Origin of the sequence: Sediminimonas qiaohouensis DSM 21189, assembly GCF_000423645.1 — a bacterium.
Classification (GTDB): domain Bacteria; phylum Pseudomonadota; class Alphaproteobacteria; order Rhodobacterales; family Rhodobacteraceae; genus Sediminimonas; species Sediminimonas qiaohouensis.
Genome location: NZ_AUIJ01000005.1, coordinates 110,780 through 167,548, shown reverse-complemented (window position 1 = coordinate 167,548; position 56,769 = coordinate 110,780). Strand labels below are relative to the sequence as shown.

Genomic DNA, 56,769 nt, shown 5'->3' with positions numbered 1-56,769 from the left:
TTGCAGGCGCTGGATGCGGCGCATCACATGCATCCCTTCTCCAATCAGGACGAGTTGGCGGCCAAGGGCGCGCGCGTCATCACCCGGGCCAAGGGCGCATGGATCACCGACAGCGAAGGCAACGACATCCTCGATGCGATGGCGGGGCTGTGGTGCGTCAACATCGGCTATGGCCGTGATGAACTGGCCGACGTGGCCGCGCGCCAGATGCGCGAGCTGCCCTATTACAACACTTTCTTCCAAACCACCCATGTGCCCGCCATCGCGCTGGCGCAAAAGCTGGCCGAACTGGCGCCCGGTGATCTGAACCACGTGTTCTTTGCCGGGTCGGGGTCCGAGGCGAACGATACCAACATCCGCATGGTGCGCACCTACTGGGCCCAAAAGGGCAAGCCGGACAAGAAGGTGATCATCAGCCGTAAGAACGCCTATCACGGCTCCTCCGTCGGGAGCGCGTCGCTGGGCGGCATGTCGGGCATGCACGCGCAGGGCGGCTTGCCGATCCCCGACATCCACCACATAGATCAGCCCAACTGGTGGGCCGAAGGCGGCGATACCACCCCCGAAGAATTCGGCCTGGAACGCGCCCGGCAACTTGAACGCGCGATCGAGGAGATGGGCGAGGATCGCGTCGCCGCCTTCATCGCCGAGCCGGTGCAAGGCGCCGGCGGCGTCATCGTGCCGCCCGATAGCTACTGGTCCGAGATCCGCCGCATCTGCGACGCCCACGACATCTTGCTGATCGCGGATGAGGTGATCTGCGGCTTCGGGCGCACCGGCAACTGGTTCGGCAGCCAAACCGTCGGCTGGCAGCCCGACATCATGACCATCGCCAAGGGCCTGAGCAGCGGCTATCAGCCCATCGGCGGCTCGATCGTCAGCGACGAGGTCGCCGCCGTCCTGGGCGCGTGCGAGTTCAACCACGGCTACACCTATTCCGCCCACCCGGTGGCGGCGGCGGTGGCGCTGGAAAACCTGCGCATCATCGAAGAGGAAAACATCGTGGGCCATGTCCGCGACGACATCGGCCCCTACCTCAAGCACAAGTGGGAGGCGCTGGCCGATCACCCGCTGGTGGGCGAGGCGCGAATCGTGGGCATGATGGGCTCTATCGCGCTAACCCCGCACAAGGGCAGCCGCGCCAATTTTGCCGACGCGGGCGCCGCCGGGTACATGTGCCGCGAGCGCTGCTTTGCCAACGGGTTGGTGATGCGTCACGTGGGCGACCGGATGATCATCAGCCCGCCGCTGGTTCTGACCAAGGCAGAGGCCGACACCCTGATCGAACGCGCGACCAAGTCCCTCGACGAGGCGCATGCCGCCCTCAAGGACGAGGGCCTGCTGAAGGCCGCGTCCTGAGCCAAAGGGGACGGCGCGCGGCCCGTGGGGCGGGGTGTTGAGTATTTTTGGCAAGATGAAGCCCCCCGCCTGAGGCGCGTCAGCCCGTCAGCCGCGCCTCGCACATCGAGATATGCGCCTGCCGGATCAGGGCGGCCGCCAGCAGGTCATGCCCCTCGATCGCGGCGGCGGTCTGTTCCAGTTCGCTAAGGAAAATGCGCACCTCTTCCCCCAGGTTCAGCCGCGGGATGGACTTCAGCCAGATCCGCGCCGTGCGGTAATAGAGCCGCTCGGAGGTCTCGCGAAGCGCCTCGTTCTCGGTCAGGGAGGCGCCGAAATGGAAGAAATCCATGTTCAGCCGGGCAAACTCGCGCGCATCGGGTGATCCGGCCAACTCGCGCCCACGCGCGACGAAATCATGCGCTTGCGCGGCGATGTCCGGCGTCACCTCGACCGGCGATAGCCGCCCGGCCAGCCCCGCCAACTCGCGGCGCAGCTCGTACGTGCGCCCCATCTCGGCCAGGTCGACATCGGTCACGATGGTGCCGACCCCGTGCTGCGTCTGGATCAGGCCCTCGTCCTCCAGCCGCGCCAGCGCCCGGCGCAGCGGCGTGCGCGAGGTGCCGAACTCGGCCGCCAGCGTTTCTTCGGACAGGCGCGAGCCGGGGGCATAATCCAGCAGGCATATGCGCGAGCGCAGGATGTCGTGCAGCCGCGTCAGACGCGCGCGCGCGTCCTCGGTTTGGCCACCATCAGACAAGGATGTCCATCCTTTCGCCCAGCCCCTCCAGCATGTTCAGGCAGCTATCGAGCTGCGACAGCGACAGGAACTCGTCGGCCTTGTGGGCCTGTTCGATGCTGCCGGGGCCGCACAGGACGGCGGACATGCCCATGCGTTGAAACAGCCCCGCTTCGGTCCCGAAGGCGACGATATCCGCCCCGTTCGAGCCGGTCAGCTCGGCCACAAGGCGGCGGGCGTCGTTTTCCTCCATCGGCTCCAGCCCCGGCACCTCGCCCACGACATAGGTCGTGATGGCCGCGTCGGGATAGGTCGTCTGCATCTGCGGCAACAGGATGTCGTTGCAATAGGCGGCGATCTGGTCCTTTACGAACTGCGCGTCGCTTTCCTGCACCGGGCGCATTTCCCAATCCACCTCGGCGTGGTTGGCGATCACGTTATGCGCCACGCCACCGGCCAGGCGGCCGATGTTGACGGTGGTCCAGGGCGGCTCGAACAGCCCGCCCACCGGCGCGCGATGCTTGAGTGCCGCGCTCAGTTCCAGCAGCCGGGTCACGTAGGCAACGGCGTATTCCACCGCATTCACGCCCTTATCGGGGGCCGATCCGTGCCCCTCAAGCCCATGAAAATGGGTCGAATACTCGCAACACCCTTTGTGCCCCTCGATGATCTGCATCGAAGTCGGCTCGCCGATGATGGCCATCGCGGGGTTCAATTCACGGTGCTGCAATTCGCGCACCAGGTCGCGTGCCCCGACGCAGCCGACCTCCTCGTCATAGGTAAAGGCGAAATGGATCGGCCGGCGCAGGGCGCGGTGCGCATAACCGGGCGCCACCGCCAGCGCTGCCGCGATGAACCCCTTCATGTCGCAGGTGCCGCGCCCGTATAGAAGGCCGTCGCGCTCGACCATGCCGAACGGGTCCGAGCTCCAGTTCTGATCGGTTACCGGCACCACGTCGGAATGCCCCGACAGGACAATGCCGCCGTCGCGCTCGGGGCCGATGGTGGCGAACAGGTTCGCCTTGGTGCCGCTTTCGTCATGAAACAGGTCCACATGCGCGCCCACATCCGACAGCCGGTTGGCCATATGCACGATCATCTCAAGGTTGCTATCCGACGATATCGTCGGAAAGCTGATCAGATCATCCAGGATTTGGGTCGCGTCATGTAGTCTACTGCTCATATGTGCCTCAGTCCTTTACAAACAGTTTCCGGGGCCGGTTACAGAACGTCTCGGCCGGTCCGTTCTCGGTAATCAGGATCGATTCCGTGATCTCCAGCCCCCACGTGTCGGCCCAGATGCCGGGCATGAAATGGAACGTCATGCCCGGTTGCAGCACGGTCTCGTCCACGTCCCGCAAACTGATCGTGCGCTCGCCCCAGTCCGGTGGGTAGCTTAGGCCGATGGGGTAGCCGCATCTTGCGCCCCGTTCAATGCCTGCGCGCTCCAGCGGGGCCGCCAGCGCCCGCGCGATGTCGCGCGCCTGGTTGCCCGCGCGCGCGGCCTCCAGCCCGGACTCGAGCCCCTCGACAAGCGCCCCCTCGGCCCGCTTCATCGCGTCGGGCGGCGTGCCAAGGTAAACCGTGCGGCAAAACGGCGTGTGATAGCGCCGGAAAACGCCCGCCAGTTCGAAAAACGTGCACTGGTCGTTTTGCAGCTCCTCGCCGTTCCACGTGATATGCGGCGCCGAGGCATCCGCCCCCGACGGGCACATCGGTACGATCGCCGGGTAGTCGCCCCAGTTGCCATCGGCGCCCATGATCGCGTCGCGGTAGATCTCGGCGACCAGCTCGTTCTTGCGCAGGCCGGGGCGGGCGCGCTCGATCGCGCCATCGACCATCTTCTCGGCGATGCGGGCGGCCTTGCGCATGAACGCGATTTCCTCGCCCGATTTGATGCCGCGCTGCCAGTTCACCAACGCGGTGGCGTCCACGATCGTCGCTTTCGGCAGCTCGGTCAGCAGCGTGGTATAGGCCTTGGCCGAGAAATAGTAGTTGTCCATTTCCACGCCGATGCGCGCGGTCTCAAGGCCCATTTCCTTCAGCAGATCAGCAAGGTGCTGCATCGGGTGGTGCTCTGTCGATTGCACGTATTGGTCGCCATAGGGGCGCAGGTTGTCCTCGGGTAGCCACGCGGTGCGCCGCGCGCCGTTGGCATCCATGTTGCGTCCCCACCAGATGGGCGCCCCCTCATGCGTGAGGATCGCGCCCTGGTGCACGTAGAACGACCAGCCGTCATAGCCGGTCAGCCATGACTTGTTGGACGGGTCCTCCACAAACAGGGCATCAAGGCCCGCGCGCGCCATGGCGGCGCGTGTCAATGCGATTCGCCGCTCGTATTCAGCGGCGGAAAAGGGGACGTTTGAGGCTTTCATGGAACATCCTTTTCAGATGGGTTGCCCCTCAGCCTTGGCAAAATGTATACATCTTCGCAGTTCCAAAAACGAACCCGAATGGTCGTTTTTGGAAAATAATTTAAAAACTTGGCGATACAGACTGAATACCGACGCGATACAGACGTGTTGTGCACAACCTAAATCCCCGAGTGTGAGGTTTCCCATGCGCCCGACGCTGGCCGACATCCATGCCGCCGCCAATCGCATTCGCGGCGTCGCCGATGCCACGCCGCTGGTCCCTTCTGCCAACCTGTCAGATCTGGCCGGGGCCGAGGGATTATTGAAGCTCGAAAGCATGCAGCCCATCGGCGCGTTCAAGCTGCGCGGCGCGCTCAATGCCGTTGCGGGGCTTGAGGGGGCGGCGGGCGTTACCTGCTGCTCGACCGGCAATCATGGGCGCGGCGTGGCCTATGCGGCACGGCAAAAGGGGATGCGCGCGGTGATCTGCATGTCGCGCCTGGTGCCGCAGGCCAAGGTCGACGGCATCCGCGCATTGGGCGCCGAGGTGCGCATCGTCGGCAATAGCCAGGACGACGCCCAGGCCGAGGCCGAGCGCCTCGAGGCCCAGGAGGGGCTGGCGCAGATCTCTCCCTTCGACGATCCGCTGGTGGTGGCCGGGCAGGGCACCATCGGCCTTGAGATAATGGCCGCGCGCCCCGACATCGGCACGCTTCTGGTGCCGATTTCGGGCGGCGGGCTGGCCGCTGGCGTGGCGCTGGCGGCCAAGGCGATCAAGCCATCGGTGCGTGTCATCGGCATCAGCATGGACCGCGGCGCGGCCATGTACGAGAGCCTGCGCGCCGGCCACCCCGTCGCCGTGACCGAAGTGCCCAGCCTCGCCGATTCCCTTGGCGGCGGTATCGGCCTGAACAACCGGCTGACATTCGATATGTGCCGTGATCTGCTGGACGATATCGTGCTGGTGACCGAGGCCGAGATCTATCGCGCCATGCAGGCGGTTTATCATAATGACCGCCTTATCGCCGAAGGTGCCTGCGTTGTGGGCATCGCGGCTTTGCAGGCGGGCAAACTTGACGGGAAACTGGCCGATGGGCCGGTGGCGACGATTATCACCGGGCGCAACCCCGATATGGGGCTGTTCACGCGGGTCGTGACCGGGCAGGATGTGCAACTGGGGGATGTGACGGTAAAGGGCGAGCGACATGGCGCATGACATTCAGATCGTGACCGAGGCCGAATTGCGCGAGGTCGCTGAACTGGACCTCCCCCTTGTTGACGTGATCGAGCGCGCCTTCGTCGCCCTGGCCGAAGGCGGCGTCGTGATGCCGCCCGTCATGTCGATGGAGCTTGAGGCGGTCCATGGCGAGGTGGACGTGAAAACCGCCTACATCCCCGGCATGAGCGGGTTTGCCATAAAGGTCAGCCCCGGGTTCTTTGACAATCCCAAGCTGGGCTTGCCGTCGCTGAACGGGCTGATGATCCTGTTCTCGGCGCAGACCGGATTGGTCGAGGCGTTGTTTCTCGACAATGGCTACCTGACCGATCTGCGCACCGCCGCCGCCGGCGCCGTGGCCGCGCGGCACCTGGCGCCTGCGACGGTGACAACCGCCGGCGTCATTGGCACCGGGGTGCAGGCCCGCCTGCAAATGCAGGCCGCGCACCTGGTGCGCCCGTTCCAAGAGGTGCTGGTCTGGGGCCGCGACACGCAAAAGGCCGCCGCCTGCGCCGCCGACCTGAAGGCGTCGCTGGGGGTGCGCGCCGGTGTCACCAGCGACCCCGCCGACCTTGTTGCCCAAAGCCAGTTGGTCGTCACCACAACCCCCGCGCGCGAGCCTGTCCTGCGCGCCGAGATGCTGCATCCGGGTCTGCACGTCACCGCCATGGGCTCGGACCAATCCGGCAAGAACGAGATCGATCCCGCCGCGCTATCGGCCGCCGATCTTTATGTCGCCGACCGCGTCAGCCAGGTAGAGCTGATGGGCGAGCTGCGCAGCGCCAAGGATTCCGGCCTTTGGACGCGCGGCATCCCTGCCGAACTGGGCCAGGTCGTCACCGGCGCCGCGCCCGGCCGGTTCAGCCCCGAGGATATCACCATCTGCGATCTGACCGGAACCGGTGCGCAGGACACCGCCATCGCCAGTCACATGATTTCCATCGTCCGCGCCGCCGGCGTCGGCCAGGTGATCGAGGCATGAGCGGCATGGTCAAACTCGACGCGCGCGACATGGCAATCCTTCGGGTGCTGTCTGCCGAGGGCCGTATCACCAAGGCCGAACTGGCCGCGCGGGTGGGCCTGTCGGCCAGCCCCGCGTGGGAGCGCCTCAAGCGGCTGGAAAAGGCGGGGATCATCGAAGGCTACAGCGCGCGCATTTCCCTGCGCAACCTGGGCGCGCATGTCGCCGTGTTCGTCGCGGCCGAGCTTGAAGGCCACACCTCGGCCCATTTCCAGGCGTTCGAGCGCGCGATCCAGGATTACGAGGAAATAACCGGCTGCTGGTCGCTGGGCGGGGGGTTCGACTACCTGTTCCACGTCGTCACCCGTGACATCGATGAATACCAGCGCCTGATCGACGCACTGCTCGAGGCGCGCATCGGGCTGGCGCGGTATTATACCTACATCGTGACCAAGACGGTGAAGGAGGCAGGCACGCCCCCGGTTGAGCTGCTGGCGGGTCTGCAGAAGAATTGACTGCGCACGCGCCGGGTAGCCATAGGATTTTCTGTGCCGGCGCGCAAATTCAGGCCCGCTGACGGGCCAACTTGTTGCATCTTCGGCGCGATGGCATTTCAACCCTGCAGGAGGCTCCAATGACGCAGTCGCAACTCGCGGCCCAATCGCCGCTGAGCGATCTCAACGACCCCCGCCTCGTGCGGTCGTTTTCCTATATCGATGGCAAATGGTGCGGCGCCGCCGATAGCGCGACGCTGCCGGTGCATAACCCGGCCGACGGCGCGACGCTTGGCCAGGTGGCCAGCCTTTCCGCGGATGACAGTGCCCGCGCCGTGGATGCCGCGCAGGCGGCCTTTGGCGCGTGGTCGCTGATGCTGCCGCAGGATCGCTCGATCCTGCTGCGCAAATGGTTCGACCTGATGATCGAGCACAAGGAGGACCTGGCCCGCATCATGGTTCTGGAGCAGGGCAAGCCCCTGTCCGAGGCGCGCGGCGAGATCGACTATGCCGCCAGTTTCATCGAGTACTACGCCGAGGAAACCAAGCGCCCCAACATTGAGGGCGTCACCAGCCACCTGCCCGATGCCGAGGTCGAGCTGTGGCTCGAGCCGGTCGGCGTGGCGGCGCTGATCACGCCGTGGAACTTCCCCGCCGCGATGCTGACACGCAAGGCGGGCGCGGCGTTGGCGGCGGGCTGCACCGTGGTCGCGCACCCCTCGGGCGAGACGCCGTTTTCGGCGCTGGCGCTGGCCGAACTGGCCGAACGCGCGGGCATCCCGGCTGGCGTGTTCAACGTGGTGACCGGCCGCGCCTCGACCGTGGTCGAGCCATGGACGCGCGACGCGCGCGTGCGGGTGCTGTCCTTCACCGGCTCGACCGAGATCGGCCGCCTGCTGTATCGGCAGTCGGCGGATACGGTAAAGCGGCTTGTGATGGAACTGGGCGGCCACGCGCCGGTGATCGTGTTCAAGGGTGCCGATCTGGATACCGCGGTGGACGAGGCGATCAAGGCCAAGTTCGCCACCTCCGGGCAGGACTGCCTTGGCGCCAACCGGATCTATGTGGAGCGCGCCATCTACAAGGAGTTCTGCGACCGCTTCACCAAGGCCACGCAGGCACTGAGCATCGGCGTCGGCATGGATGATCCGGATATCGGCCCGCTGATGAACGAAAAGGCCGTGCAGAAGCAGGAAGAGCACGTCGCCGACGCGCTCAAGAACGGCGCGCGCCTGGCTTGCGGCGGTGCCCGCGAAGACAAGCTGGGCCGCCTGTTCTATCAGCCCACGGTGCTGGTGGACGTGCCCGATAACGCCGCCATCATGTCCGAGGAAACCTTCGGCCCGGTCGCGCCGCTCGCCCCCTTCGATACCGAGGAAGAGGTCGTCGCCAAGGCCAACGCCACCGAATACGGGCTGGTTGCCTACCTACACAGCCACGATCCGCGCCGCATCTACCGCGTCACGCGGGCGCTGCAATTCGGCATGGTGGCAGTCAACCGCACCAAGGTCACCGGCGCGCCGATCCCGTTTGGAGGCACCAAGCAATCCGGCCTGGGCCGCGAGGGCGCCAGGAAAGGCATGGAAGAGTTCATGGAGATCAAATACGTCTGCCGCGATTGGGCGTGAGCAGCCGAAATCCTGAAAGATTTCGGTCCGGAATTTTTTGAAAATTCCGGGACAGGCAACAAGCGAAAGGAAAGAATATGCTGAAGAATGACCAACTCGACCAATGGGACCGCGAGAACTTTTTCCATCCTTCGACGCACCTGGCGCAATTCGCGCGCGGCGAGGCGCCCAACCGCGTGATCCGCACCGCTAGCGGTAGCCATATCGAGGACCGCGACGGCAACAAGCTCTTGGATGCGTTTGCCGGGCTTTACTGTGTCAACGTGGGCTATGGCCGCCAGGAGATCGCCGAGGCGATCGCCGCGCAGGCGCGCGAGCTGGCCTATTACCATGCCTATGTCGGGCACGGCACCGAGGCCAGCATCACCTTGTCCAAAATGATCCTGGATCGCGCGCCCAAGGGCATGTCCAAGGTCTATTTCGGGCTGGGCGGATCGGATGCGAACGAGACCAACATCAAGTTGATCTGGTACTACAACAACATCCTCGGCCGCCCCGAGAAGAAAAAGATCATCTCGCGCTGGCGCGGCTACCACGGCTCGGGCCTGATGACCGGGTCGTTGACGGGCCTGGAGCTGTTTCACAAGAAGTTCGACCTGCCGATGGAGCAGGTGATCCACACCGACGCGCCGTACTATTTCCGCCGGCCCGATCTGAACATGAGCGAAGAGCAGTTCACCGCGCATTGCGTGGCCGAGCTGGAGGCGCTGATCGAGCGCGAGGGCGCCGATACCATCGCGGCCTTCGTCGGCGAGCCGGTGCTGGGCACCGGGGGTATCGTGCCGCCGCCCGCCGGATACTGGCCCGCGATCCAGGAGGTGCTGAACAAGCACGACATCCTGCTGGTTGCGGATGAAGTTGTCACCGGCTTTGGCCGGCTGGGTAGCATGTTCGGCTCGGATCACTACGGCATGACGCCCGACCTGATCACCATCGCCAAGGGGCTGACCTCGGCCTACGCGCCGCTGTCGGGCTCGATCGTGGGCGACAAGATGTGGAAGGTGCTGGAGCAGGGCACGGACGAGACCGGCCCGATCGGCCACGGCTGGACCTACTCGGCGCACCCCATCGGGGCGGCGGCGGGGATCGCCAACCTCAAGCTGATCGATGATCTGAACCTGATCGGGAACGCAGGCTCGGTCGGCGCCTATCTGAACACGGCGATGAAGGATGCATTGGGCGATCACCCCAATGTGGGCGAGATCCGCGGCGAGGGGATGCTGTGCGCGGTCGAGTTCGTGAAAGACCGCGAAACCCGCACCTTCTTTGACGCGGGCGACAAGGTCGGCGCACGGATCGCCGGGGCGCTTGTGGCCCATGGCGTGATCGGCCGGGCCATGCCGCAGGGGGATATCCTTGGCTTCGCACCGCCGTTTTGCCTGACGCAGGCCGAGGCCGACGAGGTGATCGCCAAGACCGCCACGGCTGTGGCCGAGATTCTGGGCTAACCACCTGAAGCGGTGTCGGCAGGCGCGTCGACTCGCCTTAGGATTGCGCGGGCCCGAACCCGGGCCCGCGTTCCGACAGGCATATTTCCTTTTTTTGCCTCAATGACGGTCAGCACGCATTGCATGTGTCGCGAATTGACCAAAAATGTCGCAACCCTGTTGCAACGGAGGCTTTGACGCGCTTTAGTTCAAATCAACCAACGGCCAGAGCCGAAAGAACCAATAAGCGGCACCAGCCGCGCAAGCGAAACGGGGAGACACTTTGTCCAGAGAGAATAGCAACGACGCCTTCGTCGAATTCGAGCACGTCCAGAAGAGCTATGACGGCGTGCAGCTGGTGGTCAAGGATCTGAACCTCGCGATGCCGAGGGGCGAATTCCTGACAATGTTGGGGCCCTCAGGATCCGGCAAGACCACCTGCCTGATGATGTTGGCCGGCTTCGAGACCGCCACCCATGGCGAGATCAAACTGGACGGCAAGCCGATCAACAACATCCCGCCGCATAAACGCGGCATCGGCATGGTCTTTCAGAACTATGCACTTTTCCCCCACATGACCATCGCCGAAAACCTCGCCTTCCCGTTGGAAGTGCGCAAGCTGGGCAAGTCCGAGCGCGAGGAAAAGGTCAAGCGTGCGTTGGACATGGTGCAGATGGGCGATTTCGGTGGCCGCCGCCCGGCGCAGCTATCGGGCGGGCAGCAGCAGCGTGTCGCCCTGGCGCGCGCCCTGGTGTTCGAGCCCGAGCTGGTCCTGATGGACGAGCCGCTTGGCGCGCTCGACAAGCAGCTGCGCGAGCATATGCAGTTCGAGATCACCAACCTCGCGCACCAGCTCGGGATCACCACCGTCTACGTCACCCACGACCAGACCGAGGCGCTGACGATGTCCGATCGCGTTGCCGTGTTCGACGATGGCCGCATTCAGCAGCTTGCCGCGCCCGATACACTGTATGAAGCCCCCGAAAACAGCTTCGTCGCGCAGTTCATCGGCGAAAACAACACCTTCGAAGGCACCGTCAAGGAAATCAACAACGGCCTGGCCGTAGTCGAGCTTGATGATGGCGAGGTGATCGATTGCACGCCCGTGAACGTGTCCAAACCCGGTGAGCGCACCCTGATTTCCATTCGCCCCGAGCGGGTGGAGATCGACAAGGGCCGCCTCAAGGAGGGATCGCACACCCTCAAGGCCGAGGTGCTGGAGTTCATCTACATGGGCGACATCTTCCGCACCCGCCTGCGCGTCGCGGGCCGTGACGATTTCATCATCAAAACCCGGAACGCCCCGGATCAGGTTCGCCTGAAGCCGGGACAGCAGATCGAGATCGGCTGGCTTCCGGAGGACTGCCGCGCGCTGGATGCCTGATCGCGTCGGGCGTGCGTACAGCCCCCCCTCTTCCAGCCCGTGGATGGGTGGGCAACAGATAACGGGCGTTACACAAGGAGAGTAACCGTATGAAACTCAAATCCATTCTTCTGGCCTCGGGGGCGGTGCTGGGCACCAGCTTTGCCGCTTCCGCGCAGGACATGGCCGACAGCATGACCGTCGTGTCGTGGGGCGGTGCATACCAGAACAGCCAGGTTCAGGCCTACATCGAGCCCTACAAGGAAATGAACCCCGGCCTCGAAGTCGTCACCGACGAAAGCTCGGGCGAAGCCGTGACCAAGCTGCGCGCGATGTCCGAAGCCGGCAACGTGACCTGGGATCTGGTCGACGTCACCGCCGCAGATGGTATGCGCCTTTGCGACGAAGGCCTTGCCATGCAAATCGACCATGACGAGATGCTGGCAGCCGCACCCGACGGCACCCCGGCCTCCGAAGATTTCGGCGGCTCGATCGTCAGCGATTGCTTCATCCCGCAGATCGTCTTCTCGACGACTTTCGGCTATCGCACCGACATGGTCGATCAGAAGCCCGAAAGCGTCTGCGCGATTTTCGACACCGAAACCTACCCGGGCCAGCGCGCGCTGGAAAAGCGCCCGATCGGCAACCTGGAATGGGCGCTGATCTGTGACGGTGTGGCCATCGACGATGTCTATGACACCCTGGAAACCGAAGAAGGCGTTGAGCGGGCCTTTGCCAAGCTCGACACCATCAAGGATGACACCGTGTGGTGGTCCGCAGGCGCGGAAACCCCGCAGCTGCTGGCCGACGGCGAAGTCGTGATGGGCTCCACCTATAACGGCCGCCTGTTCTCGGCCATTGCCGAGCAGGATCAGCCGATCGGCATGCTCTGGGATTGGCAGATGTTCGACCTTGATGGCTGGATCATCCCGGCCGATCTTCCGGCGGATCGCCTGGCACGCGTCAAGGATTTCGTGAAGTTCGCGACCGACACGCAGCGTCTGGCGGATCAGGCCAAGTACATCTCCTACGGTCCGGCACGTGCCTCCTCGGCTCCGCTGGTTGGCAAGCACGCCGAGCTGGGCATCGAGATGGCGCCGCACATGCCGACCGACCCGGCCAACGCCAAGAACACCTTCCTGTTCAACTACAACTGGTGGGCCAGCTACCGTGACGACCTGGACAGCCAGTTCCAGGCATGGCTGCTCGAGTAATCGGCCAATAATCCGGCGGGTGGGCCATCGGCCCCCCGCCACCCCTTGCGTCTTTGCCGATCTGCCCAAGACCGGGCAGGTTCGCCAAGACAAACGAATAACGGATCCGGCAAACGTGTTCCGAATGACCAACAGGGAAGTATGATGGCCGATACCCATGTAGACGAGAACGGATTGGTTCTGGCGGCGGATGGCACGCCACTGAAGCAAAGTCTGGCGCGGGCTCTCAGGGCGCAAAAGATCCGCGCGCTGCTGTTGATCGCACCGCTGTTGTTGTTCGTAACCATCAGTTTCGTCTTGCCCATCGGCGAGATGTTGATGCGCTCGGTTCAGAATACCGCCGGCACCGAATACGTGCCCGATCTGCTGCCCAACGTGGTCGAGGAGGTCCAGGAATGGGATCCCGCCTCGGGCGAGATGCCCCCCGAGCCCGTCTATCGCGCCCTGGCGCAGGATTTGGCGACCGCGTTCGAGAATCGCAACCACACGCAGCTCGGGCGCCGGTTCAACTACGAATCCGCCGGCATGTCGTCGATCTTCCGCAAGTCGGGGCGCCGGGTCTCCAACTGGGATATCGAAACCGATGGCCCCTTCCGTGAGAAATTCCTCGATATCGATGAGGACTGGGGCGATATCGAATACTGGGCCACGATCAAGGCGAATTCGGGCTATTACACGACCAGCTACTTCCTCGCGGCCTTTGATGCACAGCGCACCAGCGAAGGCATCGCGATGAAGGACCCCGATCAGCGGATCTATTCCAAGCTGATGATCAGAACCATCTGGCTCAGTTTCCTGATCACCTTCTGCACCTTCGCCCTGGGGTATCCGGTGGCGTGGCTGTTGGCTGATCTACCGACCAAATCGGCGAACCTGTTGCTGATCCTCGTGCTGCTGCCGTTCTGGACATCGCTTCTGGTGCGAACGTCGGCGTGGAAAATCCTGTTGCAGCAACAGGGCGTGATCAACGATTTCTGGATCGCGCTTGGCTTTACCGAGCGAATGTCACTGATCAACAACCAACTTGGCGTGGTCATCGCGATGACGCACATCCTGCTGCCGTTCATGATCCTGCCGCTCTACTCGGTGATGAAGACCATCCCGCCATCCTACCTGCGCGCGGCAAAATCGCTTGGCGCGACCAACACTGTGGCCTTCATACGCGTGTATTTCCCGCAAACCACGCCGGGGATTGGCGCCGGGTCGCTGTTGGTGTTCATCCTGGCGGTTGGTTACTTCATCACGCCTGAACTGGTTGGCGGCGCGGATGGCACGTTCATCTCGAACCGGATCTACTACCAGTTCTCCAGTTCCGGCAACTGGGGTCTCGCGGCGGCTCTGGGCACGATCATGCTCGTGGTGGTGCTGCTGCTCTACTACATCTACGACAAGCTTGTCGGCGTCGATAACGTGAAGTTGGGGTAAAAAGACATGGCTACGACACTTCCTTCCTACGCGACGTTCGGCCAACGGGTCTGGTTCTACGGCTTCCGGGTGATTTGCGGGCTGATCTTCTTCTTCTTGATCTTCCCGATCGCGGTGATCGTCCCGTTGTCCTTCAACGCGCAGGACTTCTTCACCTTCACGCCGGAAATGCTTCGGCTTGATCCCGACGGGTATTCGCTCAAGCACTATCGCGACTTCTTTGGTGCGAACGGCGATTATTCCTGGCTGCAGGCGTTCTCGAACTCGATCAAGATCGCACCGCTGGCCACGCTGATCGCGGTGTCCCTGGGCACGCTGGCGGCGATCGGCCTGACGCAGCCGCACGTGCCGTTCAAAAAGCCGATCACCGCGCTGTTGATCTCGCCGATGATCGTGCCGTTGATCATCACCTCGGCCGGCATGTTCTTTTTCTACGCCAATATCGGCCTTCAAGGCACGTTCATGGGCGTCGTTCTGGCCCACGCGGCCTTGGGCATCCCGTTCGTCATCATCACCGTGACCGCCACATTGTCGAGCTTTGATGAATCCCTCACGCGGGCGGCGGCCAACATGGGTGCGGACCCGGTGACGACCTTCTTCAAGGTGCAGATGCCGCTGATCCTTCCCGGCGTCATCTCGGGCGGACTGTTCGCCTTCATCACCTCTTTTGACGAGGTTATCGTCGTGCTGCTGGTCGGCTCTGCCGGGCAAAAGACGCTGCCTTGGCAGATGTTCATCGGCCTGCGCGAACAGATCAGCCCGACAATCTTGGCGGTGGCAACCATCCTGGTGACCATCTCGATCCTGCTGCTGACCACGATCGAGTTGCTGCGCCGCCGGTCCGAACGCCTGCGGGGCATCACGCCCAGCTGATCGCGGCCAAACATGAACCCAATACATCGGGGCGCCCTTCGCTGGGCGCCCCTTTTGCCCTCTGACCCCACTGGAGGCCCCATGCCTGAACAGGACGATCACAAGGCCCGCATGCAACAGATGCAGGACGCGCACCGCCGCAAGACACGCGAAGCCAGCGATGCCGGTCGCGGTTTGGTGCTGGTGCACACAGGCAACGGCAAAGGTAAGTCCAGCTCCGCCTTTGGCGTCATCGTGCGCGCCCTGGGCTGGGGTCAGAACGTCGGCGTCGTGCAGTTCATCAAGGGCAACTGGATCACCGGCGAGCGGCGCTTTATCGATACCCTCGACCGCGTCACATGGCACACCATGGGCGAGGGCTTTACCTGGGATACGCAAGACCGCGAACGCGATATCACCGCCGCCGAGGCCGCCTTTGCCCGCGCCCGTGAAATGATGGAAAGCGGTGAATATGACCTGGTCGTGCTGGACGAGATCAACATCGCCCTGCGCTATGACTACCTGACCGTAGAGGCCGTGATCGACGGCCTGCGCGCCCGCCACGCGCGCACGGGCGTCATCCTGACGGGCCGCGACGCCCCCGCGCAGATATGCGAATATGCCGATCTGGTTAGCGAAATGACCGAGGTCAAACACCCCTTCCAGGCCGGCATAAAGGCCCAGAAGGGGGTCGATTTCTGAGCGCGCCGCCCGTTCAGGCGCGCACCAGCTTCTCGTACGCGTCCGAGATGTCGCGCGTCAGCGCCCCTACCTCGAAATTGTAATCCCCGATCTGCCCCACCGGCGTCACCTCGGCGGCGGTGCCTGTGAGCCAGCACTGCTCGAAATCGGGCAACTCATCGGGCATGATGTGCCGCTCGTGCACCGTCACGCCGCGCTCGTGCAGCATCTGCAGAACCGTTTGCCGCGTCAGCCCGTTCAGGAACGAATCCGGCGTCGGCGTGTGCACCTCGCCGTCGCGCACGAAGAAAATGTTCGCGCCGGTCGCTTCTGCCACGTAACCGCGGTAATCCATCATCATCGCGTCGCTGCATCCCTTGGCCTCGGCCGCGTGCTTGGACATGGTCGCGATCATGTACAGACCCGCCGCCTTGGATTGGCTGGGCGCGGTTTCCGGGCTGGGCCGCTTCCACTTCGCGATGTCCAGTTTCGCGCCCTTGGTCTTGGCCTCGCCGTAGTAGTTCCCCCACTCCCACACGGCCACGGCCAGGTGCACGGGGTTGCGCGCGCTGGCCACGCCCATGTCGTCGCCCGCACCGCGCCAGGCAAACGCGCGCACATATGCGTTGCTCAGCCCGTTCGCCTCAAGCGCCTCCTGCTTGGCCGCCTCGATCTGGTCCACCGTCCAGGGGATTTCGAAATCGATCATCTCGCCCGACCGGATCAGCCGCTCAGAGTGGTCGCGGCTGCGAAAGATCTTGCCGTTGTAGCACCGCTCGCCCTCGAACACGGACGACGCGTAGTGCAGCGCATGCGTCAGCACGTGCACCTTGGCCCCGCGCCAATCAAGCAGTTCGCCATCCATCCAGATCTTGCCGTCGCGGTCATCATAGCCAGCCATTGCCGTATCCTTGCCAACATTTCCATTTGTTGCGTTCGTTACGTCCGAAGTGGACATAAAATTGCGTCAAAACTGCGATTCGCTACCAGTTGAGACTTGGAAAGTCAACAACGCTGACTTATGCTGCCCATGGAAAGAGCAGGCAATGAACGAGGAGTGACCCAAATGGCAGACGCCCCCGTAGGAGAGAACCTCCTGTTCCTTACCGACGAACAGCTGCGCCAGGGGATCGAGGCGATGTTCTTCGCCTATCGCGGCTTCACCTCCGACCCCGACCGCATCCTTGCGACGTTGGCCTATGGCCGCGCGCATCACCGGGCGATCCATTTCATCAACCGCGCGCCGGGGACTACCGTCAACAACCTGCTGATACTGCTGGGCGTGACCAAGCAATCGCTCAATCGCGTCCTGCGCACCCTGATCGAGGATGGCCTCGTCGAAAGCCGCATCGGCACCAGCGACAAGCGCGAGCGGCACCTCTACCTGACCGAAGAAGGCAAGGCGCTGGAGGCCCGCCTTTCGGACGCACAGCGCGCGCGCATGCGCGCCGCCTTCCGCGCCGCCGGGCCCGAGGCCGTCGCCGGCTTTCGCCAGGTGCTCGAGGCGATGATGGACCCGGAAATGCGCCGCCGCTACCACGCCTTCCGCGAGGCCGGTGCATGACCGATATCGAGGCACATATCCTGATCGTGGATGATGACGAACGTATCCGCGGCCTGTTGCAGAAGTTCCTGATCCGCCACGGGTTTTTCGTGTCCACGGCCCGCGATGCCGCCCACGCCCGGCGGGTTTTGGAGGGGCTCGATTTCGACCTGATCGTCATGGATGTGATGATGCCGGGCGAGGATGGCGTTTCGCTCACCCGCGAGCTGCGCAAAACCAGCCAGACCCCCATCCTGCTTCTGACCGCCAAGGGCGAAACCGAGGATCGGATCACCGGGCTTGAGGCGGGCGCGGACGACTACCTTGCCAAGCCGTTCGAGCCAAAGGAACTCCTGCTCAGGGTCAATGCCATCCTGCGCCGCATGCCAGAAACCGAGGCGGCCGAGCTGACCCCAAAGGTGTTGCGCCTTGGCGAAATCCAATACGATATCGAGCGCGGCGAAATGTGGCTCGATAACGAGCCGGTGCGCCTGACCTCGACCGAGAGCCAGCTCATGCGCATCTTCGCCGCCACCCCCGGTGAACCGATCAGCCGCACGCAACTGGTGGCCGAACTGGGCCGCGCCGGTAGTGGCGCGGGCAGCACCCATTCGCAGGACCGCGCCGTTGACGTGCAAATCACCCGCCTGCGCCGCAAGATCGAGGCCGACCCGAAACAGCCCCGATACCTGCAAACGGTGCGCGGCGCGGGTTACATGCTGGCACCCGATTGATGCGCCCCGGCGGCCCGGATGGACAAGGCCGCGCCGCACCCGTACCTTCGCCTCCGATTACCACAACCGGACACCCGACATGACGACCGCATTGCTGACCCATGCCGATTGCCTCGATCACCACACCCCGCGCGGCCACCCCGAACAGGTGGCCCGCCTGGAACATGCCCTGCACGCGCTGGAGCCGCTGCCGCTGACCCGCGTGACCGCGCCGCTGGCGGCCGAGGATGACGTGCTGCGCGTGCATCCCGCGTCCTACGTGGCCGAATTGCGCGCGGCCTTGCCTGCCGAAGGCATCGCCAAGCTGGACGCCGATACGTTCATCTCGCCCGGCTCACTGACCGCGGCCTATCGCGGGGCCGGGGCCGCGGTGCGCGCCGTTGACATGGTTCTGGGCGGCGAGGTGGATAACGCCTTTGCCGCTTGCCGCCCGCCCGGCCACCACGCCGAACACGCAACGCCGATGGGGTTTTGCCTGTTCGGCAACGCTGCGCTGGCGGCGAAACATGCGTTGGATCACCACGGGCTGTCGCGCGTCACGGTGGTGGACTTCGACGTGCACCACGGCAACGGCACGCAGGATCTTTTGTGGGACGAGGCGCGCGCGCTGTTCGTGTCCTCGCACCAGTTACCGCTTTGGCCCGGCACGGGCGCGCGGGATGAGACGGGCGCGCATGACAACGTGATGAACCTGCCGCTGCCGCCCGAGTCAGATGGCGCGCATATGCGCCGGGTTTACGAGGCGCAGGTATTCCCCCGCCTGCAGGCCTTTGCGCCCGAGCTGCTGATCATCTCGGCGGGATTTGATGCGCACGCCGATGATCCGCTGGCGCAACTCAACTGGCAGACCGAGGATTTCACATGGCTGACGCAGCAATTGTGCGATCTGGCGGATGAGCTGTGCGATGGTCGCGTTGTCTCGACTCTTGAGGGGGGATATGATCTCACGGCGCTGGCGGCCAGCGCGGCGGCACATGTCCAGGTTTTGACGGAGAGAAGCGCATGAGCGACAAACCAGTCGGAGAAATGAGTTTCGAAGAGGCAATGGCCGCCCTTGAAAAGGTCGTTGGCGATCTGGAGCGTGGCGATGTCCCGCTGGAGCAGTCGATCAAGCTTTATGAGCGGGGCGCCGAGCTCAAGAAGCGCTGCGAAGAAAAGCTCAAGGAAGCCGAGGAAAAGGTCGCTGCCATAACCCTTGATGGCGACGGAAATCCCGTCGGGACCAAGCCGGTCGAAGGTCAATAGGTGTTCCAATCACGTCTGCAACAGGCCGCAGCGCAGGTGCAGGACCACCTGCGCGATGTCATGGCCCCGCTCGCGCCGCCCGTTGGCGCGGCGATGCGCCACGCCTGTGCGGGCGGCAAGCACATGCGCGCCTTTCTGGTGTTGGAAGGGGCCGCGTTGCACAGTGTCCCCGGCGATCTCGCGATATGGCCCGCCGCCGGGATCGAGGCGATGCATGCCTATAGCCTCGTGCATGACGATCTGCCTTGCATGGACGACGACGACCTGCGCCGCGGCCAACCCACCGTGCACCGCAAGTGGGACGAGGCAACTGCCGTCCTGACCGGCGACGCGTTGCAGGCGCTGGCGTTCGAGCTGGTCGCCGATCCGCGCGGCTGCGCCGATGCAAAGGCGCGCGCGGATCTGGTGCTGACGCTGGCGCAGGCGGCGGGCGTGCGCGGCATGGTGGGCGGGCAGGCGATGGATATCGCCGCCGAAAGCGCCTCCACCCCGCTGACGCTGGATCAGATCACGACGCTTCAGGCCGGCAAGACCGGTGCGCTGATCGAATGGGCCGCTTGCGCCGGCCCGCGAATGGCGGGCGCCGATCCGACGGCGCTGCGGCACTACGCGCAGGCGCTTGGCCTTGCCTTTCAAATCGCCGACGACATCCTTGATGTCACCGGCGACGAGGCCCGCACCGGCAAGCGCCTGAAAAAGGATGCCGAGGCGGGCAAGGCGACCTTCGTGTCGCTCTTGGGGCTGGACGGTGCGCGCGCGCGTGCCCGATCACTGGCTGATCAGGCTTGCGAAGCGCTTGATCCATACGGCACACAGGCAGAAACCTTGCGGCAGGCCGCGCGCTTCGTTATTTCGCGCGATAGCTGATACGCCACCCCGGAGGGGGCCATGACAGACCGACCCACGACACCACTGCTGGACGAGGTGCAAAGCCCCGCCGACCTTCATCGCCTGACGGATGCGCAATTGCACCAGATGGCCCGCGAATTGCGTGCCGAAACCATAAGCGCGGTCTCGGCCACCGGCGGGCATCTTGGCGCCGGCCTCGGGGTGGTGGAACTGACGGTGGCACTGCATGCCGTGTTCGACACCCCGCGCGACAAGTTGATCTGGGACGTGGGGCACCAATCCTACCCGCACAAGATCCTAACCGGCCGCCGGAACCGTATCCGCACCCTGCGCCAGAAGGACGGCCTGTCGGGCTTTACCAAGCGATCCGAAAGCCCCTACGACCCGTTTGGCGCCGCGCACAGCTCTACCTCGATTAGTGCCGCGCTTGGCTTTTCCGTGGCGCGCGATCTGGGCGGCACCACGCCCGAGGGACTGGGCGATGCCATCGCGGTGATCGGCGATGGCGCCATGTCGGCGGGCATGGCGTTCGAGGCGATGAACAACGCAGGTGCCCTGGACAAGCGCCTGTTCGTGATCCTCAACGACAACGAAATGTCCATCGCGCCGCCGGTTGGCGCGCTGTCGTCCTACCTGTCGCGCCTTTATGCCGGCGAGCCGTTCCAGGAGTTTCGCGCCGCCGCCAAGGGCGCGGTCGGCCTCCTGCCCGAGCCGTTCCGCGAAGGCGCCAAGCGCGCCAAGGATATGCTCAAGGGTATGGCCGTCGGCGGCACATTGTTCGAATCCCTTGGCTTTTCCTATATCGGCCCGATCGACGGGCATGACCTGGATCAGCTCTTGCCGGTGCTGCGCACCGTGCGGGCGCGCGCCACTGGTCCGGTGCTGATCCACGTGCTCACCAAGAAGGGCAAAGGCTATGGCCCCGCCGAAGGCGCGCGGGATCGGGGCCACGCCACCGCTAAATTCGACATCGCCACCGGCGAGCAGAAAAAGGCCCCCTCCAACGCGCCCAGCTATACCAGCGTGTTCGCGCGCGCGTTGCTGGCGCAGGCCGCCGACGATCCGCGCATCTGCGCCGTGACGGCCGCCATGCCCGACGGCACCGGCCTCAACCTCTTTGCCGAGCGGTATCCATCGCGCCTTTTCGACGTGGGCATCGCCGAACAGCACGGCGTGACATTCTCGGCCGGTCTGGCGGCCGGGGGGATGCGCCCGTTCTGCACGATCTATTCCACCTTCCTGCAGCGCGCCTACGACCAGGTCGTGCACGATGTCGCCATCCAACGCCTGCCGGTTCGCTTTGCCATCGACCGCGCCGGCCTGGTCGGGGCTGACGGCGCCACCCATGCGGGCGCCTATGATGTGGCCTACTTGTCGAACCTGCCCGGCTTTACCGTCATGGCCGCCGCGGACGAGGCCGAATTGACCCACATGGTCGCAACCGCCGCCGCCCACGATGATGGGCCGATTGCCTTCCGCTATCCGCGGGGCGAGGGATCGGGCGTGGAAATGCCCGAACGCGGCACGCCGCTGGAAATCGGCAAGGGCCGCATGATCCGGGAAGGCAGCCGTGTTGCGATCCTGTCCCTCGGCACCCGCCTCGGCCCGGTGATGCAAGCGGTCGAGGCGCTCTCGGCGCGCGGCATCTCGCCCACCGTGGCCGATGCCCGGTTTGCCAAACCGCTGGATCGCGAGATGATCCTCGATCTGGCCGAAAACCACGAGGCCCTGATCACGATCGAGGAGGGCGCCGTTGGCGGCTTTGGTAGCCACGTGGCGCAGCTGCTGTCGGACGAGGGCGTGTTCGACGCGGGGCTCAAGTTCCGCATGATGACCCTGCCAGACACCTTCATCGATCAGGCCAGCCCCGAGGACATGTACGCAACCGCAGGCCTGTCGCCCGACGATATCGAGGCGAAGGTGCTCGACGTTCTGGGCGTGGCGCAGATCGCCGGCAAACGCGCCTGAAAGGCCATCTGTGCGAAACGTACGCCCCAAGGCGTGAAACGTGCGTTACGTACGGATCACGGGGGTCAGTCGCGTAGCGCCAGCAGCCCGTCGCGATAGCTGGGAAACAGAAGGTTAATGCCCAGGTCGCGCTTTATACGCTCATTACTCACGCGCTTTGATTCGGCATAGAAACTGCGCGCCATGGGTGACATGTCCGCGGCCTCGAACGGGACGGCGGGTGGCACCGGCAGGCCCAGCAGATTCGCGGCATGTTCGATCACATCCTGCGGCGGGGCCGGGTCGTCGTCGCAAACATTGTAGACCGCGCCGGGGTTTGGGTGGGTCATGGACGCCTCTAGCACCTGCGCGATGTCTTCGACATGAATGCGGCTAAAGACCTGGTTTTCCTTGATTATCCTGCGTGCTGTTCCGGATTTAACCTTCTCGAACGGGCCGCGTCCGGGGCCATAGATACCCGCCAGGCGAAAGATGTGCAGCGGCAGGTCGGGGATGGATTGCCATTGCCGTTCTGCCGCGACTCGCGCTTTGCCACGCTCCGTCGATGGGATCAGCGGCGTGGCCTCGTCCACCCATCCGCCGCCATGATCGCCGTAAACGCTCGTCGTGGACAGGTACCCGGCCCATTCCAGGCGCGGCGCCATGGCCCTGATTTCATTATGTAAAACCGATAGAGTCGGGTCGCCCTCCGGCCCCGGCCCCGCCGAGATCAGGATGTGAGTTGCCTGCGCCAACGCCTCGTTGAAATCGCCATCGGGCCAGCGGATCGGCTGAATGCCTTCATCGCGCAAGGCATTGATTTTGCTGTCTTTGCGCGTTGTCCCGAAGATGCGCCAGCCCTTTGGCAACAGGCGATCCGCCAGCGCCCGCGCCGAGTATCCATGCCCGAATGACAAAAGTATTTTTTCCATTTGTCTTTAATGAGTTAGACTGTTTGCAAATGCAAGTGTTACAAAAAATGCTTTGAATGAAGCTTTTCGTAACGTATAACATGTTAAGCGACAGGAGGTGAGCCATGTATTCGCAAGGTTTGATCGGGGCCGATGGCCGTACGGACGAGACGCCGGAATTTCTTGAGGCGTTCCAGCAACGCATTGATGCCGAAGATAAAATAGAACCAAACGACGCGATGCCCGAGGGTTATCGCCGCACGCTGGTGCGCCAGATCGGTCAGCACGCGCATTCCGAAATCGTCGGCATGCTGCCCGAAGGCAACTGGATCACCCGCGCCCCATCCCTGCGCCGCAAGGCGGCATTGCTGGCCAAGGTGCAGGACGAAGGCGGCCACGGTCTCTATCTCTACTCAGCTGCCGAAACCCTTGGCGTCAGCCGCGAGCAGATGACCGAGGAACTGCACTCGGGCAAGGCCAAGTATTCCAGTATTTTCAACTATCCCACGCTAAGCTGGGCCGATATCGGCACCATCGGCTGGCTGGTGGATGGCGCCGCGATCATGAACCAGATCCCGCTGTGCCGTTGTTCCTTCGGGCCCTATGCCCGCGCGATGATCCGCGTCTGCAAGGAAGAGTCGTTTCACCAACGGCAGGGATACGAGATCATCATGACGCTGGCGCAAGGCACTGATGCGCAAAAGGAAATGGCGCAGGACAGCCTGAACCGCTGGTGGTGGCCGGCGCTGATGATGTTCGGCCCGCACGACGGCGACAGCGAACATTCCGACCAGTCGATGAAGTGGAAGATCAAGCGCTTCACCAATGACGAGCTGCGCCAGAAATTCATCGATGCCACCGTGCCGCAGGCCGAATACCTGGGCCTCAAGATCCCCGATCCCGAGCTGAAGTGGAACGAGGAAAAGGGCGGGTACGATCACGGCGAGATCGACTGGAACGAGTTCTGGAGCGTGGTCAAGGGCAACGGCCGCATGAACCGCGACCGGATCAAGGCGCGCCGCGCCGCCTGGGACAATGGCGCCTGGGTCCGCGAGGCCGCGACCGCCCACGCAGAAAAACGCCGCGCCCGAAAGATGGCCGCGGAATAACGGGCCTCCCGCCCGCAGGATTTGGACAAGCAAAAAGGAGCAGGCAATGGTTAACACCACGCCGCTATGGGAAGTGTTCATAAGGCCCCGCAACGGCCTCGCACACAAGCATGTGGGCTCGCTCCACGCCGCCGACGAGGTAATGGCCCTACAAGCCGCCCGAGACGTCTACACCCGCCGAGGCGAGGGCAACTCGGTTTGGGTCGTACCCTCGGCCGCGGTCACCGCCAGCGATCCCGATCAGGCCGGCGAGAACTTCGAGCCGACAGGCGAGAAAATCTATCGCCACCCGACATTCTACGAAATCCCTGAGGAAGTGGGGAACATGTGATGGCGGTTTATAATGCACTGCTGGAACTGGCCGACGATCATTTGGTCCTGGGCCATCGCATCAGCGAATGGTGCGGCCACGCGCCCATGCTGGAAGAAGACCTTGCCATGCCCAACATGGCATTGGACCTGATCGGCACGTCGCGAACCCTGTATGAGCGCGCGGGTCAACTTGAAGGTAAGGGTCAATCTGAGGACGATCTGGCGTATCTGCGAGGCGAGCGCGACTACCGCAATTGCCTGCTGGTGGAGCGCCCGAACGAGGATTTCGCGCACACCATGCTGCGGCAACTGTATTTCGCGGCTTTCATGCACCCGTACTGGGTCGCCGCGCAGCAATCGTCAGACGAGGTCGTACAAGGCGTCGCCGGCAAGGCGCAAAAGGAAATGGCCTATCATATCCGTCATGCGGGTGAATGGGTGATCCGCCTTGGCGACGGAACCGAGGAAAGCGCCGCGCGCATGCGCGACGCGGTTGAGGCCCTGAGCATTTATGTTGATGAGCTGTTCGACAGCTCCCTCGCCGCACAAGAGGCCGAGGCCGCCGGTGTGCTGCCTTCCCGGGCCGATATGCGTGCCGAATGGGACAAGACGATCGCGCAGGTTTTCGACGAGGCACTCTTGGCATTCCCCGAGGTTCCGTTTGCACAAAGCGGCGGGCGCGAAGGCCTGCATGACGAAGGGCTCGGTCATATGCTGGCCGAGATGCAATCGGTTTACCGGGCGCATCCGGGGGCGCGTTGGTAATGTCCGCCACTGCCAAACAGACGCGGGCGTGGGAAGCTGCTGCGGCGGTGCCTGACCCCGAAGTGCCCTGTGTCAACGTGGCGGAGTTGGGCATATTGCGGTGGGTCCGGCTGGAGGGTGGCGTGGCGGTGGCCGGTGTCACCCCCACCTATTCGGGGTGCCCCGCGACACTGGCCATCGAGATGTCCATCGAGGCGGCGCTGCGCGAGGCTGGGTTCGATGCCCGGATCGAGCGCGTTCTTTCACCAGCCTGGACAACCGACTGGATCACCGACGAGGGCCGCGAGAAATTGCGTGCCTACGGCATCGCCCCGCCGGAGCAGGCGGCCGGATCGGTGCGGGCGCTGTTTGGCGAGGTGAGCGTGACTTGCCCAAAATGCGGCAGCACGGATACCGAAAAACTAAGTGAATTCGGGTCGACCGCATGCAAGGCGCATTACCGTTGCCGTGCCTGCGCCGAGCCGTTCGACTACTTCAAGTGCATCTGAAAGGACCTGGCATGTTTCACGAATTGACGATCCGCGAGGTAAGGGCCGAGACGCCGGAGGCGGTTGCGATCACCTTCGAGATGCCGGAGCAGAGCAACGCGGATTTCGCGTGGAAGCCGGGGCAATACCTGACCCTGCGCGATACGGTTGACGGCGAGGATATGCGCCGCTCGTATTCCATCGCCAGCCTGCCGGGCAAGCCGCTGACCGTAGGGGTCAAGCGTTTGGAAGGCGGCGTATTCTCGACCCATTGCCAGAACCTCAAGCCCGGCGACAGGATTCAGGTTATGCCGCCCGAGGGCAGGTTCACTCCGCGCGGCGAAGACAGTTTGGTGCTGATCGCGGCGGGGTCCGGAATAACGCCGATGGTGTCGATCGCGGCGGATGCGCTGGCGCGCGGGGCCGAGGTGACGCTGATTTACGGCAACCGAAATACCGACACGATCATGTTCCGCGAGGCGCTTGAGGGTCTCAAGGATCGGTATGTGGATCGTTTCACCCTGATCCATATCCTGTCACGCGAACCTCAGGATGTGGAACTGCTGAATGGCCGTATCACGGGCGAAAAGATCGCCGCGCTTGGCCGTGCCGGCGCGGTTGATCTGGACGGTGCCCAGGGGATCTACCTGTGTGGCCCCGGCGACATGATCGACGATGTCGCCGAAACGCTGCAAGGGCAGGGGATCGAACGTGAACGCCTGCATTTCGAGCGGTTCTTTCAAGATGGCGAAGCGCCGCGCAAACCCCGCTCAGCCGAGGCCGAAGCAGCGGCGGAAGCGGGCGTATCGGTCGAGGTTGTCCTGGACGGTAGCCGCCGCCGGTTCAATGTGCAGGCCGGGGACGACACGGTCTTGGCCGCCGCGGCCCGGCAGGGGCTGGAGCTACCCTATAGCTGCAAGGGCGGCATGTGCTGTACCTGCCGCTGCAAGGTGACGGAAGGAAGCGCCGAGATGGCCGTGAACTACTCGCTTGAGCCATGGGAGCTCGAGGCCGGGTTCACCCTTGCATGCCAGTCCCGCCCGACGAGCGACCGCCTGGTTCTGGACTTCGACGCGGCCTGAACGGGCGGCTACGCAAACGCGGCGCGCTCCTCTTTGCTCAGCGGTCTGCTGGGGGTCCAGGCATAACCGTTGGGGCATAGGATACAGGCCTCGCGCAGGCCATGCGGTTTGTTCTCGCACGCTTGCAGAATGACGCCACCCGCGTCGGAGGCGCGCTCGGCCGCGCGATCCGGGTCGGCACCAAACAGGTAAATCGCGGCGCCCGCCCCGCGCGGCGGTACTTGTGGCAGCAGCCCAAGTAGTGGATGCGCGCCATAGGTATGGTCGGCGTGAAGCTGTAGCAGGTCGTCGCGATGTGTCATGATCGCGAAATCCGCGCTGACGCGGTGTGCGGTCATGCCCAGAACCTCGTTCAGGAATACCGCCTGCGCAGGCACGTCCCGCACCAGCAGGTTCAGCCCGATCCCGCGCAGGGAGGCCCCGAAATCAGCAGGGGAAACCGTTTCATAATCCATCAGCAAGTCGCGCATTTCGCCGTGTACAGGTCGTTCAGGTTGATCCCGCGGAGGGGAGGTGTCAACCTGCGCTTCGACGTGTCGCAAGGAGGCCGGCCACCCGATGGCAAATGAGAGCAAAACCCTGACCATCAACACGCCCGACTTGCCGGAAGCGGAGGCATTCAGCGACCCGTCGATGGCGATCAAGCGACTTGAGGTGCTCTATTACGGGGCGACCGAGTACTTGTCGGCACGTTTCCGCGAGGCGATGCGTGGCGGGCATCCCGGCTGTCGTTACCGCGCGTTTTATCCGGAATTGCGCATTACGACCAGTAGCTTTGCCGAGGTGGACAGCCGCCTGAGTTTTGGCCATGTCACGGGGCCGGGCACCCACGCCGCCACGATCACGCGCCCCGACCTGTTTCGCAACTACCTTGAACAACAGATCGGGTTGCTGCTGCGCAATCATGGCGTGTCGGTTACGGTGGCCGTTTCCGACACCCCGATGCCGATTCACTTTGCCGTCGCTGGGGCCGAGGCGATTACCGTGCCGCAGGCGGGCGCGGCGGCCTTTATCCTGCGCGACGTGTTCGATGTTCCTGACATCGCCAGTACCAGCGACGACATCGTCAATGGGACCTTCGTGCCAGCCGAAGGCGACGCGGCGCCATTGGCCCCGTTTACGGCGCAGCGCGTGGACTATTCGCTTGCCCGTCTGGCGCACTATACGGCCACGGATCCGGTCCATTTCCAGAACCATGTTCTGTTCACCAACTACCAGTTTTACGTTGCCGAGTTCGAGGCCTATGCGCGCCGTGCGCTTGCCGATCCGGAAAGTGGCTATTGCAGTTTTGTCAGCATCGGCGACGCCGAGATATCAACGCCGGACGCGCCTTTGCCCGCGCCGCGGACGATGCCGCAGATGCCAGCCTATCACCTCAAGCGCCCGGATGGATCGGGAATCACATTGGTTAATATCGGGGTCGGTCCATCGAACGCCAAAACCGCAACCGATCACATCGCGGTGCTGCGCCCGCACGCATGGATCATGGTCGGCCACTGCGCCGGATTGCGCAATTCTCAGTCCCTGGGGGATTTCGTTTTGGCGCATGCGTACCTGCGCGAGGACAAGGTTCTGGACGACGATCTGCCGGTGTGGGTTCCGATCCCGCCGTTGGCCGAAATCCAGATCGCGTTGCAAGAGGCAGTGGCCGAGGTCACGGACCTGGACGGGTTCGAGCTTAAGCGCGTGATGCGTACCGGCACCGTGGCCAGCGTGGACAACCGCAACTGGGAGCTGCGCGATCAGTCCGGCCCAGTGCAAAGGCTAAGCCAATCGCGGGCGATTGCGTTGGACATGGAAAGCGCCACCATCGCCGCCAACGGGTTCCGGTTCCGGGTGCCCTATGGCACGCTTTTGTGCGTAAGCGACAAGCCGCTGCATGGTGAACTGAAGCTGCCGGGCATGGCGAGCGAGTTCTACCGTCAGCAGGTCGCGCGGCATCTGTTGATTGGAATACGAGCGATCGATCACCTCAGAGAGATGCCTCTGGAACGCATTCACAGCCGAAAGTTGCGCAGTTTCGAAGAAACAGCATTTCTGTGATGCGGAAATTGAGAAGAAATTTCCACAAAATACATGAAATACTCTTGTTTCGCGCCACTATTCGTTGTGTTCATATACGAGATACCGTTAAATACGCGGCATGAGGCCCTACAATCGGGCAAGTGAAGGAGACCAAGAATGGCAAAGCCGATGACCAAGACCCAACTTGTTGCCGCACTGGCCGAGGAAATGGGGACAGACAAGAAATCCGCCAACGCAGCACTTGATGCGATGACCACGCTGATCACACGCGAAGTGTCGGGTGGCGGTGCAGTAACCCTGCCCGGCGTTGGCAAGATCTATTGCCGCGAGCGGCCCGAGCGCATGGTGCGCAACCCTGCAACCGGCGAGCAGATCAAGAAAGACGCCGACAAGGTGGTCAAGATGACGATCGCCAAGGCGCTCAAGGACAGCGTGAACGGCTGAACCTTGCACATGGTGTGAGATTTCGAAAGGGTCGCCATGCGTTGGCGGCCCTTTCACTTTTTTGAGGCGACAAATATGAAGCTGGATATTCGCGCAATTCTGATGGGGTTGGCCTTTGCTGTCATGTGGTCAAGCGCCTTTACCTCGGCGCGGATCATCGTGGCCGCGGCGCCCCCGCTGTCATCTCTGGCGCTGCGGTTCCTGATTTCGGGCGTGATCGGCGTGCTGATCGCGCGTGCAATGGGGCAAACCTTGCGCCTGACGCGCGGGCAGTGGCGGGCGACGATCGTTTTCGGAATTTGTCAGAACGCGCTCTACTTGGGTTTGAACTTTGTCGCAATGCAAACGATCCAGGCATCCTTGGCGGCGATCATCGCGTCGACCATGCCGCTTCTGGTGGCGCTGGCAGGGTGGTTGGCCTTTGGCGACAAGGTGCGCCCGCTTGGCGTGGTCGGGTTGCTGGCTGGCGTTCTTGGGGTTGTCATCATCATGGGATCGCGGATGCAGGGCGGCGTCGATCCCTTTGGCCTGAGCCTTTGCGTCATAGGCGTTCTGGCCCTGACATTGGCCACGATGGCGGTACGCGGCGCGACGTCGGGCGGCAATTTCCTGATGGTTGTAGGGGTTCAGATGCTGATTGGCAGCGCTGCGTTGTCCGCCTTTGCCGTGGCGCTGGAGGAGCCGGTGATCGATTGGAGTTGGACCCTGGTTGCCGCATTTGCATATACCACGCTGGTGCCCGGGCTGGCCGCGACGCTGGTTTGGTTCATGTTGGTTAACCGCATTGGTGCGGTACGCGCCGCGACCTTCCATTTCCTGAACCCGTTCCTGGGTGTCGCGATCGCGGCACTGGTTCTGAGCGAGGCGCTGCGCCTGTTGGATCTGTTGGGGGTCGCGGTGATCGCCGGTGGTATCCTGGCGGTTCAGCTGTCCAAGCAACAACAACAGCGCGCCATGGCGGGCAAAGTGGATAGCGGGCCATAACTTCTTGCAGTGGCGCGCATGGCAATGGCCACTTCACCTGATACCTATGTCCGGCCTCAAGCGTCCTGCTGCGGAACCAGCGTAAGCGCCTGGCGGAGGTCTTCGAGGCTGAATGGTTTTGCCAGGTGCGTGTCAAATCCGGCGCTGACATATTCGACGATTTGATGAGTCATCGCATTGGCGGTCAGGGCGACCACGGGCACCGGCGTCATATTATCTTTGCGCGTCTTCTCAACGGCGCGGATTTCGTGCAATGCGCTGACACCGTCCATGATCGGCATCGATATATCCATGAATATGATGTCGTATTCCTGCGTGGCAGCGGCATCGACAGCGGCCCGTCCGTCATTGACGATGTCGGGCTTGGCGCCAAGCCTTTCCAGCATGGTCTGTAGAAGCATCCGATTCGATGCATTGTCGTCAGCGGCCAGAATTCGCATACCCTGATAGCTGCGATCGACTGCTGGGGATGCGGCCCTGTCATCGTCCGGCAAGGGAGCGTCGGCCATCTTCAGTGGCAATGTGATGGTAATGTCTGTGCCTTTGCCGGGGGTGCTGTTCACGTCGATGGTTCCGTCCATCAACCCGACGAGTGTGCGCACGATCGACATGCCCAACCCGGTACCGCCATAGCGGCGGGTCGTGGAGCTGTCGGCTTGGGTGAAATCATCAAACAGGCGGCTGATCTGACTTTCGTCCATGCCGATGCCCGTATCACTTACCACTATACGAAGCGGCTGTTCCTTGCGCCCCGAAATGGTCATTCTGACATGGCCTTGCTCGGTAAACTTGATCGCGTTGCTGAGAAGATTGTGAAGAATCTGCTGCACGCGGTGCGCATCGCCCATGCGGGGTAGCTCGGCACCGGATCCGATCATCACTTCAAGATCGATTTCCTTTTCCTCTGCTTTCAGAACGTGGATATCTTCCAACCGGCGCGCGGCCACCTCGATGCAGAAGGGGGCGTTCTCCAGTTCCATTTTGCCTGCCTCGATCTTTGAAAAGTCGAGGATGTCATTGAGAATATTGAGCAAGGATGCGCCCGATTGCCGGATCACTTGCACCATGCGCTGCTGCTCTGGGTCGGTAATCAGCGAGTCCAGCAATTCCGCCATGCCCAGAACGCCATTCATGGGCGTTCGGATCTCGTGGCTCATCGTGGCGAGGAATTCGGATTTTGTCGCATTTGCGATCTCGGCTTTTTCGCGGGCGTCGATGAGGCGCGTCTGGCTATTCTCCATTTTCAGCGCCGCGGCCGTAACATGGGCGGCGGTGGCCAAGGCATCGGTTACCAGGGGGCTCCAGCCTGTGAACCGCTCACGCTTGTGGGTGTGGCATATGTCAAATCCGATGAAGCCAACCAACCGCTCGCCCGCGGTGACCGGATAGGCACAAAGGGCCTGGATTTGCTGCGGCTCAAGGATGTCGCGCTCTTCTTCCGACATCTCTTCGGGGGATGCGATAATGACCGGCTCCCCTTTGTTGAACTGCTCTTGCCAACGGGTCAGCCCCATTTCGGCGATGTTTACATTCTGGAGTGCGGGGTTGTCTTTTTGCGGTTCGGAGTCGTCGTCGCACCACTCGTACTCCTGAGAAGCGATCCAGTTGGAGGGGTCCGTGTCAGCAGTGATCGCGGGATCAAAGCGGAAGAAATAGCTACGATGAACATCGGATGCGCACCCGATTTCAGTCAGCATGCGATTTCTCTCTTGCACCCAGTTGCCGCTACCCAAAATCCGTTCCGACGTGGCGGCGATCACTTGCATTATACGCTGATGGCGCTTTTGCTCGGTTATGTCTATGGCGATGCCCGAGAGGGTGAGCGCCTTGCCGTCGCGCGCGCGCTGTGTCACGCGGGCGCGGGTCAGAACCCACACATAGCTTCCGCTGATGTGACGAACACGCAACTCCTGTTCAATCGTATCCTGTCCGGCAATAAGCCGGGCGGTTTCCTCACGCACCTGTTTGTGATCATTCGGATGCAGCATGCCAAGGAACTGCCGCAGGCTCATGATGCTCAGTTCGTCGTGTTCATACCCCAGAATTTCCGCCAGAAGATCATTGGTGAATATAGCATCGTTGTTGATGTCCGCCCGGAACGTGACCACCCGTGCGCCGTTGATGATGTCGGAAAGCTGCTGCCTGGTTCGGACGATCTCGGTAATGTCCGTGCGCAGGCCGACCCGGCCGCCATCGGGGGTGACGCGCTCCAGAACGCGCAAGGTGCGCCCGCCCGCGATGGACAGCTCGAATGGGTCTCCGGGATTGCGATGCACTTCAAGGTGTTCTTGCAGCCACTCCTCTTCGCGGCCGGCAACGCCTTCATATTGGCCCGTTTCAATGCCAAGCCTGAGAATGTCCTCGAAGCGGGCACCGGGGACCATTGCCGAGCTGTTGAGCGGGAACTGCTCGCGGTAGCGCTCGTTGCACATCACCAGACGGTCATCCGCATCATAATAGACAAAGCCATCGGGCAGGACTTCGACCGCCGTCATCAGTTGCGATTGCGCACGCTGTGCCTCGGCGCGGGCCGCCTCTTGCTGCGTGATATCCCAGACCATGGAGACCAACACCGGGCGCTTGTTGTCGTCCATCTGCTGGAGGCGCACTTCAACCGGGTAGTGGCTGCCGTCTTTCCGGCGGTGGCGGGTCTGGAACGTGACGACTTTCTCGTGCCCGTCGCGCAGCGGGGCAATGAGTGTCTCGAACTCCTGTTGCGAAAGGTCGGGCTTGATGTCTATGGGCGTCATCGTGGAAAGATCTTGTGATGAATACCCGAGATTGTCGCGACCGCCGCGGTTTACCTCGACAAAGAGCAAGGTCTCGGCATCGAATACATAGACCTCGTTCAGGCTTTCCTCGATCATACGGCCCAGCCGGGCGGCGCGTGCTTGTTCACGTTCGGCCTGTTTGTGCGCGGTCGTGTCGGTAAGCTGGATCGCCCAGCCCATGACATCATCGCTTTGTCCCATGGGCCGATAGATGGGGATGATGTCGATATCAAAGCTGCGTCCCTGGCAGGTCAGCTCGCCCATTTCCGGAAGAGTGCCGGTTTCCAGGATCTCATGCGCCACGAAACCGATCTGTGGCCATGCGCGAACGTTGGTTCCAACGACCTTGTGACCACTGTTCAGAACCTGTTCTGCTGCGGGGTTGGCACTGGTGACGCGGCCCTGGGCATCGAACACGATCATCGGGTTGTCGGTTTCGAAAAACAGCATCTCGCGGGCGATGACCCCGAGGTTGAAAATCTGGCCGGACAGGACGACCCGCGCCATCACCGCCAGCCATACGGCAAAGGTGAACGGGGTTGGGTCAAAGCCGAACAAGGTAAAGCCGAACAGCACGTATGACAGGTCGGCCGCTATGGGGATTGTGGTGGCTATGGTGAGGCTGGCAAAGCTGGCGCGGTAGCTGGGGTGGGTTTGGACCAGGCAATAGATCACGACACCCAAGGCGGCACCCATGAACGTATAGAGATACAGCGCCGCCAGGTAGAAAAGCGGCCCGTGATCGTACACCACGGTGGTCCAGTTGGCGTATGGCTCAAGCCGCGTGCCCGCACCATAGAACATGCCGTGCCAAGGGTTGGAGAAGGCCAGCATGCCAAGAACCGCCGGCCCGGCAATCAGCAAGCCCCTGCGCCACGTGCTATGCGTGGTGTCTTTGCCGAAGGAATAATCAACCAGGAACAAGGCCCAGCCGGTCGCCGTCAGGGCGATCCCGGGCCAAGCAGCCTTGGCCCAAAAAACCTTTGTTATCAGGGATGTAGTGCCCATCTCAAGGGCGGCGGCCGCGAGCCACATCAGCAGGCCAGCCACCGCCGAGAGAAAGAACAAGCGGCCCGGGAAAGGGGGCTTTCGGCCAATCCAGATTGCAGTGGCAAGCGCCCCAAGCCATAGGGCTATGGCGAAGAGTACGGGAAACTGCGTAAACGGGGCGAGAGCGGCTTCAGACAAATTTCAGCTTCTTTGATTTCTATCCCCACGGGAAACTATAACTTACGTAAACAAAATGGCAATCTTAAGAAAGCCCCGCGACGCGCCGAATAAAAATCGTGCCTTGACGCGGATTGTCCTGTGTTGCGGGACGGTGGGTTCATGATTGGCGTATCGCCCGAAACGGACGTTTCGGGCCTTGAACTTACGATTCGCGCAGGTTGTTAACAATGGGTCTGCCGTGCGCGGGAATGACGCGCCGTCGTGCGGCCGAGGGGGTGTTTTCGATGTCGTGATCTGCTTTTCTGGCGCCCGGATAGGCAGGGAGGAAGACGATGCCGAAAGTGCTGTATGAAACCGATGGACGGATCGCGAGGATCACGCTGAATCGGCCCGAGGTGATGAACGCCATCGACGATGAATTGCCGGTGCTGCTGGAGCAGGCGGTGCAGCGTGCCGATGAGGATCCGGGAATTCACGTGATGGTTCTATCGGGAGCGGGACGCGGGTTTTGCGCGGGCTACGACCTGACCTATTACGCCGAGGGCAACGGCAGCGGCGAGGTGACGCAGCCAATGCCGTGGGACCCGATCAAGGATTACAAGTTCATGTGGCGCAACACGCAGGCGTTCATGTCGCTGTGGCGCGCGATGAAGCCGGTGATCTGCAAGGTGCATGGTTTTGCCGTGGCGGGCGGGTCGGATATCGCACTTTGCGCCGATCTGACGTTCATGGGCGAGGAGGCGCAGATCGGCTACATGCCGGCGCGGGTCTGGGGCTGTCCGACGACGGCGATGTGGGTTTACAGGCTGGGCGCCGAGCGGGCCAAGCGGATGCTGTTCACCGGCGACAAGATCACCGGGCGCGAGGCCGCCGATATGGGCCTGGTCCTCAAGGCGGTGCCCGATGACGCGCTGGATGATGCCGTGGAGGAGATGGCGCAGCGCATGGCAAGCGTGCCGATCAACCAGTTGGCGATGCAAAAGATGGTGATCAACCAGGCGATGGAGCAGACCATGCAGACCACGCAGCGCCTGGCTACGGTGTTTGACGGGATCACGCGCCATTCGCCCGAGGGCATCCATTTCAAGGAACGCGCCGAGGCGGTTGGATGGAAACAGGCAGTGGACGAGCGCGACAGCGGCACCTGGGACTGGACCGCGAACGGCCCGTTGCCGGGCGCCAACCGTTAGGGGCGTCGCCTGATACGAGGCGGCCGGGTGATGAATTGATAAGCCATGGAGGGGGCATTGCGGCGCCCGGTTGAGGAGCCGCGCAGCGTTGGGCTGCGGTGCGGCGATCCCACGCTGGTGCGGGGCACTTTATGCCAGCAAAACCCGAATGACCTTTGTGCGTTGCGCTCTGCTTGGACAAATCGCCGTGCCGGGGGGCGGCCCGGCGATGCGCGGCGGCCTGCGGCCGCTATTTCGCGCAGGGGCCAAGCATCGAATGCCAGCCCAGGGCCATCGCCCCCTTCACGCCCGTGCGCGTTGCGCGCCTTGGGTGATTGCGGCGCGGAGTTTCTTTTCCAGCGCGGCCTGCTTGGCGGCGGAGTGGAACTTTAGCCCGAACATGTCCTTGACGTAGAAGGAATCCACGACCTGCTCGCCATAGGTGGCGATGACGGCGCTGGCGATATAGACGTTGGCCGAGGCCAGCGTGCGCGTCAGATCGTAAAGCAAGCCGGGGCGGTCGCGGGTATCGACCTCGATGATGGTGTAGATCTCGGATCCTTCGTTGTCGAAGGTGATCGAGGTGGGCACCCGAAAGGCGCGCTCGCGTTTGCGGATCTTGTCGCGCCCCTGGATCGCCTCGGCCGGGACCACCTCGCCCGCCAGCGTCTTGTCGATCATCTTGCGCAGGCGGGGCAGGCCGGCGTCGTCGTATGGGTGGCCTTGCGCATCTTGTATCCAGAACACGGCGGTCGCGTAGCCATCCTTGGACGTGTAGGTGCGCGCGTCCACCACGTTGGCCCCCACCAGCGCAAGCGCGCCCGCCAGCCGCGAAAAGATACCCGGATGATCGACCAGCGCGAAACAGGCGCGGGTGGCGTCGCGGTCCTCGTCGGGGTGCAGATCGATCCGCACCTCGGAATCGGGCAAATCGCGCAGCATGTTGGCGAACACCACCTGCGTGGCGGTATCCAACCCCTGCCAGTAGGGCGGGTAGTGGCGTGCGGTTTCGCGCTTCAGATCGGCGGCGGGCCAATCCGACAGCGCCTTGCGCAGGGCCTTGCGCGCCTGGCTGCCGCGGTTCTCGCGGTTGAGATCCTCAAGCCCGTGTTCCAGTGCGCGCGCGGTTTCGGCGTGCAATTGCCGCAGCAGCATGGCCTTCCAGTTGTTCCAGGTGCCGGGGCCGACGCCGCGGATGTCGCAGACGGTGAGCACGGTCATCAGGTCCAGCCGCTTGCGGTTCTTCACCGCCTTGGCGAAATCGCGCAGGGTGCGCGGATCGCTGAGGTCACGTTTCTGGGCCATGTCGGACATCAGCAGGTGATAGCGCACAAGCCATTCCACGGTATCGCATTCCGCCCGCGTCAGGCCGAGGCGCGGCGCGACCTTGCGCGCGATACGCGCGCCGAGCACGGAGTGATCCTCGTCCCGGCCCTTGCCGATGTCGTGCAGCAGCAGCGCGACGTAGATCACCTTGCGGTTTACGCCCTCGCGCAGGATGCCGCTGGCGACTGGCAGTTCCTCGACCAGCTCGCCGCGCTCGATCTGGGCGAGGTTGCGGATGCATTGGATGGTGTGCTCGTCCACGGTGTAGTGGTGATACATGTTGAACTGCATCATCGCGACGATGGGTTCAAACTCGGGAATGAATGTGGCCAGCACGCCCAGTTCGTTCATGCGCCGAAGCGCGCGTTCGGGGTTGCCGTGCTTGAGCATCAGATCAAGAAAGATGCGCTGCGCCTCGCGGTTGCTGCGCATGTCGTCGTCGATAAGGTGCAGGTTGGCGGTCACCAGGCGCATGGCGTCGGGGTGGATCAGCATGCCGGTGCGCAGGCCCTCTTCGAACAGGCGCAGCAGGTTGAGCTTGTCCGACAGGAATGCCTCTTCGTCCTCTATGGCCAGGCGGTTGCGGATCACGCGGTAGCCCGGTTTCACTTTGGGCTTGCGCCGGAATATCCGCTCCAGCAGAGGCGCGCCCTTGAGGTGATCCGCCTCCAGCTTGGTCAGGAATATGCGCGTCAGGTCGCCAACGGCGGTGGCGTGGCGGAAATAGTCCTGCATGAAGTGCTCGACCGCGCGGCGCCCGCCACGGTCCTTGTAGCCCATCCGCGCGGCCACCTCGACTTGCAGATCGAAGGTAAGCTGATCAGCCGCCCGCCGCGTTAGCAGGTGCAGGTGACAGCGCACCGCCCAGAGAAAGGATTCGGCGCTGGCGAATGTGCGAAACTCGTCGGCGGTGAACACGCCCAGGTTCACCAGTTCGGCGGCATCCTGCACGCCGTGCAGGTACTTGGCGATCCAGAACAGCGATTGCAGATCGCGCAGCCCGCCTTTGCCTTCCTTGACGTTCGGCTCGACCACGTAGCGTTGGCCGCCCTGCTTTTCATGGCGCGCGTCGCGTTCTTCGAGCTTGGCCTCGATGAACTCGCGCGCGCTGCCCTTGAACAGGTCCTTGCGCAGGCGGCGGTTCAGCTTGTCGGCAAGGGCGGTGTCACCGGCAAGAAAGCGATGCTCAAGCAGCGCGGTGCGAATGGTGAAATCCTCGGCCCCGAGCGACAGGCATTCGCGCAATGTCCGGGTGGCGTGACCGACCTTCAGCTTCAGATCCCACAGGATGTAAAGCATGGTCTCGATCGTTTCCCGGATTTGGCCGGTCGGTTGTTTGGGCGACAGGAACAGCAGATCGACATCCGAATGCGGCGCCATTTCGCCCCGCCCGTAGCCGCCGACCGCGATCAGGGCGATGCCATCGTCATCGGTGCCGTGGGCATGTGTGACCAGGGCCAGAACGCTGGTGACGATGCAATCGGTCAGCCACGAATAGGCGCGCGTTGCCGGGCGCGAGGCGAAGGGCCGCCGTGCGAAGGCGGCTGCGATGGCCTGCCGGCCGCCCGTCATCGCCTCGGTCAGGATCGGCACCGCTGCGGCGTGGATGGCGTTGGCGCCCTCGGCGCTGCGCGCCACCTCGTCCAGGGCGCGGGCCACGGCGGTGGCGTCAAAAATGGCCTCGGGAGCGCAGATCAGGTCATCGGGTGGCGGCGGTGTCATCCGATCAGCGCCGGTACCGGGCTGCAGTGCCTGATCAGAATCCGGCACGGTTGAACGATCTGGGCGCGGGATCAATCACGTCCACCTTCTTGTCTGTGATCCGGGCCACCGCAAGGCCGCGTTCGTTGGTTCCGTCGCGGCGCAGGCGCAGGATGCCGTCAACGCCCTGGAACCCGGCGCTTTGGGTAAGCGATGCGGCGGTCAGTGCATCGCGTTGACCGCTGCGGACCAGTGCGCCGATCGCGGCGACGCCATCATAGGCCAACCCGCCGATCGGGTGCGGTGCGCCGCTATATGCCTCCTCATAGCGGCTGCGGAAGCGCGCGCTGAGCGCCGGAGCGGGTAGTGCGAACCAGCCACCCTGCACGCCGGGCAGTTCAAGCGTTTGTGCCGGAATATCCCACCGCGTCAGGCCGATATACTGTAGGTCCGGCCCCGGCGCCAGGCCCGCCTCGGGCAGCAACTGGCTTAGCAGGGGAAGCGCGCCGGCGGTGTTGGCGGTCAGGAAAAGGGTATCGGCGTTGGTTTCATCCACCCGCTCGACGATGCGCGCGACGGCATCGATGACCCCCTCTTGCGACATCTCGTACGAGACCGAGCCCGCCATCGTCATGCCGTTGCGTGCGACGGCGCTGGCGATCGCCTGCCGGCCCAGTCGGCCGGGGGTGTCGTTGGAGTGAACCGCCAGCACGTTGTACTTGCCTTGCGCGGCGGCGTAGCTGGCCAACCGGTTCGCGGTGTTCTGGAACGTCTGGCCCAGTACGAACAGGTTGCCGCCCGCGATGGTGGTGTTGTTGGAGAATGACAACACGTTGATCCCGCGCGGGGCCACCGCGACCGCGGCGGCGTTGGCGGTTTCGGCATAGACCGGGCCAAGGATGATGCGCGCGCCCTCGTCCACGGCCCGAACCGCGGCGCTGCGCGCCTGTTGCGGCGCGGCGGCGGTGTCGTAGACACGCAGATCGATCTGGACGCCCTGCAAGTCCTGTATGGCCAGTCGCGCGGCGTTTTCCAACGACTGCGCCAGCACCGCATCGCCGCTATTGCCCGACCCCCGCGGCACCAGGAGCGCCACGGGAACCGGGGCGCTGGTGTCGATGCGGGGCCCGGCGCCCGGCGACAGGCCGACCGGCTGACAGGCGGTCAGCCAAAGCGCCGAAAGGATCACGATGATGCGGGCAATCGGCTTGCGGGCAAAAGACAAAACGGCAAACATGGGGTATTCGGGCTCCCTCGGGTAAGACGGTCTTGGGTGCCGCCGGTTTCGGGAGCGATAATAAACACCATGCGAGGCGGGTCCAGTGTTGAATCTGAGAGATGACAAACCGGAGGCCGGTCTGTACCTGGTGGCGGTGCCGATCGGCGCGGCGCGGGACATCACGCTCAGGGCGCTGGACCTGCTGGCAAGTGCCGACGTGATCGCCGCCGAGGATACCCGCGCGATGCGGCGGCTGATGGATATCCACGGCGTGGCGCTGGGGGACCGGCCGCTGCTGGCGTATCATGATCATAATGGCGCGCGGGTGCGGCCGCGCCTGTTGGCTGAACTGGAGGCGGGTAAATCGGTTGTCTATGCCTCCGAGGCGGGCTCGCCCCTGGTGGCCGATCCGGGCTACGCGCTGGCGCGCGACGCACGCGAGGCGGGGCACCGGGTGACCACGGCGCCGGGGCCATCGGCGGTGATCGCAGCGCTGACCGTGGGGGCATTGCCGACCGATCGGTTCCTGTTTGCCGGCTTTCTGCCCAATGCCACGGGGCAGCGGAAATCCGCCCTTGCCGAGCTGTCCGAGGTGCCTGCGACGCTGGTGTTCTACGAATCGCCCAAGCGGCTGGCGGCGATGCTGCGCGACGCGGCCGCGGTTCTTGGGGAGGGGCGAAAGGCTTCTGTGTGCCGCGAATTGACCAAGAGATTCGAAGAGGTGATCCCCGGAACCCTGTCGGAGCTGGCCGCGCATTTCAATGAGACCACGGTGAAAGGCGAGATCGTCGTGCTGGTGGATCGCGGGCATTCGCCAATCATTAAGGAAGATGATTTAAACCACTTGCTTGAGGCGGCACTTGAGTCACACTCATTGCGTGATGCGGTGGATGCGGTGACCGGGCAGACAGGCCTGCCGCGCCGTACGGTTTACAAGGCCGCGCTAAAGATCGGGCGCGGGGAGTGATCGGCGCGGGCGATTTGGCAATGCAAGAGCTGCGGGCAACGCCTGCCGCGTCTGAAGGAGGTTGAAACATGTCGGTTCATTTCGATCCGGGCACCGCAGTAGCGGCGCCGATTGCGCGGCGCAGGGAAAGAGGCCGGCGCGCCTACCTTTCGGGATGCGCAGCGGAAGAGCGCGTGATGGAGGCCTACCAATCAAGCGGGATGCGCGTTGCGGCGCGGCGCTGGCGCGGCGGGGGTGGTGAGATCGACCTTGTTATGCGGGCGGGTGATCGCCTGATCTTCGTCGAGGTCAAGGCGGCCCGCGATTTCGACACGGCCGCCAGAAGCCTTGGCGCGGCGCAGATGCGGCGCATCAGAACGGCGGCAAGCGTCTATGCCGATCGTGAGGCTGACGGGGAATTGACCGACATGCGGTTCGATGCGGCCCTGGTCAACGGGCGCGGCGAGATACGGATCGTGGAAAACGCCTTCGTTGATTTCTGATTTGCCTCTTGCCGAGGGTTGCGCCATTGAAGGGGCGACATGGCAAGGGGGCGCGACATGAAAATCGCATTTCAGATGGATCCGATCGGTCCGATAGATATCAACGCCGACACCACCTTTCGGATTGCCGAAGAGGCGCAGCGGCGGGGCCACGAGTTGTTTTACTACACCCCGGACATGCTGGCCTTTCAGGAAGGGCGGATCACCGCGCGGGGTTGGCCGCTGACGGTGCGGCGGGTCGAGGGGGATCATTTCAGCCTTGGCGCCGAGGCCGAGGTGGATCTGTCCGAGTTCGATGTCGTGTGGCTGCGCCAGGATCCGCCGTTCGACATGTTCTACATCACGACGACCCATCTGCTGCAGCGTATTCACCCCGAGACCCTTGTGGTGAACGATCCGTTCTGGGTGCGGAACTATCCCGAAAAGCTGATGGTTCTGGATTTCCCCGACCTGACGCCGCCGACGACCATCGCGCGCGATTTGACCACGATCCGGGCGTTCAAGGAGGCGCATGGCGATATCATCCTCAAGCCGCTTTATGGCAATGGCGGCGCCGGGGTGTTCCGCCTGACCGAGAGCGACAGGAACCTGTCATCGCTGCACGAGTTGTTCACCGGGTTCTCGCGCGAGCCCTTGATTGCGCAGAAATTCCTTGCGGACGTGTCCAATGGCGACAAGCGGGTGATCCTGGTGGACGGTGAGCCGGTGGGGGCGATCAACCGGGTGCCGGCGGCCGGCGAGACGCGGTCGAACATGCATGTGGGCGGGCGCCCCGAGAAGATAGAGATGAGCGCGCGCGACCTGGAGATTTGCGCGCGGATCGGGCCGCTGCTGAGGGACAAGGGGCAGATACTCGTGGGGATCGATGTGATCGGCGACTATCTGACCGAGATCAATGTCACCTCGCCCACCGGCATTCAGGAGTTGGAGCGGTTCGACGGCGTCAACGTCGCGGGCCGGATCTGGGAGGCGATCGAGGCGCGGCGCGGGGGCTGAACGCGTGGCGGGCAGCCTTGGGATACGGTGGTTTTCGGCAGTGCTGCGCGCGGTGGTCAAGCCGCGTCTGAGCAGCACCAGCCCCCCGACGAAGGCGCGCGGGCATTTGCGGCTGATCGCGCGGCTGGTGTTCCGGCAGCCCGGTTATGCGCTGATCCTGCCCCGTGCGGCAGCGGGCGGTGCACCGCCCATGACCCGCATTTCGGTGGGCAGGCCGGCGGCGCGGCGCGTGATCCTTTACTTTCATGGGGGCGGCTATATCGCGGGCAGTCCGGCCACGCATGCGCCGATGCTGGCGAGGCTGGCCAAGATATCGGGGGTCGAGGTGCGCGCGCCCGCATATCGCCTTGCGCCCGGGGCGCGGTTTCCGGCCGCGTTCAAGGACGCGAAGGCGGCGTTTCGATACCTGCTAAAGGCCGGGTACCGCCCCGGCGACATCGTGCTGGGCGGGGATAGCGCGGGTGGCGGCCTGGCACTGGCGCTGTTGGCGTGGTGCTGTGCGCAGGGCCTGCGCCCGGCAGGGGCGTTTGCCATGTCTCCCTGGACCGATCTGACCGGGTCCGGCGCGTCGATGACGCAGAACGCGGCGCGCGACGCTTATCTGCCTGCCGAACGGCTGGACGAGTTGGCGGGTCTCTACCTTGGCGACGCGCCGCGGGACGATCCGCGTGCCTCGCCGCTGTTTGCCGTGTTCGACAGACCGCCACCGGTGCTGTTGCAAGTGTCCGAGTCAGAGATCCTGCGCGATGATACGCTGCGCATAGCAGCGCTGTTACGCGCGCAGGGCGGCGATGTGACGGTCCAGACTTGGGAGGACGCGCCGCATGTCTGGCAGGTGTTCGATGGCTGGCTACCCGAGGCGCGCGCGGCGTTGCGCGCTGTGGCGTCGTTCATTCAGACGTCGTTCGCGCCCGCGACGCGGTAGCTGACCGCTTCGGCGATATGGGCGTGCGACACACCGTAATCCCCGTCCAGATCGGCGATGGTGCGCGCGACCCGCAACACCCGGTGATAGCCGCGCGCCGACAAGCCGAACCGATCAGCCACGCGAGATAGCAGTGCGCGCCCTTCGGCATCGGGGGTGGCGATTTCGGTGAGGGTGCTGCCCTCGGCATCTGCGTTCAGGTGGGCGTCGGGGTGGTCTGCGAACCTGTCGTGCTGGCGTGCGCGGGCCTTGGCCACGCGGGCGGCGACCTGCGTCGAGGTGTCGCCCGACGCGGGCAGGTCAAGGTCGGTAAAGGCGACGGGCGGCACGTCGACGCGCAGGTCGAACCGATCCATCAGCGGGCCGCTGATCCGGCCCATGTAATCCTCGCCGCAGGCCGGTGCGCGCGAGCAGGCGCGCGACGGATCGCTGAGGTAGCCGCATTTGCAGGGGTTGGCGGCCGCCACCAGCATGAACCGGCATGGGTATTTCACATGCGCATTGGCGCGGGCGATCATCACCTCGCCCGTTTCGATCGGTTGGCGCAAGGTTTCCAGAACGGTGCGCGAAAACTCCGGTATTATGGAGCAAACTCACCAGATGTGATGATGAACGTCACCTATTGCGTCTATCTGGATGAACCCAGCCATCAGGTGGCGCATACTCTCTAGGGCGGCGCACATTTGCGACGCCGGGCTTAAACACTATTTCTGGCATTACACAGCGCTCAATATGGTCCCTCGTCAATTTGACCCTGCCGTGAGCGTAATTTTCGATGTGAACGGAGAAGTTTCGGCCTGGCGGAGCAACCGTTGTAAGCTTTTTCTCCGGAAACTGCTGTGCAAACATTCTAGCGGTAGCGGACTGATCCGAATCCTGAGAGATCAAATAGGCGTGGTCAATATCGTCCGCGAAGGCGTCTCTGAGTAGGTGGATTGCGACATTGATGTCTCCAGCCTTCTCAGTGGGTTTTTTCCAAGTAGTATCGCAAGCCCGACACTCCATGTCCTCACGCACGTAGTGTCCCCGTACCACGTCCACACCTTTACACTCTAAAGCGCCAACGAACTGCTGATGTCGCCATTTCTTTCGTGCATCAGGATAGTACGCTGTGCAGTAACACACTGTAACAAGCCGTTCTGATCGGCTTGGAATGATTATTTCGCCAAGCTTCCAGTAGTCAGCCCACTTAAGAAAGCCTTCCCCTAGATCGTCTATGGCATGGTAGAGATTAAAGCCGTCAATATATAAACCGGCTCGATTTTTTTCATCCAAAAGCTTGCTTCTCGCGGACTGATTCGCTATATATTGCACATCAACGCGACGCGGTACGCCGCTAGCACGCCCTCGGCTCCGGCCGGGGGTTTTTCGTTTCTACATCAGCCGGAGTTATGTCTCAAGGTTGACGCTGTGTGCCCCTATCGCATCCATGCACATCATGAAGAACGCAGCGGTGAAGCTACCACGGCTTATCTTGTTTGCTATGTTGCGCTCCGTCTCGGGCGTCCCGAGAGCAGTCAAGCGATCCGCTAGCTGGCCGTAGGTAACGCCTCTGCGCTTTAGCTCGGCCTTCAGGATGTTCTTGGCCTTGGTCTCGTAATCCTCAACGACCGCTAGATCTTTCGGCATGGCTGCGCCTCCTTATAAAAACATCACATTTAATGATATAGCCCTTGTATCCGGTGATTTCTACACTTACATATGGTGTAGAACATCATCGGATATGATATGGCACAGCACTTCCTTCTCTCCCCCGCCGCCAAGACCCTCTCGCTGGTCAAGATCATGCGCATGTCTGACGATCAGGCGCGCAAGGCGTTCCAGGCGATCCGTTGGGCCGATACTGACGGCGATCCGGTTTGCCCTGAATGCGGTGGCGTAGAGCACTACAACATCAAAACCCGCCCGGTCTGGAAGTGCAAAGCCTGTGCCAAGCAGTTCAGCGTCACCAGCGGCACCATCTTCCACAGCCGCAAGCTGGCGGTGCGCGACATTCTCGCGGCTATCGCGGTCTTCATAAACGGTGCGAAGGGCTACAGCGCCCTCCAGCTGTCCCGTGATCTCTCCATCGACTACAAGACCGCCTTTGTCCTGCTACACAAGGTCCGCGAAGCGATAAGTGTCGCGCGGGATCACGGCGCGCTGTCCGGCGACGTGGAAGTTGATGGCGCGTATTTCGGTGGATACGTGAAGCCTGCGAACGAGATTCAGGATCGTAAGGACCGTCGCCGCAAGGCTCACCAGTCCGGCAAGCGTCAGGTTGTCATTGCCGTTCGCCAGCGTGACGGATCAACGATCACGCATGTCGGCCAGAACGAGGCCGAGGGCGTAGCTCTGGTCGCCGCCAACGTCCAGCGTGGCACGACCGTTCATGCTGACGAGGCAAGCCATGATCGGCATTCACCATCACATCGCCGGGAAATACCTTGATGCCTATGCTGCGGAAATGGCGTGGCGTGAGGATACTCGCCGTGTCGCCAACGGCACACAGTTCGCCATGACTGTGGCTGCGGCCATGACTGCACATCAGTCGGACCGCTGGTGTGGATATTGGCAGCGCAGCGCGTAATCGCCTCCACCATTCAATCGCGAACACGACAAGAACATACACTTACGGAGATTTCATTGAAATCGTCCGTAAAACGTGACACGTTCGCAGAAACAGGTTGGATTGGGGCGAATCGCCATGTCAAATTTCGTTGCGGCACTGGACACGGAAATCGCGGAGTTGGAGCGGCAGCTATCGCAGCATCCAGCATACGTGAAACTTTCCGAACTGCGTCGGTTAAGGAAATTATACGCGGGTGCATCCGTTGGCCATCGTGAACGTGTGGTAGCTAGCCAGAAATTTTTTGGTGGCACCGGATGCGAAAGGCGGTCGCCTTCAACCGGCGCTAGCAACGAAATACTGACAGCAGTTCGTGATTATTTGGCAGGAAGAACCGATCCGACACCGACGCGGGAAATCATGAACATGCTTAAAGACAGGGGAATCGAAGTTCGTGGGGCCGTTCCTCAGAATGTTGTCAGTTCCACCCTGTCGAAATCACCGGACATCCAGGCAAATGGCCGGAAAGGATGGATTCTGAAAGAAATTTCGGCCTCTGACGACAAGCCTGACAGCAACACGTCAGAGGCCGATTCCGTAAACCCTGATCCCGAAGCACATGGCCTTAAAGCCTGGCCGGGGGGTGGTACATGATAATAGCCTGAACCATTACCATAGCGCCCTCATCGAAAGGTGGGGGCGCACTTAGCGATCCAGAGTTACAGCTCTGGACCATCGAAAACGACCTGCGAGCAGTCGTCGCGAACACCCTAAATATAGGGCAAATGGCGGATTCTGTCAATAACTCGTGGGTCTTAGCGTGACGGAGTTAATCACGTGCAAGACCAGAAACTTACGCCGGAAATGGTTCCGGTAATCAAGCTGGCGAGAAAAAAGGGGTACAACTACGCCCTGATCGCAGCGCATTACAAAATCAACCAGGGCCGTATCGCGGACGTGATGAAGGGGCGTTTGTTCCCAGAAGTGCCGCCAGCGGAAAATCTCCCTCCTGACTTCCCTAATCAGGTGGGAGGTTGATATGGCGAACTTCATTGTAACCTACGACCTCAACGGGCCGTATCCGTCTCACAAACAGATGGACGAGGCCATTTCCCGGCTGGGGGTAAGGTACGCGCGGGTGTTAGAGACAGTATGGTGGCTTGAATCCTCCAATACTGCTGTGGGCATTCGTGATCATTTGCAATCCATTCTCGGCACAGAGGATTTGCTGCTGGTGATCGATTGTAGGGGTGCGGCATGGACCCGCCTCCTTGTTGACAGCCAATCATTCAAAGACGCCTTCAATAAGGCGGCATGAGGGTATCGGAGGGCGGCTCACTGGCCGCCCTCTTTTAATGCCCACAGCTTGTACGGCCCATATTCGCCGTGATCCGTGGTCACTCCGACCTCTTCAATCAGGCCCTGCCCAACGCAAGACTTGATGCAGGCCCCGATCCGCTTCCTTATCAGAGACAACGTGGCGTCGTCGGCCACCAGTCCGCGATCCTCAGCCCACATTTCGGTGATCTGGCGCGAAGTGAGCGGGCCGTCAGCCTCGCGGAAGGCGTTCAGCACGAACCGCTTCACGCTACCCTTCTGCGCCCGGTGCTTGGTCACATATTCCTTTATGGCGTAGGTATCGGCGGCTGGATCGAACAGGCGGATCGCGGCGTCCAGGTGATCTATGTCCACCGTCAACTTCTTGATCTCCGCTTTGTATCGGTCGCGCAGGTCGCTCAGTTCCTTGTGCTTTTCGACAAGGCCAGCGACGGTGTTGGGGCGGTCGTATTTCGGTGTGTTCTGCATGTCGAATGCATAACATCATCGTTAGCGATGTTCAATACATCATATTTGGTGAGTTTGCTCCATAATACCGGAAAACTCGGGGAATTCGTCGAGAAACAGCACGCCGTTATGCGCGAGGCTGATTTCGCCGGGTTTGGCGCCGCGCCCGCCGCCGACGATGGCCGCCATTGATGCGGTATGATGCGGCTCGCGAAAGGGGCGGGTACGGGAAATGCCGCCCTCGTCCAAAAGGCCGGCAAGCGAGTGGATCATCGAGGTATCCAGCGCCTCGGCGGCGGTCAGGTCGGGCAGGATGCCGGGCATGCGCGCGGCCTGCATCGATTTGCCCGATCCGGGGCTGCCGACCATCAACAGGTGGTGCCGCCCCGCCGCTGCGATTTCCAGCGCGCGTTTCGCGCGTTCCTGTCCCTTGACGTCGCGCAGGCAGCGGCTGCCGGTGGTTTGCAGCACCTCGCCCGGCTCGGCCGGGGGGATCGGGGATTGCCCGGTGAAGTGCCGCACCACCCCGGCCAAGCCGCGCGGTGCAATCACTTGCGTCGCGCCGACCCAGGCGGCCTCGGCCCCCGAAGCATGGGGGCAAAGCAGGATCCGATCCTCGCGTGCGGCGGCCATCGCGGCGGGCAACGCGCCGGTGACTGCGACAAGGTCGCCGTCCAGCGACAGCTCGCCCAGGGCGGTGGTGCCGGCCGCCGCGTCCTGCGGGATGATCTCAAGCGCGGCCAGCAGGGCCAGCGCGATCGGCAGGTCGAAATGGCTACCTTCCTTGGGCAGGTCGGCGGGCGACAGGTTGATCGTGATCCGCTTGGACGGAAGGGCGATGGCCAGGGAATTGAGGGCGGCGCGCACACGCTCGCGTGCCTCGCTTACGGCCTTGTCGGGCAGGCCGACGATGGAAAAGGCAGGCAGGCCGGGGGTGACGGCGCATTGCACTTCGACGGTGCGGGCGCTGACGCCTTCGAATGCGACTGTGTAGGCGTGCGAAACCATCCCGGCCCCTCGAACAAGACAGGGTTAACGCCTATGCGCCAAGGGTTTAGGAAATGTTAACGCGGGCGTGCGCCGGGGCCTTCAGACGCCGATCACGCCGCCCAGATGCGTTTCGCCGCGGGCGCGGGCCAGGTCGATCTGATGCTGGCGCTCGCGAAAGCGCGCCTTGTCGTCTGCGGAGGTCTCGTCGATGCACTGATGGCAGGACACGCCGTGCTCGTATTCGGGGCGGTGCCTGTCTTCGGGCAGGATCGGGCGGCGGCAGGCGTGGCACAGCTCGTGCGGGCCTTCGACAAGGCCGTGCCCGACCGAAACGCGCCGGTCGAAGACAAAGCATTCCCCCTGCCAGGTGCTGTCATCGGCAGGCACTTCTTCGAGGTATTTCAAGATGCCGCCCTTGAGGTGATAGACCTCTTCCACGCCTTGCCCGAGTAGGAAGTTAGTCGATTTCTCGCACCGGATGCCGCCGGTGCAGAACATCGCGATCCGCTTGTTGTGAAAGCGGTCCTTGTTTTCCTCCCACCACTGGGGGAAGTCGCGGAAACTGCTGGTTTCGGGGTCTACGGCGCCCTCGAACGTGCCGATGGCGACCTCGTAATCGTTGCGGGTGTCGATCACGGCGACATCGGGACTACGGATCAGATCGTTCCAGTCCTGCGGCGCGACGTAGCGTCCGGCCTTGGCGCGCGGATCGACGTCGGGCTGGCCCATGGTGACGATCTCGCGCTTGAGGCGCACCTTCATCCGGGCGAAGGGCGGCTTTGAGGCGGTGCTTTCCTTCCACTCCAGATCGGCGCAGCCGGGAAGTGCGCGGATATGGGCCAGCACCGCGTCGATACCGGCGCGCGATCCGGCGACGGTGCCGTTGATCCCCTCCTGCGCCAACAGAAGCGTGCCGGTCACGCCGCAGTCCTCGCACAGCTCGCGCAGGGGCGGGCGCAGGGCGGCGGGGTCGGGAAACTGGGTGAAATGATATAGCGCGGCGATAATGTGCATGGACGCGATTTACGCCAGGCGGGGCCCTTTGCGCAAGGGGCGGCATTGACGCGGCAACACCCCCCGCCTACGCCTTGGATGTGAAGGCCGCGCCGGGGTGCGCGGGGGATGAGGAGAGGGATGGACATGGTCGATATCGCCACGCGCGTCTGGAACCACCGTTGGAAGATCGATCCGGTGGTGCGGTCTTTGATCGACACGGATTTTTACAAGCTTTTGATGTGTCAGTCCGTCTTTCGCAATATGCCGGACACGAAGGTGACGTTCAGCCTGATCAACCGGGCCGATCATGTGCCCTTGGCGCGGCTGATCGACGAGGGGGAGCTGCGCGAGCAGCTTGATCATATCCGGTCGCTGTCGCTGACGCGGGGGGAGTCGACCTATCTGCGGGGCAACACGTTCTATGGCAAGCGGCAGATGTTCCGCCCCGATTTCATGGAATGGCTGGAGGGGGTGCGCCTGCCGCCCTACCACCTTGAGCGGGTCGGCGATCAATATGAGTTGACGTTCGAGGGGGCGTGGCCCGAGGTGATGCTATGGGAAATTCCGGCGCTGGCGGTGTTGATGGAGCTGCGGGGTCGCGCCGTTCTCAATGATATGGGGCGCTTTGAATTGCAGGTTCTTTATGCGCGGGCGCTGACCAAGCTTTGGGAAAAGGTGGAGGTTCTGCAACGCGTGGAGGGGCTGCGGCTGGCTGATTTCGGGACACGGCGGCGGCACAGCTACCTGTGGCAGGATCGTTGCGTGCAGGCACTGATCGAGGGGCTGGGCGAGAAATTCGTCGGCACCTCGAATTGCCATATCGCGATGAAACGCGATATCGAGGCGATCGGAACGAATGCCCATGAATTGCCGATGGTCTATGCGGCGCTGGCGGAAACGGACGAAGAATTGCGCGCCGCGCCTTACAAGGTCATGGCCGATTGGCATGAAGAGCACGACGGCAATCTTAGAATTATCCTGCCTGATACATTCGGGTCGCGGGAATTTCTGGAAAACGCGCCCGATTGGCTGGCGGGGTGGACGGGGATGCGGATCGATAGCGGTGATCCCGTTGCCGGGGCGGAGGCCGCTATCGAATGGTGGCGCGCCCGTGGAGAAGATCCGCGCCAGAAGCTGGTGATTTTTTCCGATGGTTTGGATGTCGACAAGATTGTGGAATTGCAGAAGCGGTTTTCAGGGCGGGTGCGGGTCTCGTTCGGGTGGGGAACTTACCTGACGAATGATTTCCGGGGATTGGCGCCCGATGATGCGCTGGCGCCTTTTTCGCTGGTGTGCAAGGCTGCGTCGGCGAATGGGAATCCCACGGTGAAACTGTCAGACAACCCATTGAAAGCAATGGGACCTTCGGATGAGATCGAACGCTATCGCAGGGTTTTCGGCGTCGCCCCGCAAGAGCGGATGGACGTTTTCGTTTGATCGCGAATTGAAAAGGCCGAAATGGTTTCGCTGCTTAGGGTTGCGCAGTTAGATTCAATCAAGCGAGTAGGTTGTTTTTTAAAACGCCATAGATCAATTTATCGAAACTGCGGCAATGAAAATTCTATTGCCAGGGTTTCCGAAACCTGTTTGTGATCTTATGTTATGCAGTAGTCACAAACAAAGGACGCGAAAATGAACGCTGTTGATTTGGATCGCTTGTCACTGGAAGAGCTAAAAGATTTGAAGAAGAAAGTGGCCAAAGCCATTAATACATATGAAGATCGCCAGAAACAGCAGGCCCTTGCCGCGCTGGATGAAAAGGCGCGCGAAATGGGGTTTTCCCTTTCGGAATTGACGGGCGGACGCAAGGCGCGCAAGCCCTCGGTGCCCAAATACCGCAATCCCAATGACCCGAGCCAGACCTGGACCGGAAAGGGGCGGCAGCCCGCATGGTTCAAGGATGCGATCGAAGAGGGGAAATCGCCAGAAGACATGGCGATCTGATTTGCTTGCACGCGGTCCGGCGATGCCAGGGGCGCGAATGGCCTTGAGCGGACATAGGGCGATCAATTGAGAAGCCGCGCATCGCCGGGCCGCGGTGCGGCGATCCCTCGCTGGTGCGGGGCACTTTATCCCGGACGAATCCGAAGAACCTTGGAGCGTTGTGCTTAGCCCAGCCAAATCGCCGTGCCGGGGGGCGGCCCGGCGATGCGCGGCGGCCTGCGGCCGCTAATTCGCGCGGGACGTTATTTCGAACGGCAGTAACAGGCCATCACCGCCCCCTATTGCCGGATGTCGAATACCGGCGTTCCGGGGGCAAATGCGTATTCGCCCTTTTCTTATGCGACAAGAATGCGTATATAGCGCCCAGTTTCCCGACAACGGTAACCGGCCCCCACGCGGGGCAGCCTGCTCAAGGCATCGGGAGAGATTTGGGTCAAGGAGAGATGAAATGGCCAAACCGATCATGGCAAGGGCGACCGCCGTCTGGCTGGTGGACAACACCACGCTGACGTTCAAGCAGATTGCCGATTTCACCGGCATGCACGAGCTGGAAATCCAGGGGATTGCCGATGGCGACGTGGCCGCCGGGGTCAAGGGGTTTGACCCGATCGCGAACAACCAGTTGTCTGCAGAGAACATCAAGGAAGCCGAGGCCGACCCGCTGGTCAAGCTGAAGCTGAAGCACAACCCGGCGGCCGAGGGCGAGGCCACGCGCCGCGGTCCGCGCTATACGCCGCTGTCGAAGCGGCAGGACCGGCCGGCGTCGATCTATTGGCTGGTCAAGTTCCACCCCGAACTGACGGATGCGCAGATCAGCCGCCTGGTGGGCACCACCAAGCCGACGATCAAGTCGATCCGCGAGCGGACGCACTGGAACATCGCCAATATTCAGCCGATCGATCCGGTCGCATTGGGCCTGTGCAAGCAGTCCGAGTTGGACGAGGCGGTGCAGAAGGCGGCGGCCAAGCGGGCCGCCTCCGGCGAGGTGATGAACGACGACGAGCGCCGCAAGCTGGTGACGACGGAAACGTCGCTAAGCATGGAAGACACGCCGCGCATGCCGACCGCCATCGAGGGTCTGGAGACCTTTAGCCTGAAAGAGGACGAGGGCGAGGACACCGAAGAGGGCGACACGGAATCGCCCGAGTACGACGCCGACAGCCTGTTCAACCTGCCGTCGGGTGCGGACAAGGACGACGACGAGGAAGACGAGCAGCCCTGATCGCCGGGGCGCGCCGGGCCGCTGCCCCTCAGAGCGTCTTGCGGGCGTTCAGGGCGGCGGTGATGGTGCCGTCGTCGAGGTAATCCAGCTCTCCGCCGATGGGCACGCCTTGCGCCAGCGAAGTCAGGCGCACGCGGCCGTCAAGCTGATCGGCGATGTAATGCGCGGTGGTCTGGCCATCGACGGTGGCGTTGAGGGCCAGGATCACCTCGGTGACATCCTCGGCATCAATGCGGTTCAGCAGGTGGGGAATTCGTAGCTCGTCCGGGCCGACATGATCGAGGGCGGAGAGCGTGCCGCCCAGCACGTGATAGCGCCCTTTGAACACGCCGGATCGCTCCATCGCCCACAGGTCGGCGACATCCTCGACCACGCAGATCATGCCGTTAGCGCGCTTTTCCGAGGTGCAGATATCGCAGATGTCTTCGGTGCCGATATTGCCGCAATTGCCGCATTCGCGAGCGGTGGCGGCGACGGTGTGCATCAGGTCCGCCAGCGGGGTCATCCGCAATTCACGCTTGCGGATCAGGTGCAGCACCGCACGCCGGGCCGAGCGCGGCCCGAGGCCGGGCAGCTTGGCCATCATGTCGATCAGGGCGTCGATGTCGCGGTTTGAGCTCATGCGCGGACCTGTGTTGACCGGGGTCAGGTGGGGGCGCTGCCCCCACACCCCCGGAGTATTTAGGGCAAGATGAAGATCAGAACGGCAGGTTCATGTCCTTGGGCAGGCCCATGCCTTCGGTCAGTTTTCCCATTTCCTCCTGGGCCTTGTCTTGGGCTTTTTGCTGAGCGTCCTTGATCGCGGCGAGGATCAGGTCCTCAACCACTTCCTTGTCGTCGGCGGAAAAGATCGAGGGGTCGATATCCAGCGATTTCAGCTCGCCTTTGACGGTGCAGGTGGCGCTGACCAAGCCGGTGCCGGATTCGCCGGTTACCGTCATCTGTTTCATTTCTTCCTGCAGTTGGGCCATCTTTTCCTGCATTTCCTGGGCGGCTTTCATCATCTTGCCCATATCGCCCATCTGGCCGAGTCCTTTGAACATGTCGTGATCTCCTTGGTTGTGCGGTGGCTGCGCTGGCCGGGTGTGTGGGAACGGGTAGCCGCGCGCGGGGGTCAGTCGTCTTCCTCGAACGGGTCCCATTCATCCTCGACCTCGGGCAGGGCCTCGGCCTGCGCTTCGGCGGCGAGGTCCTGATGGCTGCGGATCTCTGTTATCTTTGCTCCGGGGAAGGTGTGTAGGACCGCTTGCACCATCGGGTGTGCGGCGGCTTCGGCGCGCAGGCTGTCCTGGGCGGCCTCGCGGGTTTCGGCGATGGTGGGGGCGCCGCCCTCGTTGACGAGGGTCACGGCCCAACGGGTGCCGGTCCAACGTTGGAGGCTGGCGCCGAGGCGTTGTGCCAGGTCTGCGGGGGCGTTTTCCGCCGGTTCGAATTCGATCCGGCCGGGGCGGTAGGCGGCGAGGCGTACGCCGGTTTCGACCTCGACCAGCAGTTTCATATCGCGCTGTGCGCGGATGAGGTCGACCACCTGATCGAAGCGGGCGTAGTGGGCGAGGGCCTCTTCGGTGTTGGGGGCCAATGCCGTCTGTGCGCCGCCACCGCCGCCCTGCCCGGTTGGGGCGGGGGTGCTGCCGTGGCTGGCCTGCGCGTGGGGGGCGGACGGTGTGCCCTGCGCCGGGCCGTTGCCGGGGGCGCCGCCGCCCTGTGCGGGCGGGGTGGGGGGCGGCGTGTCTTGCAGCTTGCGCAGAAGTTCCTCGGGGCCGGGCAGATCGGCCACGTGGGTCAGGCGGATCACGGCCATTTCGGCGGACATCATCGAATTGGGGGCCTGTGCGACCTCGTCCAGGGCCTTGAGCAGCATTTGCCACATGCGCGTGAGCACGCGCATCGGCAGCGCCTCGGCCATGTCGCGGCCGCGGGCGCGCTCATCGGGGCCAACGGTTGGGTCTTCGGCGGCTTCGGGGGTGATCTTGACCACGCTGATCCAGTGGGTGATCTCGGCCAGGTCGCGCAGCACCGCCATCGGATCGGCGCCTTCGGCATATTGCGCGCCCAGCTCTGACAACGCGCCGGCGGCGTCGCCTTTCATGATCATGTTGAACAGGTCCAGCACCCGGCCCCGGTCGGCAAGCCCGAGCATGGCGCGCACCTGATCGGCGCCGGTTTCGCCGGCGCCGTGGCTGATCGCCTGATCCAGAAGCGAAGTGGCATCGCGCGCCGAGCCTTCGGCGGCGCGGGTGATCAGCGCCAGCGCGTCATCGGTGATCTGGGCGCCCTCGGAATCCGAGATACGGCGCAGCATGGCGATCATTTCCTCGGGTTCGATCCGACGCAGATCGAACCGCTGGCAGCGCGACAGGACGGTCACCGGCACCTTGCGGATCTCGGTGGTGGCGAAGATGAATTTCACATGCTCTGGCGGCTCTTCCAGCGTCTTGAGCAGCGCGTTGAACGCGCTGGTCGAGAGCATGTGCACCTCGTCGATGATGAAGATCTTGTAGCGGGCACTGGCGGCGCGGTAGCTGACGGTTTCGATGATCGCGTCGCGGATGTTTTGCACGCCCGTGTGACTGGCGGCGTCCATTTCCATCACGTCGACGTGGCGCCCTTCCATGATGGCGGTGCAATGCTCGCACTGGCCGCAGGGGCTGGTGGTGGGGCCGCCGGTGCCATCGGGGCCGATGCAGTTCATGCCCTTGGCGATGATCCGGGCGGTGGTGGTTTTGCCGGTGCCGCGAATCCCCGTCATGATGAAGGCCTGCGCGATGCGGTCGGCCTTGAACGAGTTCTTGAGCGTGCGCACCATGGCGTCCTGACCGACCAGGTCGGCAAAGGTTTCGGGCCGGTATTTCCGGGCCAGTACCTGATAGGCGGTGCTGTCCTGTTCGCTCATGTGACCTGTGCCTTGCGCTGTTGGTGCTACAATAGGCGGGGTGCCTCGGCGCGTCCACCGTGAACGGGGGGTGATAGCGCATGTGTTTGGGGGAAAAGGTGAGAGGCTGGACAACGACCCAAGCGGGGCTCGTTACGGCTGCTTCCTTCCGGACCTGACCGGGTTGGCGAGGCGCTTGCCCGCGCCAACCTCTCACCGGACTACATAGGCGCCTAGTGACGGATTCGCAAGGGCCGCAAGGCTTACAAGTGCAGGCGCAGGCGCATGAACCCCTGCGGCGTGGGGCCGAGGCGTTCCAGCGGGGGCAGGTGCGGCCCATCGAGGTAGGCGGCGGCGCCGGGGCCGGTGTCGAATAGCGCCGATGTGCCGGGCGGCATCGCGGCAAAACGCCAAACCGGGCGGCGCGGCGGCGTGATCGTGCCGGTGCGGGCGATGTGGCGCAAAAGCACGTCGCGGATCCTCTCGCGCGTGTCCAGGGCGACGGGCAACTGGCCGAGGGGCGCCATCAGGCTGCTGCCGATGCGGTAGCTGTTGGTGGCGACGACGAAGCGGTCGTCGGGGCGGATCGCGCGGCCGTCGTGCGTGATGTCGGTGACCCGGTGAACGGCGGGATCGGGCAGGGTTCCGTCAATGGCAAAGCGCGGCGGCTGCGACAGGTCGATCCGGTAGCGCAGGCCGCAGATCACGTCGAAGTTGTAGGCGGGGAAATCGGGGTTGCGCAGGGTCTGATCCGGGCGGCCCGGCGTGATCTGGCAATAAAGGCCGGCGGCGCGTTCCAGCCAATCATGCAGCTGCGCGCCGGTTACCTCGACCGCCTGCAAGGTGTTGGGAAAGAGGTAAAGATCGGCCAGGTTGCGGCGCGACAGGGGGCCGGCGGGCACGTCGCTATAGAAATCGGGGCCGGCCTGACCGCCGACCTTGAAGGGGGCGGCGGCGGAGAGGAGAGGCAGATCGGCATGCGGCCTGCCTTGCAACAGCTCGGCAGTGCGGGCGCGCTGTGCCTCGGCGACCAGTTGCACGGCGGCATCATCGGCGATCAGGGTGAAGTAGCTATGGAGCGGTGCGGTGGTGTGGCCGACGGGCTGCCGGATATGTGTCAGGGTGGCGCTGTGCGCGGCGGAAACTGCGCGCTGCACGGTGGGGTCGTCGGGCACGGTGCCGTGCGCCGCATCGGGGGCGGTGCGCAGGGCGACGGTGTGATCGCCGATGCGCCATGCGCCGTCCGCGCCGCGCCGCAAGGTCAGGTCCATCACCCCAAGGTGCGAGCCCCAGAACCCCGGCATCATCGCCGGTTTGCCGTGGATCGTGCTTGTCCGGGTATCGACATGGTCGAGCCCCTGGAACCGGGGGCCGGGGAACGTTTGGTGTTGGTGGCCGCACAGGATCGCGTCGATCCCGTCGATCGCGGCGAGGGGCACGGCGGCGTTTTCCAGATCGGGCCGGTCCCGCGCGTCGCCGATGCCGGTATGGGCCAGCGCGATGATCAGGTCGGCGCCCTGCGCGCGCATGGTGGGGATGTGGGCGCGAGCGGCGTCGCAAATGCCCTGCATGCGGAT

52 protein-coding genes, 1 other RNA gene and 4 pseudogenes (2 of these 57 only partly in view) are annotated in these 56,769 nt (G+C 63.1%); 37 read left to right on the top strand and 20 right to left on the bottom strand.

Going from position 1 to position 56,769, the window contains the following annotated elements:
* A protein-coding gene (locus G568_RS0106810) for an aspartate aminotransferase family protein (protein ID WP_026757322.1) crosses the window boundary here: on the top strand, window positions 1–1,359 show its 3' portion. 36 nt of this gene lie to the left of the window's left edge; only the last 1,359 of its 1,395 coding nucleotides appear in the window; its start codon lies beyond the left edge, outside the window; its stop codon occupies window positions 1,357–1,359.
* Window positions 1,360–1,438: 79 nt separating this feature from the next.
* On the opposite strand, the gene G568_RS0106805 is transcribed toward G568_RS0106810, so the two are convergent.
* From G568_RS0106805 to G568_RS0106795, 3 genes are read right to left on the bottom strand one after another with little or no spacing between them, the layout of a single operon-like run.
* Complete coding sequence (locus tag G568_RS0106805) at window positions 1,439–2,098, bottom strand: GntR family transcriptional regulator (RefSeq protein WP_026757321.1); 660 nt, start codon at window positions 2,096–2,098, stop codon at window positions 1,439–1,441.
* Entirely contained in the window at window positions 2,091–3,260 is a 1,170-nt protein-coding gene (argE, locus tag G568_RS0106800) for an acetylornithine deacetylase (protein ID WP_026757320.1), read from the bottom strand. Before argE ends, G568_RS0106805 begins: the two co-directional genes overlap by 8 nt.
* A 7-nt stretch (window positions 3,261–3,267) precedes the next feature.
* Window positions 3,268–4,452 (bottom strand): M24 family metallopeptidase, encoded by a 1,185-nt coding sequence (locus G568_RS0106795; RefSeq protein ID WP_026757319.1) that lies wholly within the window; start codon window positions 4,450–4,452, stop codon window positions 3,268–3,270.
* A 184-nt stretch (window positions 4,453–4,636) separates the two neighbouring features.
* Between G568_RS0106795 and eutB the strand changes: the two genes are divergently transcribed.
* The 10 genes and pseudogenes from eutB (at window position 4,637) to cobO (ending at window position 15,713) form a co-directional block, all read left to right on the top strand.
* The gene (eutB, locus tag G568_RS0106790) at window positions 4,637–5,647 is read left to right on the top strand and encodes a hydroxyectoine utilization dehydratase EutB (RefSeq protein ID WP_026757318.1); all 1,011 of its coding nucleotides are present in this window, start codon (window positions 4,637–4,639) and stop codon (window positions 5,645–5,647) included.
* Window positions 5,637–6,629 (top strand): cyclodeaminase, encoded by a 993-nt coding sequence (locus G568_RS0106785; RefSeq protein WP_026757317.1) that lies wholly within the window; start codon window positions 5,637–5,639, stop codon window positions 6,627–6,629. Before eutB ends, G568_RS0106785 begins: the two co-directional genes overlap by 11 nt.
* Before the next feature lie 5 nt (window positions 6,630–6,634).
* A complete protein-coding gene (locus G568_RS0106780; RefSeq protein ID WP_026757316.1) occupies window positions 6,635–7,123 on the top strand; it encodes an Lrp/AsnC family transcriptional regulator in 489 nt (162 codons plus the stop codon).
* Window positions 7,124–7,242: 119 nt separating this feature from the next.
* Window positions 7,243–8,730: an NAD-dependent succinate-semialdehyde dehydrogenase gene (locus G568_RS0106775; protein WP_026757315.1), complete on the top strand. Its 1,488-nt coding sequence runs from the start codon at window positions 7,243–7,245 to the stop codon at window positions 8,728–8,730.
* Window positions 8,731–8,807: 77 nt separating this feature from the next.
* A complete protein-coding gene (locus G568_RS0106770) occupies window positions 8,808–10,178 on the top strand; it encodes an aspartate aminotransferase family protein (RefSeq protein ID WP_026757314.1) in 1,371 nt (456 codons plus the stop codon).
* Window positions 10,179–10,440: 262 nt separating this feature from the next.
* Window positions 10,441–11,541: an ABC transporter ATP-binding protein gene (locus tag G568_RS0106765; RefSeq protein ID WP_026757313.1), complete on the top strand. Its 1,101-nt coding sequence runs from the start codon at window positions 10,441–10,443 to the stop codon at window positions 11,539–11,541.
* Window positions 11,542–11,630: 89 nt separating this feature from the next.
* Window positions 11,631–12,734 carry an extracellular solute-binding protein gene (locus tag G568_RS0106760; protein ID WP_026757312.1) on the top strand — a complete coding sequence of 368 codons (1,104 nt, stop codon included), beginning with the start codon at window positions 11,631–11,633 and terminating at the stop codon, window positions 12,732–12,734.
* Between the two features lie 144 nt (window positions 12,735–12,878).
* On the top strand, window positions 12,879–14,159 hold the full coding sequence (locus G568_RS0106755; RefSeq protein WP_026757311.1) for an ABC transporter permease: 1,281 nt from the start codon (window positions 12,879–12,881) through the stop codon (window positions 14,157–14,159).
* A gap of 18 nt (window positions 14,160–14,177) precedes the next feature.
* Window positions 14,178–15,032 (top strand): annotated as a pseudogene (locus G568_RS0106750) (ABC transporter permease); the annotation flags it as partial.
* An 81-nt stretch (window positions 15,033–15,113) separates the two neighbouring features.
* Entirely contained in the window at window positions 15,114–15,713 is a 600-nt protein-coding gene (gene cobO, locus G568_RS0106745) for a cob(I)yrinic acid a,c-diamide adenosyltransferase (RefSeq protein ID WP_026757309.1), read from the top strand.
* Between the two features lie 13 nt (window positions 15,714–15,726).
* Here the strand turns inward: cobO and G568_RS0106740 are convergent, their stop codons facing one another.
* Window positions 15,727–16,593, bottom strand: a complete 867-nt coding sequence (locus G568_RS0106740) for a branched-chain amino acid aminotransferase (RefSeq protein WP_026757308.1) — start codon at window positions 16,591–16,593, stop codon at window positions 15,727–15,729.
* A 165-nt stretch (window positions 16,594–16,758) separates the two neighbouring features.
* Here G568_RS0106740 and G568_RS0106735 point away from each other — a divergent pair, with 165 nt between their 5' ends.
* The 6 genes from G568_RS0106735 (at window position 16,759) to dxs (ending at window position 22,031) form a co-directional block, all read left to right on the top strand.
* On the top strand, window positions 16,759–17,256 hold the full coding sequence (locus tag G568_RS0106735; protein ID WP_037373796.1) for a MarR family winged helix-turn-helix transcriptional regulator: 498 nt from the start codon (window positions 16,759–16,761) through the stop codon (window positions 17,254–17,256).
* Entirely contained in the window at window positions 17,253–17,969 is a 717-nt protein-coding gene (locus G568_RS0106730; RefSeq protein WP_026757306.1) for a response regulator, read from the top strand. Before G568_RS0106735 ends, G568_RS0106730 begins: the two co-directional genes overlap by 4 nt.
* Before the next feature lie 79 nt (window positions 17,970–18,048).
* Window positions 18,049–18,975, top strand: coding sequence for a histone deacetylase family protein (locus G568_RS0106725; protein ID WP_026757305.1), 927 nt, complete (start codon window positions 18,049–18,051; stop codon window positions 18,973–18,975).
* On the top strand, window positions 18,972–19,214 hold the full coding sequence (locus G568_RS0106720; protein ID WP_026757304.1) for an exodeoxyribonuclease VII small subunit: 243 nt from the start codon (window positions 18,972–18,974) through the stop codon (window positions 19,212–19,214). The genes G568_RS0106725 and G568_RS0106720 overlap by 4 nt, the downstream gene beginning before the upstream one ends.
* Window positions 19,215–20,081, top strand: coding sequence for a polyprenyl synthetase family protein (locus G568_RS0106715; RefSeq protein WP_026757303.1), 867 nt, complete (start codon window positions 19,215–19,217; stop codon window positions 20,079–20,081).
* A 21-nt stretch (window positions 20,082–20,102) separates the two neighbouring features.
* Window positions 20,103–22,031, top strand: coding sequence for a 1-deoxy-D-xylulose-5-phosphate synthase (gene dxs, locus G568_RS0106710; protein ID WP_026757302.1), 1,929 nt, complete (start codon window positions 20,103–20,105; stop codon window positions 22,029–22,031).
* Between the two features lie 65 nt (window positions 22,032–22,096).
* Here the strand turns inward: dxs and G568_RS0106705 are convergent, their stop codons facing one another.
* Window positions 22,097–22,942, bottom strand: coding sequence for an SDR family oxidoreductase (locus tag G568_RS0106705; RefSeq protein WP_026757301.1), 846 nt, complete (start codon window positions 22,940–22,942; stop codon window positions 22,097–22,099).
* A gap of 104 nt (window positions 22,943–23,046) precedes the next feature.
* Between G568_RS0106705 and paaA the strand changes: the two genes are divergently transcribed.
* The 5 genes from paaA to G568_RS0106680 are packed head-to-tail and all read left to right on the top strand — an operon-like array spanning window position 23,047 to window position 26,656.
* Window positions 23,047–24,030, top strand: coding sequence for a 1,2-phenylacetyl-CoA epoxidase subunit PaaA (paaA, locus tag G568_RS0106700; protein WP_026757300.1), 984 nt, complete (start codon window positions 23,047–23,049; stop codon window positions 24,028–24,030).
* A gap of 46 nt (window positions 24,031–24,076) precedes the next feature.
* Window positions 24,077–24,361, top strand: coding sequence for a 1,2-phenylacetyl-CoA epoxidase subunit PaaB (paaB, locus tag G568_RS0106695; protein WP_026757299.1), 285 nt, complete (start codon window positions 24,077–24,079; stop codon window positions 24,359–24,361).
* The gene (paaC, locus tag G568_RS0106690; RefSeq protein WP_037373795.1) at window positions 24,361–25,107 is read left to right on the top strand and encodes a 1,2-phenylacetyl-CoA epoxidase subunit PaaC; all 747 of its coding nucleotides are present in this window, start codon (window positions 24,361–24,363) and stop codon (window positions 25,105–25,107) included. Before paaB ends, paaC begins: the two co-directional genes overlap by 1 nt.
* Entirely contained in the window at window positions 25,107–25,595 is a 489-nt protein-coding gene (paaD, locus tag G568_RS0106685) for a 1,2-phenylacetyl-CoA epoxidase subunit PaaD (protein ID WP_026757297.1), read from the top strand. Before paaC ends, paaD begins: the two co-directional genes overlap by 1 nt.
* An 11-nt stretch (window positions 25,596–25,606) precedes the next feature.
* A complete protein-coding gene (locus G568_RS0106680) occupies window positions 25,607–26,656 on the top strand; it encodes a 2Fe-2S iron-sulfur cluster-binding protein (RefSeq protein WP_037373794.1) in 1,050 nt (349 codons plus the stop codon).
* A gap of 8 nt (window positions 26,657–26,664) precedes the next feature.
* Here the strand turns inward: G568_RS0106680 and G568_RS0106675 are convergent, their stop codons facing one another.
* Complete coding sequence (locus tag G568_RS0106675; RefSeq protein ID WP_026757295.1) at window positions 26,665–27,111, bottom strand: VOC family protein; 447 nt, start codon at window positions 27,109–27,111, stop codon at window positions 26,665–26,667.
* 103 nt (window positions 27,112–27,214) lie between these two features.
* Between G568_RS0106675 and G568_RS0106670 the strand changes: the two genes are divergently transcribed.
* The 3 genes from G568_RS0106670 to G568_RS0106660 all read left to right on the top strand — a co-directional run bounded on the left by G568_RS0106670 (window position 27,215) and on the right by G568_RS0106660 (window position 30,109).
* Window positions 27,215–28,699: an AMP nucleosidase gene (locus G568_RS0106670; RefSeq protein ID WP_026757294.1), complete on the top strand. Its 1,485-nt coding sequence runs from the start codon at window positions 27,215–27,217 to the stop codon at window positions 28,697–28,699.
* A 138-nt stretch (window positions 28,700–28,837) separates the two neighbouring features.
* The gene (locus tag G568_RS0106665; RefSeq protein WP_026757293.1) at window positions 28,838–29,125 is read left to right on the top strand and encodes an HU family DNA-binding protein; all 288 of its coding nucleotides are present in this window, start codon (window positions 28,838–28,840) and stop codon (window positions 29,123–29,125) included.
* An 81-nt stretch (window positions 29,126–29,206) separates the two neighbouring features.
* A complete protein-coding gene (locus G568_RS0106660) occupies window positions 29,207–30,109 on the top strand; it encodes a DMT family transporter (protein ID WP_026757292.1) in 903 nt (300 codons plus the stop codon).
* Window positions 30,110–30,165: 56 nt separating this feature from the next.
* Here the strand turns inward: G568_RS0106660 and G568_RS19675 are convergent, their stop codons facing one another.
* Complete coding sequence (locus G568_RS19675; RefSeq protein ID WP_084627352.1) at window positions 30,166–34,068, bottom strand: histidine kinase N-terminal 7TM domain-containing protein; 3,903 nt, start codon at window positions 34,066–34,068, stop codon at window positions 30,166–30,168.
* Window positions 34,069–34,382: 314 nt separating this feature from the next.
* On the opposite strand from G568_RS19675, the gene G568_RS0106650 reads away from it, so the two are divergent.
* The gene (locus tag G568_RS0106650) at window positions 34,383–35,240 is read left to right on the top strand and encodes a crotonase/enoyl-CoA hydratase family protein (protein WP_026757291.1); all 858 of its coding nucleotides are present in this window, start codon (window positions 34,383–34,385) and stop codon (window positions 35,238–35,240) included.
* Between the two features lie 282 nt (window positions 35,241–35,522).
* Here the strand turns inward: G568_RS0106650 and G568_RS0106645 are convergent, their stop codons facing one another.
* Complete coding sequence (locus G568_RS0106645) at window positions 35,523–38,267, bottom strand: [protein-PII] uridylyltransferase (RefSeq protein ID WP_026757290.1); 2,745 nt, start codon at window positions 38,265–38,267, stop codon at window positions 35,523–35,525.
* Window positions 38,268–38,301: 34 nt separating this feature from the next.
* A complete protein-coding gene (locus G568_RS0106640) occupies window positions 38,302–39,483 on the bottom strand; it encodes a penicillin-binding protein activator (protein WP_026757289.1) in 1,182 nt (393 codons plus the stop codon).
* An 85-nt stretch (window positions 39,484–39,568) separates the two neighbouring features.
* Between G568_RS0106640 and rsmI the strand changes: the two genes are divergently transcribed.
* From rsmI to G568_RS0106620, 4 genes are all read left to right on the top strand, one after another.
* Window positions 39,569–40,432: a 16S rRNA (cytidine(1402)-2'-O)-methyltransferase gene (rsmI, locus tag G568_RS0106635; RefSeq protein WP_026757288.1), complete on the top strand. Its 864-nt coding sequence runs from the start codon at window positions 39,569–39,571 to the stop codon at window positions 40,430–40,432.
* A 68-nt stretch (window positions 40,433–40,500) separates the two neighbouring features.
* A complete protein-coding gene (locus G568_RS0106630) occupies window positions 40,501–40,914 on the top strand; it encodes a YraN family protein (RefSeq protein WP_037373793.1) in 414 nt (137 codons plus the stop codon).
* A gap of 57 nt (window positions 40,915–40,971) precedes the next feature.
* Window positions 40,972–41,910 (top strand): glutathione synthase, encoded by a 939-nt coding sequence (gene gshB, locus G568_RS0106625; RefSeq protein WP_026757286.1) that lies wholly within the window; start codon window positions 40,972–40,974, stop codon window positions 41,908–41,910.
* 4 nt (window positions 41,911–41,914) lie between these two features.
* Window positions 41,915–42,835, top strand: coding sequence for an alpha/beta hydrolase fold domain-containing protein (locus G568_RS0106620; protein WP_245582894.1), 921 nt, complete (start codon window positions 41,915–41,917; stop codon window positions 42,833–42,835).
* Here G568_RS0106620 and G568_RS18440 read toward each other — a convergent pair.
* The 3 genes and pseudogenes from G568_RS18440 to G568_RS0106610 all read right to left on the bottom strand — a co-directional run.
* Window positions 42,805–43,413 (bottom strand): annotated as a pseudogene (locus G568_RS18440) (ATP-binding protein); the annotation flags it as partial. The gene G568_RS0106620 and the pseudogene G568_RS18440 sit on opposite strands and share 31 nt — an antisense overlap.
* Before the next feature lie 37 nt (window positions 43,414–43,450).
* Window positions 43,451–44,149, bottom strand: coding sequence for an NYN domain-containing protein (locus tag G568_RS19905; protein ID WP_245582893.1), 699 nt, complete (start codon window positions 44,147–44,149; stop codon window positions 43,451–43,453).
* A 75-nt stretch (window positions 44,150–44,224) separates the two neighbouring features.
* The gene (locus tag G568_RS0106610) at window positions 44,225–44,464 is read right to left on the bottom strand and encodes a DUF6471 domain-containing protein (RefSeq protein WP_026757284.1); all 240 of its coding nucleotides are present in this window, start codon (window positions 44,462–44,464) and stop codon (window positions 44,225–44,227) included.
* Window positions 44,465–44,563: 99 nt separating this feature from the next.
* Here G568_RS0106610 and G568_RS18435 point away from each other — a divergent pair.
* From G568_RS18435 to G568_RS18430, 4 genes and pseudogenes are all read left to right on the top strand, one after another.
* Window positions 44,564–45,404: pseudogene (locus tag G568_RS18435) on the top strand (IS1595 family transposase).
* Between the two features lie 75 nt (window positions 45,405–45,479).
* On the top strand, window positions 45,480–46,037 hold the full coding sequence (locus tag G568_RS20225; protein WP_169576945.1) for a hypothetical protein: 558 nt from the start codon (window positions 45,480–45,482) through the stop codon (window positions 46,035–46,037).
* Between the two features lie 183 nt (window positions 46,038–46,220).
* Window positions 46,221–46,421, top strand: coding sequence for a hypothetical protein (locus G568_RS0106600; protein WP_026757283.1), 201 nt, complete (start codon window positions 46,221–46,223; stop codon window positions 46,419–46,421).
* Window position 46,422: 1 nt separating this feature from the next.
* Window positions 46,423–46,701, top strand: coding sequence for a hypothetical protein (locus tag G568_RS18430; RefSeq protein WP_037373792.1), 279 nt, complete (start codon window positions 46,423–46,425; stop codon window positions 46,699–46,701).
* Window positions 46,702–46,718: 17 nt separating this feature from the next.
* Here the strand turns inward: G568_RS18430 and G568_RS0106590 are convergent, their stop codons facing one another.
* The 3 genes and pseudogenes from G568_RS0106590 to trhO form a co-directional block, all read right to left on the bottom strand.
* Complete coding sequence (locus G568_RS0106590; protein ID WP_026757282.1) at window positions 46,719–47,189, bottom strand: hypothetical protein; 471 nt, start codon at window positions 47,187–47,189, stop codon at window positions 46,719–46,721.
* A gap of 51 nt (window positions 47,190–47,240) precedes the next feature.
* Window positions 47,241–48,176, bottom strand: a pseudogene (locus G568_RS18425) (YifB family Mg chelatase-like AAA ATPase); the annotation flags it as partial.
* An 81-nt stretch (window positions 48,177–48,257) separates the two neighbouring features.
* The gene (trhO, locus tag G568_RS0106580; RefSeq protein ID WP_026757281.1) at window positions 48,258–49,172 is read right to left on the bottom strand and encodes an oxygen-dependent tRNA uridine(34) hydroxylase TrhO; all 915 of its coding nucleotides are present in this window, start codon (window positions 49,170–49,172) and stop codon (window positions 48,258–48,260) included.
* Between the two features lie 126 nt (window positions 49,173–49,298).
* On the opposite strand from trhO, the gene pncB reads away from it, so the two are divergent.
* From pncB to G568_RS0106565, 3 genes are all read left to right on the top strand, one after another.
* Window positions 49,299–50,591: a nicotinate phosphoribosyltransferase gene (gene pncB, locus G568_RS0106575; protein WP_026757280.1), complete on the top strand. Its 1,293-nt coding sequence runs from the start codon at window positions 49,299–49,301 to the stop codon at window positions 50,589–50,591.
* Between the two features lie 195 nt (window positions 50,592–50,786).
* Window positions 50,787–51,098 carry an H-NS histone family protein gene (locus tag G568_RS0106570; protein WP_026757279.1) on the top strand — a complete coding sequence of 104 codons (312 nt, stop codon included), beginning with the start codon at window positions 50,787–50,789 and terminating at the stop codon, window positions 51,096–51,098.
* Between the two features lie 448 nt (window positions 51,099–51,546).
* Window positions 51,547–52,320: a DUF1013 domain-containing protein gene (locus tag G568_RS0106565; protein WP_026757278.1), complete on the top strand. Its 774-nt coding sequence runs from the start codon at window positions 51,547–51,549 to the stop codon at window positions 52,318–52,320.
* 28 nt (window positions 52,321–52,348) lie between these two features.
* Here the strand turns inward: G568_RS0106565 and recR are convergent, their stop codons facing one another.
* From recR to G568_RS18420, 5 genes are all read right to left on the bottom strand, one after another.
* A complete protein-coding gene (gene recR / locus G568_RS0106560) occupies window positions 52,349–52,942 on the bottom strand; it encodes a recombination mediator RecR (protein ID WP_026757277.1) in 594 nt (197 codons plus the stop codon).
* Between the two features lie 76 nt (window positions 52,943–53,018).
* Window positions 53,019–53,363 carry a YbaB/EbfC family nucleoid-associated protein gene (locus G568_RS0106555; protein WP_026757276.1) on the bottom strand — a complete coding sequence of 115 codons (345 nt, stop codon included), beginning with the start codon at window positions 53,361–53,363 and terminating at the stop codon, window positions 53,019–53,021.
* Window positions 53,364–53,434: 71 nt separating this feature from the next.
* Window positions 53,435–55,213, bottom strand: coding sequence for a DNA polymerase III subunit gamma/tau (locus tag G568_RS0106550; RefSeq protein ID WP_026757275.1), 1,779 nt, complete (start codon window positions 55,211–55,213; stop codon window positions 53,435–53,437).
* Window positions 55,214–55,309: 96 nt separating this feature from the next.
* Window positions 55,310–55,408: signal recognition particle sRNA small type (gene ffs, locus G568_RS19900), an RNA gene on the bottom strand.
* A 47-nt stretch (window positions 55,409–55,455) separates the two neighbouring features.
* A protein-coding gene (locus G568_RS18420; protein WP_037373791.1) for a bifunctional 2',3'-cyclic-nucleotide 2'-phosphodiesterase/3'-nucleotidase crosses the window boundary here: on the bottom strand, window positions 55,456–56,769 show its 3' portion. 540 nt of this gene lie beyond the right edge of the window; only the last 1,314 of its 1,854 coding nucleotides appear in the window; its start codon lies off the right edge, out of view; its stop codon occupies window positions 55,456–55,458.

Coding starts and splice junctions, on each gene's coding strand:
- argE (WP_026757320.1), bottom strand. CDS start 3,260: ATGAGCAGTAGACTACATGACGCGACCCAAATCCTGGATGATCTGATC.
- G568_RS0106795 (WP_026757319.1), bottom strand. CDS start 4,452: ATGAAAGCCTCAAACGTCCCCTTTTCCGCCGCTGAATACGAGCGGCGA.
- eutB (WP_026757318.1), top strand. CDS start 4,637: ATGCGCCCGACGCTGGCCGACATCCATGCCGCCGCCAATCGCATTCGC.
- G568_RS0106785 (WP_026757317.1), top strand. CDS start 5,637: ATGGCGCATGACATTCAGATCGTGACCGAGGCCGAATTGCGCGAGGTC.
- G568_RS0106780 (WP_026757316.1), top strand. CDS start 6,635: ATGGTCAAACTCGACGCGCGCGACATGGCAATCCTTCGGGTGCTGTCT.
- G568_RS0106775 (WP_026757315.1), top strand. CDS start 7,243: ATGACGCAGTCGCAACTCGCGGCCCAATCGCCGCTGAGCGATCTCAAC.
- G568_RS0106770 (WP_026757314.1), top strand. CDS start 8,808: ATGCTGAAGAATGACCAACTCGACCAATGGGACCGCGAGAACTTTTTC.
- G568_RS0106760 (WP_026757312.1), top strand. CDS start 11,631: ATGAAACTCAAATCCATTCTTCTGGCCTCGGGGGCGGTGCTGGGCACC.
- G568_RS0106755 (WP_026757311.1), top strand. CDS start 12,879: ATGGCCGATACCCATGTAGACGAGAACGGATTGGTTCTGGCGGCGGAT.
- cobO (WP_026757309.1), top strand. CDS start 15,114: ATGCCTGAACAGGACGATCACAAGGCCCGCATGCAACAGATGCAGGAC.
- G568_RS0106740 (WP_026757308.1), bottom strand. CDS start 16,593: ATGGCTGGCTATGATGACCGCGACGGCAAGATCTGGATGGATGGCGAA.
- G568_RS0106735 (WP_037373796.1), top strand. CDS start 16,759: ATGGCAGACGCCCCCGTAGGAGAGAACCTCCTGTTCCTTACCGACGAA.
- G568_RS0106730 (WP_026757306.1), top strand. CDS start 17,253: ATGACCGATATCGAGGCACATATCCTGATCGTGGATGATGACGAACGT.
- G568_RS0106725 (WP_026757305.1), top strand. CDS start 18,049: ATGACGACCGCATTGCTGACCCATGCCGATTGCCTCGATCACCACACC.
- G568_RS0106720 (WP_026757304.1), top strand. CDS start 18,972: ATGAGCGACAAACCAGTCGGAGAAATGAGTTTCGAAGAGGCAATGGCC.
- dxs (WP_026757302.1), top strand. CDS start 20,103: ATGACAGACCGACCCACGACACCACTGCTGGACGAGGTGCAAAGCCCC.
- G568_RS0106705 (WP_026757301.1), bottom strand. CDS start 22,942: ATGGAAAAAATACTTTTGTCATTCGGGCATGGATACTCGGCGCGGGCG.
- paaA (WP_026757300.1), top strand. CDS start 23,047: ATGTATTCGCAAGGTTTGATCGGGGCCGATGGCCGTACGGACGAGACG.
- paaB (WP_026757299.1), top strand. CDS start 24,077: ATGGTTAACACCACGCCGCTATGGGAAGTGTTCATAAGGCCCCGCAAC.
- paaC (WP_037373795.1), top strand. CDS start 24,361: ATGGCGGTTTATAATGCACTGCTGGAACTGGCCGACGATCATTTGGTC.
- paaD (WP_026757297.1), top strand. CDS start 25,107: ATGTCCGCCACTGCCAAACAGACGCGGGCGTGGGAAGCTGCTGCGGCG.
- G568_RS0106680 (WP_037373794.1), top strand. CDS start 25,607: ATGTTTCACGAATTGACGATCCGCGAGGTAAGGGCCGAGACGCCGGAG.
- G568_RS0106675 (WP_026757295.1), bottom strand. CDS start 27,111: ATGGATTATGAAACGGTTTCCCCTGCTGATTTCGGGGCCTCCCTGCGC.
- G568_RS0106670 (WP_026757294.1), top strand. CDS start 27,215: ATGGCAAATGAGAGCAAAACCCTGACCATCAACACGCCCGACTTGCCG.
- G568_RS0106665 (WP_026757293.1), top strand. CDS start 28,838: ATGGCAAAGCCGATGACCAAGACCCAACTTGTTGCCGCACTGGCCGAG.
- G568_RS0106650 (WP_026757291.1), top strand. CDS start 34,383: ATGCCGAAAGTGCTGTATGAAACCGATGGACGGATCGCGAGGATCACG.
- G568_RS0106645 (WP_026757290.1), bottom strand. CDS start 38,267: ATGACACCGCCGCCACCCGATGACCTGATCTGCGCTCCCGAGGCCATT.
- G568_RS0106640 (WP_026757289.1), bottom strand. CDS start 39,483: ATGTTTGCCGTTTTGTCTTTTGCCCGCAAGCCGATTGCCCGCATCATC.
- G568_RS0106630 (WP_037373793.1), top strand. CDS start 40,501: ATGTCGGTTCATTTCGATCCGGGCACCGCAGTAGCGGCGCCGATTGCG.
- gshB (WP_026757286.1), top strand. CDS start 40,972: ATGAAAATCGCATTTCAGATGGATCCGATCGGTCCGATAGATATCAAC.
- G568_RS0106610 (WP_026757284.1), bottom strand. CDS start 44,464: ATGCCGAAAGATCTAGCGGTCGTTGAGGATTACGAGACCAAGGCCAAG.
- G568_RS18430 (WP_037373792.1), top strand. CDS start 46,423: ATGGCGAACTTCATTGTAACCTACGACCTCAACGGGCCGTATCCGTCT.
- G568_RS0106590 (WP_026757282.1), bottom strand. CDS start 47,189: ATGCAGAACACACCGAAATACGACCGCCCCAACACCGTCGCTGGCCTT.
- trhO (WP_026757281.1), bottom strand. CDS start 49,172: ATGCACATTATCGCCGCGCTATATCATTTCACCCAGTTTCCCGACCCC.
- pncB (WP_026757280.1), top strand. CDS start 49,299: ATGGTCGATATCGCCACGCGCGTCTGGAACCACCGTTGGAAGATCGAT.
- G568_RS0106570 (WP_026757279.1), top strand. CDS start 50,787: ATGAACGCTGTTGATTTGGATCGCTTGTCACTGGAAGAGCTAAAAGAT.
- G568_RS0106565 (WP_026757278.1), top strand. CDS start 51,547: ATGGCCAAACCGATCATGGCAAGGGCGACCGCCGTCTGGCTGGTGGAC.
- recR (WP_026757277.1), bottom strand. CDS start 52,942: ATGAGCTCAAACCGCGACATCGACGCCCTGATCGACATGATGGCCAAG.
- G568_RS0106555 (WP_026757276.1), bottom strand. CDS start 53,363: ATGTTCAAAGGACTCGGCCAGATGGGCGATATGGGCAAGATGATGAAA.
- G568_RS0106550 (WP_026757275.1), bottom strand. CDS start 55,213: ATGAGCGAACAGGACAGCACCGCCTATCAGGTACTGGCCCGGAAATAC.